Below are 57,475 nucleotides of genomic sequence, written 5' to 3' on the forward strand. Positions count from 1 at the left end.
CAGGTCATGGTGCAGGCCTGCCTGGCGGGATTCGGGGCCGGCTCGGCCGTGACGGCCCTGGCCGGCTCGCTGCCGACGCTGATCGCGGGACGCGGCCTGCAGGGCCTCGCCGGAGGCGCCCTCCTGCCGATCACGATGGCGCTGGCGGGGGACCTGTGGGACGAACGCCGCCGCCCGGCCGTGCTCGGCGGGGTCGGCGCGCTGCAGGAGCTGGGCAGCGTGCTCGGCCCGCTGTACGGGGCGGGGATCGCCGCGCTGGTCGGCTGGCGCGGCATCTTCTGGATCAACATCCCGGTCACGCTGCTGGCCATGGCGGCGGTGTGGTGGGCCGTGCCGCGGGGACGCCCGTCGACCGCCGCGCGCGTCGACGTGGTCGGCGGCCTGCTGCTGGCCGCCGGGCTGGGCCTGCTGGTCGCCGGCCTGTACAACCCGGACCCGCAGCGGTCGGCGCTGCCCTCGTGGGGGGTGCCGTGCGTCGTCGCCGGTGGCGTGGTGATCGCCGGGTTCGCTGTGTGGGAGGCGCGCGCCCGTACCCGGCTGCTCGACCTGCGCGGCGCGGCGCGCGGCGGCCTGTCCGCCGTCCTGGGCGTCAGCCTGCTCTCGGGCGCGGCACTGATGATCACGCTCGTCGACGTGCAGCTGATCGCGCAGACGCTGTTCGGCAGGAACTCCACGGGTGGCGCCCTCCTGCTCGCCCACTTCCTCGTCCCCCTCGCGGTGGCCGCGCTGGCCGGCGGCCTCCTGGCCCGGTGGTGCGCCGAACGCTGGATCGTCGCCGGCGGCATGCTCGTCGCGGCCGGGGCGTACGCCCGGATCGCCACCTGGCCGGTCCGGGCCGAAGGCCTCCACTACGACCTGGGCCTGTTCGCCGTCCCACGAGTCGGCGCGGACCTGGCCGTCGCCGGTCTGGGCCTGGGCCTGGTGATCGCGCCGCTGTCGGCGGTCGCGCTGCGCTCCGTTCCCGCCGTACGGCACGGCGTCGCGTCGGCCGCCGTGGTGGTCGCCCGGATGATGGGCATGCTGCTCGGCGTGGCGGGCCTGAGCGCCTGGGGCTTCTACCGTTTCCACGCGCTCACCGCTCATCTCGTCACCCCGCTGCCGATCGGCGTGTCGCCCACGGAGTTCGCCCGCCGCATGGCCGCCTACCTGGCCGCCGTGAAGGCCGCCCTGCACACCGAGTACGCCGACATCTTCTGGGCGACCGCCGGGGTCTGCGCCCTCGCGGCCCTGCTCGGCCTCGCGGTCGGCGGCGGCGCGCCCGCCGAGGCCGGCGAGGAACCCGCCGCCCCGGAGCCGGTCCCGACGACGGCCGAACCGCCGTCCGCCTGAGCCGCGCACGGCGGAGTCCGGGTCACTCGACCGAGCCGGTCAGACGGCCGTCGTCCTGCTCGAGGACCGCCGCCGGCACCGAGGCCATGCCGGTGGCCTTGATCCGGTGAGCCCGGCCGAACAGCGGGTCGAAGTTGGCGGCGTAACGGTCCTCCAGGGCACCGTCCGCGATCGTGACCATCGCCTCGTCGTGTCCGTGGAAGCCGACGGCCGTGTAGTTGTTGCTTCCGGTGAAGACGACCTTCTGCCGGGTGCCCTCATAGCCGCCGTCGATCAGCAGGTACTTCGAGTGCGCGTAGACGCGGGAGTTCTCCGACAGGTAGCGGATCTCCGGGTTTCCGTTCCGGCCCCCCGGCTTGGTCAGGCGGCGTGCGGCCCTGCGGCCGATCCGGTCGAAGACCACCTGAACGCGGCATCCCGCGTCGTCGAGTTTCCAAAGCCGCTGCGCGATCGGCGCCCACGTGAAGTGCCCCAGGCTGAGCCGGATGCGCGTGCCGCCCGCGCATGACACCTTGTCGAGGGCGGCGCTGATCGGGTCGCCCTTCGCCCACGGGAAGAAGTCGATCCGGTACGCCCCCGCCTGGACGGTGCTGTGATAGTCGCCGTTCGGGTGCCGGGCGGCGAGGTCGTCGAAGTAGCGCAGGTAGCCCTCGTGGACCGCGGCGTCCTTGATGGTCAGCGCGTCGTTCCACTGGGTGTCGCGGGCGCCGTCCGTGGCGTTGGCGGAGGTCTGCACCACCACGTCCCGGTTTCCCAACGTCGTGGAGAACAGGAAGAACTTGTTGTGGTTGAAACTCGGGCCGATGCAGCCCCGGCCCCGGCCGCACACCACGACCCATGACGACTTCCGCCTGTCGCGGCCCAGGCCCGCGCGCAGCCTCTTGTACGCGACGTAGTCCGTGGACTCGTGATCCAGCACCACCTGAACATGGACCTTGCGCCGGCTCGCGGCGACCAGCTGCGCGGCCGTGTCCAGGCTGGCGAAGTGGTACATCGCGACGGCGATCGTCTCTCCGGAGGGCGTGCCGGCGATCAGCCGTGCGACCTGGTCGGCGATCGCGTCCCGCCGGGCGGAGCCGGCCTGCGGCGAATTGAAGATCGGGCCGGTCCGGACGGCGGACCGCGTCCCCTCGTCGCCCGGGCCGCCGGACACGGGCCGGACCACGGCCACGGACTCGGTGGTCGCCGCGAGCGCGGCCCCACCGGGGCCGACGGTTCCGACGGCCACGACACAGGAGACGGCCAACGCCGCCTCGGCCACAGACATAACCACAACTTCTCCTGCACACGGGGGAGCTTGGGTGAAAAAATGTCACAAATTCACCCAAGTGCCGCAGATCGTACAGGAGATCACACTCCGTCATCGAGGGAGGTGAACAGACATAAAGGTAGATCTTTCAGCGCCACGCCACGCCACGGCGAGGACGAAGATCGCCGCATCGGCCGTTGGTAGCCTGCTCATCCGTTTCGGATGATCGGCGGTCAAGGTGCGTATCGAGATCGTGGTGTTCGATGGCTTCGATGAGATCGATGTGTTCGGTCCGTTCGAGGCCCTGTCCAGTGCGGGGTTCCAGGTGGCCTTGGCCGCTGTCGAGCGTCCCGGCGTCGTGGTGAGCATGCGAGGGGTCAGTCTCAACGTTTCGGCGGTCCTTGGCGAAGCAGATGGAGTCGTCGTCCCAGGTGGTGGCTGGCTGAATCACGCCGAGGAGGGATCGTGGGCCCAGGCCCAGCGGAAGGTCCTGCCGAACAGGCTCGTCGAGCTCGCCCCGAACACCCGGTGGCTGGCCTCGGTATGTACGGGCACGATGCTGCTCGCGACGGCCGGCCTGCTGACCGGCCGTCACGCGACCACGAATCACAACGCGTTCGATGAACTCGCCCCACACGTGGCTGAAGTGATCGACGAACGCGTCGTCGATGACGGCGATCGGATCACTGCGGGAGGTCTCACCGCCGGGCTGGACCTGGGGCTATGGATCACTGAGAGAGAGCTCGGATCGGAAAGGGCCGACCAGGTATCCCGATCGATGGAATACGAGCGTCAGGGACGAGTCTGGCACGCTCCCAAGAGGCGATAGCAGAACGTCGTGCGCACTTACGGCAGGGCCGCCTGCCGGCCTTCTGCGCGCTCATATCGTGCGCCTACGGATATTCGGCTGGGACGCGGCGGACCTACCGGTGCCGGGCCACTTCACGCAGGCGCGGGGGTAACTGCGGTCTGCCCTTGCCGTCGGCGCCTGGAGGGCGCACGCTCGGTCCATGAGACGCGGATGTTCATGCGGGCACGGATCCAGCTGCTCCTGCTCCAAGGGATGCTCCTGCGGCTGTAACGGCTGACCTCACCGGCTAGGGCGGTCCGGCCGCAGTAGGCGCAGCGGGAGGCGAGCACGCCGTCAGGCGATCCAGCCGTTGACGCGCCCCCGGTGGAGGGCCTGCCGGGCCTCGGCGCTGTCGAGCATCTCCAGGCCCCTGATCGCCCAGAACCGCAGCGACTCGTCGTCGCTGTCGAGCTGGTCGGCCAGGACCGTCAGAGCGCCCGGCGACCGGGCCTCGGTGATGAGCTCGAGGAGCAGGCAGCGCAGCTCGTCGTCCCGCTCTTCGCGGAACGCTTCGACGATCTCGTCGACGTACGCGTCCGCGTGCTCGCGCAGGAAGTCGAAGCCCTGCGCCCTGAGCGCGGGGTCCGGGCTCCGCATGGACTGCAGGGCCCGTTCAACGCGCTGGTTCGCCATCAAGTCATCCTCGGCACCGGGTGGTCATGACGCACCGCATCGTAGAGGAACCCTCCGACGGTTTCGCGATCACCCGGCGGCTTGGGCAGGGGCGGGCATCGAGCATCATGGAGGGATGACTGGGGCGGTGGACAAGAGTGGCATACGCGACCGGTCGGGCGTGGCTGTGGGCGCCCACGGCCGGACCGGAACGGTCCCGCACACCAAGGATCTCGCGTCCGACACCGCCTTCGCGATGCTGGTCGACCTGGTCGCCGACGGCGACGTCGTGGTCCTGAGCGGGGCCGGCCTGTCGACCGAGTCCGGCATCCCGGACTACCGGGGGGAGACCGGGCGTCGTCGGCGGGCCGAGCCGATGACCTACCAGACCTTCGTCGGCAGTGAGGCCGCCCGTCGCCGCTACTGGGCGCGCAGCCACCTCGGGTGGCGGCATGTCGCGCGCGCCTCGGCCAACGCCGGACACCGCGCCGTGGCCGAACTGCAACGACGCGGCCTGGTCGCCGGGATCATCACCCAGAACGTCGACGGCCTGCACCAGGCCGCCGGTGCCCGGCGGGTCATCGAGTTGCACGGCGGCCTCGACCGCGTCGTCTGCCTCGCGTGCGGCCGGCGCACGCCCCGCGGGGTGCTCGACGAACGCCTGCGCGCCGCCAATCCCGGCTGGGGCGCCGAGGCGACTGTGATCAACCCCGACGGTGACGCCGTGCTCGCCGACGACCGGATCGACTCCTTCACCACCGTCGGCTGCGTGGACTGCGGCGGAGTGCTGAAGCCGGACGTGATCTTCTTCGGCGAGAACGTCCCGCGCCCGCGCGTCGAGGAGTGCTACGCCCTGACCGAGCGCGCCGGAACCCTCCTCGTCCTCGGTTCCTCGCTGACGGTGATGTCCGGATACCGCTTCGTCCGCCGCGCCGCCGAACGCTCGATACCAGTCGCGATCGTCAACCAGGGCCCGACCCGGGGCGACGCCGAGGCGCTGCTGTCCCTGGACGTACCGCTCGGCGCGACCCTCACCGGGCTCATCGGCGAGCTCGGCGCGACGCGCTGAGATCCGACCGCCGAGCGTAGGCGGACTACGCCATATGGTGATGGTGCCCGGCGCTTTACGGTGTGACCGTTGCGTCATGAAAGGGCGCTTCGTCTCGATGACGGTCGGCTGTCTGGTCCTCGCCGCGTGCGGCGGGACGTCGCGAGCACCCGTGGCGGCGACGACCCGGCCGCCGGTGGCGGACTCCTCTGCGCCGTCCGCCTCGCACCCCTCACCGTCCTCGGCCGGGCCGACGGTCGAGGACTCCCCGGCGTCCTCCCCGGAACCGAGTGACACGGGAGCGGGCGACCGGTCCTCGACCGCCCCTTTCGACGACCTCCCGGCGACGTACCGGGTGTCGCGCGTCGCCGGGTTCACGCAGTACCAGGGCAATCCCGCCTGGATCCCCTCCGAACGCTCCAGGGTGGCCAACGCCGTCTGGGAGTTCGACCGGGACGGGACGTTCGCGTTCACCACGTCGAACGTCCGGACCGACCTGTTCCCCCTGCACGGCACGTACCGCGTCGAGGGCACGACCCTCAGCTTCTCCGCGCACGGCGCGGCGGCCAACGCCGGCGGCAGCGCGCACGCCGAGCTCATCGGGACGATGGACCTGTCGGCGGACCCTCACGTCGTCCGGTTCAGACTCATCACCGGTTCCGGGTACGGCGCGGTGGTCGACGACCAGCGGTTCGCCTCCGCGACGGCCGCGGCGTACGGCGGCACGGTCGCCGTGACGGCCGGTTGACGGGGAGGAGGGTCTCCCGGTGAGCGTCGTCGCGGAATGGTCGGAGCGCATCGCCCGGAGGGTGACGCCGGAGGAGATCGACTTCGCGGCCGACGTGGGCGAGGCCTTCGCGGCCGGGGGCGTGTCCCGGCGCGCGCTGTTCGACTCGCCGGGTGCGGAGCCGGGCGGGTTCGGCCTGGCGAGCGCGGTCGGTGAACTGCCCGTCATCCTCGCCGCCCTGGCGGACACCGGCCGGGTCCTCCGGCACGCGCTCGGCACCCAGGAGTTCGGCAACGTGATGGCCGTCGCGAGCCTGCTCGTCTCGTTGCGCGGTGGCGGACGGCCGCCCGACGAGCAGCGGGACGACGCCCGCACGGCGCTCGCCCGGGCGTACGTCGAGCTCCGGGATCGGCTCCAGACCCTCGGGTTTCCGCCCGGCCGCGCCGAGCGGCTGGCCCGCGAGCTGCTCGAGGAGCTGCTCACCGACGCCGTCAGCGCCGAGGACTTCCTCCGCCGGCTGGACGGCGGGAAACGGTGACCCGTCCGGGCGTCGCCACCGTGGCACCCCCGTGGATCTGGATGTTCTTCATCGGGTACCTCGCGATCGGTGTACCCGACTCGATCGACACCTGGCAGCGGCAGCTCGCCGACTACAGCGGACACCACTCGGTCCCCTTCACTCTGCTGAAGGTGTTCGCCGCAGTGGAGTTGCTGCCGGTCGCCTTCCTCGTCGCCGGCCTGGCAGGCGTCGTCCTGCCCTCCGTGCGCGGCCGCCTGGTGGAGCGGAGGTTCGGCCTCGTCCCCGACGACCGGCCCGTCATCGCCGAGATGCGACGGTTCGTGGAGGCGTACGCGCCGGGCGTCGAGCTGCGCGTCACACTCCGGCCGGGCCGGCAGGCCCGTGTGTACCCGGTCGGCCTGCGGCGGGCCCGCATCGCGGTGTTCCGGCCGATGGCCGCCCTGTGGCGCCAGGACCGGCAGGCCGCCCAGGCCGTCCTCCTGCACGAGATCGCGCACCTGCGGCAGGGCGACCACCTGATCGTCGGTCTCGGCAGCCCCTTTCCGTGGCTCGTACGCGTCTGGGCTCCGGCGTTCCTCCTCGCCGAACTGCTGCCCGCCCTCATCTTGTTCGCGACGCGACCGCCCCTGCTGGGGACCACGGTCGGCGCCCAGGTCGTGCTCGACCTCGGCGCGGTCCCCCGGCAGCTGATCCTCCCGGTCGCGGCGCTGTGGCTGGCCGAGCTGGGCGCCGACCGGTTCCCCGCGGAGGTGGTCGGGCCGGACGCCCTTCGCCGCGCGCTCGAACGTTCGCGGTCGGCCCCCTGGTACTCCCCGCTGTCCCATCCCCCGGCGGGCGTACGGCGGAAACTGGCCGCTCATCCGCGTGCGGCGACGCTCATCCTGCTCACCGGCTGGTTCGCCGCGCTGGTCGTCAAGCTCGCCGCCACGATCGCCGCCGCGACGCCCGCGTTCCTCATGATCGGGAACTCCGTGCCGGAGACGGCGCGGGGGCTCACGCGCGGCGTCCGCGCCTTCCTCGTCGACGGCCGCCCGCTCCTCCTCGTCGCCCTGGCGCTCCTGCTGACATGGCCGTTGCTCGCCCCGGTATGGACGCGCCGGTGGTCACCCGGCACGCCACCCGGACGGCCGGCCCGTTACCCCCTCTACCTGGCCGCGACCGCCCCGCCGACGCTGCTGGTGCTGGCCTCCTACCTCATCCCCACCGTCTGAGGACGACCCGCAGAGGACGCGACTCGCATGATCTTGATCGCCGCGGGAGTCCCGGGCGCGGGTCACTTCGCGTTCGGGGCGGGACGCTCCCGGGCCGGGGCGTGGCCGTACGCACCGCCGAGGATGTTCTCGCGTCCCCACGCGCCGAGGGGCGCGAGCGCGGCGTTGAGCGAGACGCCGAGGGCGGTCAGCGAGTACTCCACCCGAGGCGGCACCTCGTCGTACGCCTCCCGGTGCACGATGCCGTCCTCCTCCAGCTCCCGCAGATGTGAGGCGAGGACCTTCTCCGTGATGCCCGGCAGGTACCGGCGCAGCTCGCCGAAGCGGCACGGTCGCTCGTTGAGCGCCCAGAGGATCAGGACCTTCCACTTCCCGCCGATCACGTCCATCGCCGCGTCGATGCCGCAGACGTAGGCCCCGGGCCTTCGTGCGATCGCCATGGGACGCCCCTTCCACCTGCTCCCTTACCCCGGGGTGACCACCCACTTCGAAGTGCGTACTTGATCATCTCGAGGCCCGGAACAAGCCTATTCGTCATGAACTCCGACACGCAGAATGCCTCTCTCACCCTCCTCGGGCTCGGTGCCATGGGCACCGCGCTCGCCCGCGCCTGGCTCGCCGCCGGGCATCCGCTGACCGTGTGGAACCGCACCGCCGAACGGGCCGAACCGCTCGCCGCCGAAGGGGCGACCGTCGCGGCGACCGCCGCCGAGGCGGTCGCCGCCAACGGCCTCGTGATGGTCTGCCTGCTCGATGACGCCTCGGTCGTCTCGGCCCTGGCCGACGCGGACCTGACCGGCAAGGACCTGGTCGACCTCACGACCGGCACTCCCGGCCAGGCGCGGGCGCGGGCCGCGTGGGCGCGGTCGCGCGGCGCCCGCTTCCTGGACGGCGGGATCATGGCGGTCCCGCCGATGATCGGGGTCCCCGGTTCCGGAGGCTACGTCTTCTACAGCGGTTCCCGCGCGCTGTTCGACGCGCACCGGGACGCTCTGGCCGTGCCGGCCGGCACCGAATACGTCGGACAGGACGCCGGTCTGGCGGCCCTGCATGACGTGGCGCTGCTGAGCGCGATGTACGGGATGTTCGCCGGGGTGGCGCACGCGTTCGCGCTGATCCGCGGGGAGGAGGTCGTGCCGAAGGAGTTCGCGCCCCTGCTCGTGCGCTGGCTGACCGCCATGACCGCCTCGGTGCACGGAGTGGCCGCACACCTGGAGAGCGGCGACTACGCCAAGGGGGTCGTCTCGAACCTCGCCATGCAGGTGGCGGGCACGCCGACGCTGCTGGGGACCGCCGAGGAGCAGGGGGTCAGCGCCGAGTTGCTCACCCCGTACGTCGGCCTGATGAAGCGCCGCCTCGCCGACGGGCACGGCGACGAGGGCACCACCGGTGTCATCGACCTGCTCGCCCGCCGTCCGATGCCTTGAGTACGGCCGGCGGGCACGGAGATCCCGCCCCCGAATGTCGGCGGGCGCCGATAGCGTCGAGCATGTGATCGAACGGTGGGGGCAGGAGCGCCACGCCGCCGCCGGCGGCGCGACGGTCAGGTCCCCGAAGACGGCCGAGCAGCGCGAGCGGCGCGTCGCCGCCGGGGTCGAGGAGCTCGACCGGTGGCTGCGCGACCAGGTGGCCCAGGGCCTCGCGCACGCCGACCGTGCCCCGCGCACGGCCTGGGACGACGTCGCGCGCAGGCTCGTCGACGCCCAGGCCGCGGCGCTGGCGTCCTGGGTGCGGGAGCTCGGCTCGATCCCCGCCGAGGGCCGGCCTGAGCGGCTGCTGGAGGAGTACGCCCTGTTGCGGCTGCTGGCCACGGCCTTCCGGCGCCGCGACGACCTGCCGGAGCCGCTGCGGGCCACCGTACGATCCCGCGTCGGCTTCACCGTGAGCCAGGAGGAGGTCCTGGCGGGCGAGTGGGTGCGGGATCACTGGTACGTCGCGGGGTGCCGCGACGTGGAGGAGGACCGGCTCGTCGCCCGGCGCGTCTGGCTGCGCGGCCGGGAGACCGGGCGGTCCGCGCTCGTCCTGTCCTTCGCCGCGCCGGGGCGGCCGCTGGACGCCTCCCTCGTCGTCGGCGACACCCTCGACGCCGAGCTGGTCTTCTACCCCGGAGCGCAGCCACTGCGCGCGCTGGTCGCCGCCCGCCACTCGCCGCCCCTCCGGCGTCCGCCGCGCGGCACGACGGTGGCGGAGCTCTTGCGCGAACACGCCGCCGCGCTGTCCCGCGATCCCTGGCTCGAGCGGTGGCCCGCCGTGCTGGCCGACGTCCGGCCCGCGCAGGACGGCGCGGGCGGCCCCTGCCTGGTCGGCGCGGACGGTGACGCGCTCCCCCTGCGCACGACCGACGTGTGGCGGCTGCTCGCCGTCTCCGGCGGCCGTCCCCTCACCGTGTCCGGCGAGTGGTCGCCGCGCGGGCTGGTGGCGCTGTCCGCCTGGCAGGAGGAGGAAGGGGCCGTGGTGCTGTGAGCCCCTGGAACGAGCACGTGACCGCCGCACTGCTGGGCACGCGCCGGCGGCGGGTGCCGCCGCTCGACGAGGCGCCGGTGGCCCCCGCCGAGCCGGCGGCCCGCCTGCTGGACCAGGCGGCGCTGCTGGCGGTGCGCAGGCGGGCCGGGTGGCGGCCGGTGACGGCGGAGCCGATCGCGCCCGCCCCGGCGGAGACCGCACCCGTCGTGCCGCCCGCCGCGGCCGACCGGTTGGGCCGGATCCTGTCCGGCGAGCACGCCCGCGTCCTTCCGGAGTGGCTGGAGGCGGCGGCCCGGAGCGGCCGCCGTGTGCCGCCAAGGTTGCTCCCGGACCTGCTGCACAAGGGCCGGTCCGACCGGGCGCTGCGCCCGTCCATCGCGCGGGCGGCGGGCCGGCGGGGCGTGTGGCTGGCGATGCGGAACCTCGACTGGGCGTACCTCGTCGTGGCGAGCGGCGGCGAGGAGGTCGAGGCGCCCGAGGTGTGGGAGACCGGTGCCCGCGCCCAGCGCGTCGCGCACCTGCTTCGCCTCCGGGCCACCGACGCGGCCGCGGCCCGTGCGACCCTGTCGTCGACGTGGACACGCGAGCCCGCCCCGGAGCGGGCGCACTTCCTCGCGGCCTTCGAACGCGGGCTGTCCCTCGCGGACGAGGACTTCCTCGAGGCGGCGCTGGACGACCGCGGCCTTGAGGTGCGCCGCATCGCGGCCGACCTGCTCGCCCGCCTGCCAGACTCGGCGTACGCCCGGCGCATGGCCGACCGGGCTCGCGCCTTCCTGCGCGCCGAGACCGGCCCGTCCGGCGGCCCCGAGCGGATCGTCGTCGATCCGCCGGAGCACCACGACGAGGAGATGCGGCGCGACGGCATCCCGTACCACGCGGCCGAGCGCATCGGGAACCGCGCGGGCTGGCTCCGAGAGATCCTCGCCCGCACGCCGCCGTCCACCTGGGACGAGCTGTTCGGCATGCCCCCGGCGCTCATCACCGGTCTGCCGGTCGCCGAGGCGGCCGTCGGCGACGGGTCACGCGCCGCGCCGGACGGGCAGGCCGCGCGGGACGTCCACCTGGGCTGGGCTCGCGCGGCGGTGCGGCAACGGGACGCCGCCTGGGCCAGGGCGCTGCTGACGGGCGACGTCATGCTCGGCGAGGTCCCGACCCTCGCCGACCTGCTGGACGTCCTGCCCCCCGGTGAGCGGGAGAACGCCGCGGCCGAGGCGGTCCGCCGGATCGATGGGCCCGCCGACCGCGTCACGGTGCTCGAGCGCGTCCCCGGCCCCTGGGCCGGCGCGCTGGCCGACATGATGATCGACGCCGTGGCCGCGGCCGTGACGGACCCCGACGACGGGCGGTTCCCGGCCGAGCCGTACCGCCTCGCCGGCGAACGCCTCTCCCCCGCCACCGCACCCCGCCTGGACGATCTCGCCCGGCGCCACCCGGCACGCGGGCCGTTGTCCGAGCTCGCCGACATCCTGCGCTTCCGTCACGACATGCTCGAGGAACTGCGGTGATACCGCCTGAGGAGCGAGCCCGACGCAGCGAGCGGAGCGGACGGCCGAGCATCGTCCTCTGGTGCGCCTCCGGCACGACGAAGACCGCCCGCGAAGCGAGTGAGGGCGAGCGACCTTTGAGCACGCGCGACCACGCACCCCCGCACCGACGAAGGAGTTCCTGACGATGACCGAGGCCGTGCTGCGCCCGCACGCCGAGCACCAGTTCGCCGACGAGCTCGTCCTCCTCGCCGAACGGGACGACCGGCCGCGCCCGCCCGGCTGGCGGCTGTCGCCGCGGGCCGTCATGGTCTATCTCCTCGGCGGAGCACTGTCCGACGGCACCGTCATCACGCCGAAATACGTCGGGCCGCGCCGCCTGATCGAGGTCGCCGTCGCCACCCTCGCCACGGACCGGGCGCTGCTGCTGCTCGGTGTCCCCGGCACGGCGAAGACCTGGGTGTCGGAGCACCTCGCGGCGGCGGTCAGCGGGGACTCCACGCTGCTCGTCCAGGGCACCGCCGGCACGACGGAGGAGGCGATCCGGTACGGCTGGAACTACGCCCGGCTGCTGGCCGAGGGCCCGTCGGAGCAGGCTCTGGTGCCGAGCCCGGTGATGCGCGCGATGCGGTCCGGGGCCGTCGCCCGGGTCGAGGAGCTCACCCGGATGCCCTCCGACGTCCAGGACTCCCTCATCACGATCCTGTCCGAGAAGGCCCTGCCCGTACCGGAACTGGGCACCGAGACGCAGGCGCGCAAGGGGTTCACGGTCATCGCGACCGCCAACGATCGTGACCGCGGCGTGAACGACCTGTCCAGCGCGTTGCGCCGCCGGTTCAACACCGTCGTGCTGCCGCTGCCCGCGACGACCGAGGAGGAGGTCGACATCGTCGCCCGCCGGGTCGCCCAGATCGGCACGTCGCTGGAGCTGCCCGAGACCATCGCCGGGCTCGAAGAGATCCGCCGGGTCGTGACCGTCTTCCGTGAGCTGCGCTCCGGCCGCACCGCCGACGGCCGCACGCGGCTCAAGTCGCCCAGCGGCACGCTGAGCACGGCCGAGGCGATCTCGGTGATCACCAGCGGCCGGGTGCTCGCGACGCACTTCGGCGACGGGGTGCTGCGCGCCGCCGACGTGGCGGGCGGCATCGTCGGCTCGGTCGTGCAGGACCCGGTGTCGGACCGCGTCGTGTGGCAGGAGTACCTCGAAACCGTCGTCCGTGAACGCCCCGAATGGCGCGACTTCTACCGCGCCTGCCGGGAGGTCTCCTGACCGTGGCCGCGCCCGCCCACGAACGCGTACGGATCTTCGGGATCCGGCATCACGGCCCGGGATCGGCGCGGGCGCTCGGCCGCGCGCTGGACGATATACGGCCCGACATGGTCCTGATCGAAGGACCACCCGAGGCCGACGCCATCGTCGGCCTCGCCGCCAATCCCGGCATGGTGCCACCGGTGGCGTTGCTCGCCCACGCGCTGGACGGCGGGGAGGAACGGCGCGCGGCGTTCTGGCCGTTCGCGGAGTTCAGCCCCGAGTGGCAGGCGATCCGGCATGCCCTTCGGGCGGGGGTGCCCGTCCGCTTCTTCGACCTGCCGGCCGCGCACCAGCTCGCCGACGAGCCGGACCGCGACCGCCCCGCCGGACCCGAGGCCACCGGACCCGAGACAACCCCGACGGCCGTCCGGCCCGAGGCCGCTTCGGGGACGGGTGACGGGTCCGGCGGGGCCGCCGAGGCGGTGCGCCTCGATCCCCTGGCCCGCCTCGCCGAGGCCGCGGGTTACGACGACGCCGAACGCTGGTGGGACGACGTCGTCGAGCACCGCGACGGCGGCCCCTCGCCGTTCGAGGCCGTCGCCGAGGCGATGGCCGCGCTCCGCGAGCACGCGCCGGCCATGCCCGAGGACCACCTGCGGCGGGAGGAGCGGCGCGAGGCGTACATGCGCAGGACGGTGCGGCGCGCGCTCAAGGACGGGTACGAGCGGATCGCGGTGGTCTGCGGCGCGTGGCACGTCCCCGCGATCGCCGCCGGGCTCCGCTCCACCCGCTCGGCGGGCGCGCCGACCGCGGCGGCCGACGACCGTACGCTGCGCGGGCTGCCCACGACGAAAGTGGCACTGACCTGGGTGCCCTGGTCGTACGGCCGCCTGGCGGTCCGCTCCGGGTATGGCGCCGGGGTCGTGTCCCCGGGGTGGTACCACCACCTGTTCACGGCGCCCGACCGCCCGATCGAGCGCTGGTTCGCCGCGGTGGCGGCGGTGCTGCGCGCCGAGGACCTGCCCGTGTCGTCCGCGCACGTCATCGAGGCCGTACGCCTCGCGAACGCGCTCGCCGCGCTGCGCGGCCGGCCGCTCGCCGGGCTGGACGAGGTCACCGAGGCGGCCCTCGCCGTCCTGTGCGAAGGCGCCGAACTCCCCCTGGAGCTGATCCAGCGCCGCATGGTCGTGGGCGAACGCCTCGGCTCCGTACCCGACGGCGCGCCGATGGTGCCGCTCCAGCGGGACCTGCGGGACGAGCAGCGGCGGCTGCGGCTCAATCCGTCGGCGACCGCGAAGGAGGCCGACCTGGATCTGCGCAGGCCGGTCGACCTGGATCGCAGCCGCCTGCTGCACAGGCTTCGGCTGCTGGGCGTCCCGTGGGGAGAGCCCGCCGGGTCCGGGCGTGGCAAGGGCACCTTCCGTGAGACCTGGACGCTGGCGTGGCGGCCGGAGTTCGACGTCCGGCTGGTCGATGCCGGCGCGTGGGGCCTGACGGTCCGGAGCGCGGCGTCCGCGCGGGCGCGGGCGCTGGCCGCCGAGGCCGCCACCCTGGCGGAGCTCACCGCGCTGGCCGAGCGCTGCCTGCCGGCCGACCTCGGCGACGCGTTGCCGGCGGTCATGGCCGCGCTCGCCGACCGGGCGGCGACCGACACCGACGTCGCCCACCTCATGGCGGCGCTTCCCGCGCTGGTCCGCACGCTGCGCTACGGGGACGTGCGCGGCACCTCGGTGGAGCCGCTGCGCACCGTCGTCGACGGTCTCGTCGTGCGCGTCTGCGTCGGGCTGCCGGGCGAGGTCTCCGGGCTCGACGACGACGCGGCCCGGGCGCTCCTCGACCGCGTCGACGACGTCCACGGCGCGCTGTCCCTCCTCGACGACGCCGACCACGCCGCGCGCTGGCGCGGCACGCTCGCCGCCCTCCTCGACCGTCCGGGGCTGCACGGCCTGATCGAGGGGCGACTCACCCGCCTACTGCTGGAGGCCGGATCGCCGGACGACGCCGACGGGCCTGCGGGCGGGATCGGCGACCGGATGGCGCGTGCCGTCTCGGTCGGGGCCTCACCGGCCCGGGCGGCCGCCTGGATCGAGGGCTTCCTCTCCGGCGGCGGGCTGATCCTCGTTCACGACGACCGGCTGCTCCGCCTGGTGGACGACTGGATCGGCGGCCTGCCCGCGGACTCCTTCACCGACGTGCTGCCGTTGCTGCGCCGGACGTTCGCGACGTTCGAGGCGCCGGAGCGCCGCTCCATCGGCGAGCGGGTGGCTCGCATCGGCGCCGCCCCCGGCCGGGGCCCCGCCGACGACGAGACCCTGGACTCCGCACGCGCCGCCCCGGCCGTACGGACGGTCATCGACATCCTCGGCTGGCCTGCTCGCGGAGCGGATCCCGGGCGGCCCCGCGACGACGGGAGGGGATGGGCGTGAGCGCCGGAGCGGAGACGGGCGAGGACAGGATGCGGCGCTGGCGGATGGTCCTCGGCGGCGAGGCGGCCGAGTCCACCGGCACGGCCCTCACCGGCGACGACGCGAAGATGGACGCCGCGCTCGAGGCGGTGTACGGCACGGCCGGACGCGGCGGTGGGCGGCGCGGCCGGAGTGCCGGGCTCGGCGCGTCCGCGCCGCAGGTCGCCCGCTGGCTGGGCGACATCCGGGCGTTCTTCCCGTCGACCGTCGTCCAGATCATGCAGAAGGACGCCGTCGAACGCCTCGACCTGACCCGCCTGCTACTCGAACCCGAGCTGCTGGAGGCGGTGGAACCCGACGTCCACCTGGTCGGCACACTGCTGTCCCTGAACCAGGTCCTGCCGGAGCGGGCCCGGGATTCCGCGCGGGCGGTCGTCCGTACCGTCGTGCGCCGGCTCGAGGAACGCCTCGCGCAGCGCATCCGGTCGGCCGTCGATGGCGCCCTCGACCGGTCCGCGCGGCGACGACGGCCGCGGCGCGTCTCCGAGGTCGACTGGAATCGCACGATCCGCGCGAACCTCCGCCACTACATCCCGTCGCACCGGACCGTGGTCCCCGAACACCTCATCGGGTACGGCCGCCGACGCCGGACCGTCGAGCGCGACATCGTCCTGTGCGTCGACCAGAGCGGCTCCATGGCGGCGTCGGTGGTCCACGCGGGCGTGCTCGGCGCGGTCCTGGCCTCGATGCCGACGCTGCGCACCTCGCTGGTCGCGTTCGACACGTCGGTCGTGGACCTCACCGACCGGCTGCACGACCCGGTCGACCTGCTGTTCGGCACCCAGCTGGGCGGCGGCACGGACATCGGCCGGGCCCTGGCTTACTGCGAGCGCCTCATCACCCGCCCCCGTGACACCGTCCTCGTCCTGATCAGCGACCTGTACGAGGGCGGGGTGCGCGCGGAGATGCTGAAGCGGGTGGCCGCCCTGACCTCCGCCGGCACGCAGGTCGTCGCGCTGACGGCCCTCTCGGACGAGGGAGCCCCCGCCTTCGACCGCGCGAACGCCGCCGCGCTGGCCGCTCTCGGTGCGCCCGCCTTCGCCTGCACGCCCGACGCGTTCCCCGACCTGATGGCCGCCGCGATCGAACGCCGCGACCTGAGGGAATGGTCCGAACGCACGCCTCTCGACCGGTAGAGACGACTTTCTGCGCGGCGGACGTGGGAGGACGGGGCGAAGGCCCGGCTCTCCCCGGTGGCGGCGGACCACCATGCCGCCGCCACCGGAGAGTTCCCCTCTAGCTCTTGATCGTGTAGCTGTCGCCGTACACCTTCCAGGTGAGCGGCGGGTTGAGGTCCAGGTTGCCGGCCTTCAGGAAGACCCGCTGCTCGGTGTCGACGCGGCTGGTGTCGCTGTGGGCCTCCTCGTGCTTCATCGCGACCTTGCGGGCGTCGAGGAACGCGTTGAGGTAGGTGACCTCACTGCCGCCCTGGGCCGGGGTCTTGGCCTTCTTCATCGCCGCCGCCCGGATGCCGCCGAAGCTGTCCCCGTCACTGCCGGGGCCGTGCATGACGATGGCGTCGTAGTAGATGAACTGGCCGAGCGCGCGCAGGCCGTCCTTCTTGGCCTGGTTCACCGCCGGGTTGAAGTAGACCCGGTCGCGCTCGTCGTCCTGGGCCTGCTGGAAGACCTTGTCGGAGGCGGCCTTACGCCAGTCCTTGGGGAAATTCGGGTCCAGGCCCTTGTGCGAGTCGCCGCCGTTGACCTTGCGCAGCGCCGGCAGGTATTTGGCCAGGACGTTGCCGGGCTCGCGGTCGGTGTACGACTGGACGAGTTCCAGCATGTCACCGGTCCCGGAGCAGAAGCCGATGATGCCGGCGGTGTATCCCCGGCCATCTCCGATGTCCTCGATGTACTTGTACTGCGCTCGCCAGTCGAGTGAGGAGTTCTCCGCGCTGGACACCAGCTGCATGGCGATGTCCTTCTTGTGCGGGTCGGTGAGGTCGACGGACGCTTTCGTCACCGAACCGGTCTGAACGGCCCGCGAGCCGGAGGAGTGCCCGGTGCCCGCCTCGACGGCGACGGCACCGGTGAAGGCCACGCCCAGGGCGAGGGCTACCGGTACGGTGCGTCGAGCGGACTTCTGGCTGAGGGGGAGGCGCATGTTCCTTACCGTTTCAGTCGACTTTCTTGACATGCCGTTCAGGGCTGGGGGCAGAACGGCACCGCGCCACCAGGACGATGGCGACTTATCGTGACGGGGCGATCGTCGGTGCTAGGTAAAGGTTCCTAACTAATCGCGATGAAAGCAGTTGACCGGGGGTGCTGTCAATACATCCGACGAATCTGGAAATGCCGACCCGCAGGGGAGAACGGCTTTCCTTAAGAGGGGCTTATAGGCGAATTAAGGCAGGCGAATGACCTGGGAGTCGGTTGACATGGCCGACCGATCCGGTCGGACCCATACGGCCCCCGATAGGCTGGCGCGGTGAACGGCCGAGCCGACACGGTCCGGGCCCTGACCCGGGTCTCGGCCCCTCCCCTGGTCCCCGAGGTCTCCCTGCACCTAGCCGACGAACCCTTCGCGACCTGGGAGGCGACACAGCGCGAACAGGCGGCCCCCGACGCGCCGCCGCCGTTCTGGGCCTTCGCCTGGGCCGGTGGCCAGGCTCTCGCCCGGCACGTCCTCGACCACCCGCGGACGGTGGCCGGTCGGCGCGTCCTGGACCTGGCCAGCGGATCCGGTCTCGTGGCGATCAGCGCGGCGCTGGCCGGCGCCCGCTCCGTGACCGCCTGCGACATCGATCCGCTCGCCGCGACCGCCATCGGCCTCAACGCCGCCCTCAACGGCGTGCGCGTCGACGTCCTGGCCGAGGACGTCCTCGCCGACGACCTGGGGGACGGGTTCGACGGAGTGGACCTGATCCTCGCCGGTGACGTCTGCTACGACGCGGACCTCGCCGGGGCCATGATGGCCTTCCTGCGGGCGCGGCGACGACACGGCGTGGACGTGCTGGTCGGTGACCCGTTGCGGCCCTACCTGCCGGACGGCCTCACCGCCGTCGCCCGGTACGAGGTGGCGGGCACCGCCAACCTGGAGGAGCGGGCCGTCACCGCAGCCGCGGTGTTCGCCATCCCCGGGTAAGCCCGGCCCACAGGCCGGGAGTTGACTCTCCCCGTCGCGGCCGTGCCCGACCACCAGCGTCGCGATGCGCGGCCGATCCCTCCTCAGCAGGCCGAGCAGGGCGGCGAGCTCGGCGCCGGTGTGCAGGCCGGGCCGCGATGGTTCGCCGTACGCGGCCGCCTCCGCCGCTGTGAGCCGTGGCGACGAGGACCGCGCAGGTGTCCGTACGAGGTCGCCATGGTCAGGTGGCGTCGTGGAAGACGAGGCCGAGCGCGTGGCGGCGGCCCGACCGCACGGTGCTGACGCCGTGCCGTACGGCGCCCGCGGACCAGCCGCGTTTGGTGCGGACGGGCCGGTCGCGCGTGGTGAAGATGAGGCCGTGGCCCTGCCGGAGCACGGTGGTGATGCCCCGTGACTGGGCGCGGGGTCGCTGTTCGACCAGCAGGAACTCGCCGCCGGTGTAGTCAGTGCCCTGCTCGTCGAGGCCGACCACGACCTGCAGGGGAACACCATCTCCCCGAACACGCGTCGCGGTGCAGGGCGTTCCAGTCGCCCGCCTCGTAGCGCAGGAGGATCTGGGCCGACCGGTCCTGACCGGCGTCGTGGCACATCGCGATCCACGCGTCGAGGTCGTCGGGCCACGGCGCGGCCCTGCCGAGCCGGGCCGCCCAGTCGCGGGCGACGGTCAGCAGGTGCGGGTAGAAAGGCCCGGCGCAGCTCGGCGATGGGCTCGGGCAGCTCGTGCGTGAAGTAGCGGTACTGCCCGGAGCCGAACCGGTGACGGGCCATGTCGACCGTGGTGCGGAAGAGCTCGGCCCGCTCGTACAGCGCGGCGATGGCGCGGCACTGCTCGGGCGTGAGCAGCCGGGGCGTCAGCGCGCAGCCGTAGGCGTCCAGCTCTTCGGCGAGGGCCGTCCAGTCCGCGGCGTCGACCCGCTGCGGGGCGGTGGTGTCGGTGGTCGTCACCGTTCCACTCTGCGGCAGACCGGACCCTGGTCGCTCGCCGAAAACCGACATCAGGTTCGGACGGCGTCACCGCGCGGTTCAGGCGGGGCCGACGCCGAACCAGTCGACCTCGGCGGCGTCGCCGTGCGCGCCGGCCGGGGCAGTGCCGAACAGGCCCAGCGTGGCTCCGATCCACTTGCCCTGGGAGGCGGTGAACGGCCCGCCGACCGGCTGGAGGCCGTGCCCGTCCACGTCGGCCGCGAACCGGCAGACGCCGCCGGGCCCCACCTCGACCCGCAGCCGTACCGAGGACCGGCCGCGCGGGAGCGGGATCGGCGTGGCGGCGTCGACCTCGGCCTTGTCCTGGACGGCCGTGCGGGACACCAGCGCGAGCCCGGAGTCCAGCCGCTGCAGCCCGATCCACGCGTAGCCGTAGCCGAGGACGACGAGCCCGGACCGCGCTCCCGGTGTCCCGGCGCGCAGGGTGAGGGAGGTGGTCGCGACGAACGACTCCGCGGGGAAGCGCTGCCCCAGGACGTTCGGCAGGAGCCGCAGGTCGGCGGTGTCGGCACTGGGCGGACAGGTCAGCCGGAGCCGGCCGCCGCGCAGCGACGCCCACGACGGATCGGCGTTGGCCTGCCAGGTCCACTGCTCGCCCAGCCGGTGGCCGGTGAACTCGTCCCCGGCGGCCGGGGCGGTGATCTTCGACGGGCGTCCCACCGCGGGCTTGCGATGGACCAGCACCGGCTTGCCGCGCCCGCTGCCGTCGTCCTCGCCCATCACGGGCCAGCCGTCGTCCCGCCACCGCATCGGCTGGAGGTGCACCACGCGGCCGTAGACGCCGCGGTCCTGGAAGTGCAGGAACCAGTCCTCGCCCCGCTGGGTGGTGACCCAGGCGCCCTGGTGCGGGCCGTTGATGGGGGTGTCGCCCTGGGCCAGGACGATGCGGTCCTCGTACGGGCCGAAGACGCTGCGCGACCGGAACGCCGACTGCCAACCGCCGGTCACGCCGCCGGCCGGGGCGAAGATCCAGTACCAGCCGTCCCGCTTGTACAGCTTCGGCCCTTCGAGGGTGGTGTAGCCGGAGAGCTCGTCGCCGTTCACCACGATCCGGCCGTCGTCGAGGAGCTCCCTGCCGTCCGGGCTGATCTCGTGCAGGGTCAGCCGGTTGTTGATCCCGGACCGGCTCTTGGCCCAGGCGTGGATGAGGTACGCCCGGCCGTCGTCGTCCCACAGCGGGCACGGGTCGATCAGGCCGCGGCCGGGTTTGAGGACGTGCGGTCTGGTCCACGGGCCGGACGGGTCGACGGCGGTGGTGACGAAGATGCCGTGGTCCGGGTCCGGGTAGAAGATCCAGAACCTGCCGGCGTGGTGACGGATCGCCGGCGCCCACACGCCGTTCCCGTGCTGCGGCGTGTCGAAGACGTCACGGGGTTCGAGTTCGGTGAGCGCGTGCCCGATGATCGTCCAGTTGACCAGGTCGCGCGACCGGAGGATGGGCAGGCCCGGGATCCGGTTGAAGGTCGAGGCGGTGAGATAGAAGTACGGCCCGACGCGGACGACGTCCGGGTCGGACCAGTCGGCGTTGAGCACCGGGTTGCGGTAACGGCCGTCCCCGAGGTCCGCGACCCACGGAAGAGCGGTCGTCCGGCCGTCCGCGGGCGCGGCGGCCGCACCGGTCGCCGCGCGCTCCGCCGCGCCGGCCGTGCCGCCGAGCCCGCCGACGGCGACCGACCCGGCCATCGCGCCGAGACCCGCCTGGAGGACCCGCCTCCGACTCTGCTCACCCATCCACGTCCTCCTTCAAGGGCGGCCCGATCGCGCGGCCGCGTGAGGAAAAGGTTTGCCGGAGTGTCTCAGCGCGGCTGGAGGTGGTCAAGGGCCGCGTCACCCCCGCGGCGCCACCGGGATCCAGACCCGCATGGGCCCAGGAGCCCGGTTCCCCCACAGGAAGTAGGGCACCGCCCTCAGGGACAGCGGCTCGGCCGCGCCGGCATCGCCGGCCGCGTGATCGGGGTACGGCTCGAGGGACGGAGACCGGTCCGCGCTCCCCTCGGCGGCGAGCGTGACCGGAACGTGCGGCAGGTCCGCGCGCTCGTCCACGCGCACCGGCGCGGTCGCGTCGAGCCGAACGTCCTCCAGCACCGTCCCGTCGGGGATGTCGGCCTGTTCGAGGCAGTAGACCAGTGGACCACGCGTCAGCGCGGCGGACCCGCGCACCGCGTCGACCCGCGGATGCGCCGCCACCAGGCGGGCGGGCATGTGCAGGTCCAGGGTGATGACCGTCAGGGCGGCCCAGCTCCGGGTGATGCGGAGGTACCCGTCGCGGACGTCTCCCTCGACGGCCACGCCGTCGACCTCGACGGTGAAGCCGTGGCACCATCCAGGGATCCGCAGTCCGAGCGTCCACGGCCGGGTGGTCGTCGCCGCCACGGTCAGCTCGATCCGGCCGTCCCAGGGATACACGGTCCGCGTCGTCACCTCGGCCTCGCCTCCGGGAACCGGGCCGCGCACGGTCCCGGCGCCGTACAGGTGGATCCGCAGGCCGTCGTCGTCCGCCGTCGCGAGGTAACCGTGGAGGGAGGACATCAGCCGGGCGAGGTTGGGCGGGCAGCAGGGGCAGGAGTACCAGCTCAGCCGCTGCGAGGGCGCATCCTCGTCCGACCCGTCGTGCCCGGTGCGCAGGTGGAGCGGGTTCGAGTAGAAGAAGTGCCGCCCGTCCACGGCGGTGGCCACCGCCACGGCGTTGTGGAGCACCCGCTCCATCTCGTCGGCGTACCGGTGTTCGCCCGTGGCCAGCAGCATGCGCCAGTTCCACTGGAAGCTCGCGATCGACGCGCACGTCTCGGCGTACGCACGGTCGGGCGGCAGCTCGTAGGGGTCGCCGTATGCCTCGTCGCGGTGCCGGGAGCCGTGCGCGCCGGTGAGGTGGGTCTTGGCGTGGAACGCGCTGTCCCAGAGCCGGCGCGACGCGTCGAGCAGTGCGGTGTCGTGCGTCTCGACGGCGACGTCGACCATGCCCGCCAGCAGGTACAGCTGCCGGACGGCGTGGCCGGTCACCTCCTCGGCCGCGCGGACCGGGAGGTGGTCCTGGAAGTACGCCGGGCCGAACCGTCCCTCCCCCAGCAGGCCCTGCCCGCGCAGGTCCAGGAACCTGCGTGCCACGTCGAGGTAGGGCCGGTGCCCGGTCACCCGGTAGAGCTCGACCAGGGCGGTCTCGATCTCGGGGTGTCCGCACACCCCGTCGACCCCGTCCGGCCCGAACCGCTCCACGATCAGGTCGGCGAAGCGCCGCGTGATCGTCATCAGCTCCGCGCCGACGCCGGCGCGGGCGGCGGCGACCGCGGCCTGGATCAGGTGGCCCGCGCAGTAGAGCTCGTGGCTCCAGTCCAGCTCCCGCCAGCGCTTCTCCGGGTGCACCGTGGTGAAGTAGGAGTTGAGGTAGCCGTCGTCCTGCTGTGCCTTGGCCAGCAGCGACACCGTGGTGTCGAGGAAGTCCCGCAGCCGAGCGGCGTCCCCGGGGTGGGTCAGCTGCCACGCGGCCGCCTCGAGGGTCTTGTAGATGTCGGAGTCGCGGAACCACATGCCCGCGAACTCCCGGTCGCTCTCCCCCGTGACGCGGCGCAGGTTCTCGAGCGTGCCGCTCGCCGACAGCTGGTCGACACAGTGGGGGATCGTCGCGGCGACGTTGCGGTCCTGCCATTCGCCGAGCAGCCCGCCGGGGTCGAGCCGTACGGCGTCGAGGGGAAGCGGCCGCAGCACGCCGAGGGCGTCCGTCGTCGGGGAGACCGGGCCGAGGTGTGAATCGGTCATGCTCTCTCTTCTCGTCAGCCCTTGAGGGCACCGGAAGTGAACCCGCGCACGTAGTAGCGCTGCAGGAGAAGGAACACCACGACGCACGGAACCGCCGCGGTCACCACACCGGACTGCAGCGCCCCGAAGTCGACCGACCCGAGGCTGCCGGACTGCAGGTTGAACAGCGCCACGGGCAGGGTGAACTTGGCGCCGTCGGTCAGGAAGATCAGCGGTGCGACGAACTCGTTCCAGGCGGCGAGGAACGAGAACAGCGCGACGGTCACCATGCCCGGCGCCACGCCGCGCAGCAGCACCCGGCGCAGCACTCCCGTCGGCGTACAGCCGTCGATGAGCGCGGCCTCCTCCAGCTCCACCGGCAGCGCCTCGAACGAGTTGCGCATCATGAACAGCCCGAACGGCAGCTGGAACATCGCCAGGACCAGCCCGAGGCCGATCAGGGAGTTCTGCAGGCCGATCCAGCCGAGCAGGACGTACAGCGGAACGAGGATGGTCGTGTACGGGACCATCAGGATCGCGAGGGTGACCAGGAACAGGAGGTTCTTTCCGGGGAAGGAGAACCGCGCCACGGCGTAGCCGCCCAGCGTGGTGACCACGACGGTGACGCACACCGTGACGAGCGACACCACCGTCGTGTTGAACAGGTACGTCGGCAGCCCGCTGCCGTAGTGGAACAGGCGCTTGTAGTCGGCGATCCCCCACCCGTTGCCGCCGCCGCTCGCCTGACGGCCGTGCACGGAGGACAGCAGCGTCCAGACCATGGGGAACAGGAAGAGCACCGCGAGCGCGGTGGACGTGGAGTAGAACCCCGCGGACCGGGCGGCGCGGTGACGCGGTCGTGACATGTCGGCTCCTTGGGGATGGAGGTCAGTGGCCGGTGCTCAGCGACCGCCGCGTCGCAGGAGGCGGAGCTGCGCGCCGTTGATGACGATCAGGCCCACGAGGATCGCGACCGAGACCGCCGCCGCCCGGCCGAGGTCCTGGGACAGGAACGCCTCCCGGTAGATGTCGACGACGATCGTCGCGGTGCCGTGCCGGCCGCCGGTCAGGATGAAGAACTGGTCGAAGGCCAGCAGGGAGCCCGTGACGGACAGGACCATCATCAGGGCGAGGGTGGGCCGCAGCAGCGGCAGCGTCACCCGCCGCATGATCTGCCACCAGCCCGCGCCGTCCGTGCGGGCGGCCTCGTACAGCATCGGGTCGATGGCGTGCAGGCCGGTCATGAGGATCAGCATGTAGAAGCCCGCGAACCGCCAAGTGATCATGCCGACCGTCGAGTACAGCGCGTTGCCGCTGCTGCCGAGCCAGTCGACGTCCCCGCCGACCAGGAACCGGATGACCGCGTTCAACGGCGACGAGCCGGTGTTGAACAGGCCGTAGAAGAGCAGGCTCGCCGACGCGAGGCCGACAGCGCTCGGCAGGAAGAACACCGTACGGAACAGGCCCACCCCACGGCGGCCCTCCTGGACGAGCAACGCCAGGCCGAACGCGACGAGGCTGAGGACGACCGTGGTCACGACCGTGTACTTCAGGGTGAACACGAGTGCGTGCAGGAACAGCGGGTCACTCAGGGCCCGGTAGTTCACCACCCCGTTGGGCGCGGACGCGCCGAGCAGCGGCCAGTGGTTGAACGACATCCAGACCATCAGGCCGAGCGGGACGACGAACAGGACCGCGACGATGGCGGCCATCGGCGCCGCGTAGAGCGCCGCCAGCCGCCGGTGACCACGCCGCAGGGGCGAGCCGTCGCGGCGGGCGGGCGGCGGGGGCGACGGCGCGCCACCCGAGCGCGTGCGGGCGGGTGAGAGGGAGAGCATCGGATGCTCCTCGCTGGTCACGGGGCGGCGGCGCGGTGGTCGGCCGCGCCGCCCGGAGACGTGCGTGGGGGGGGTGGGTCAGCCGTTGGACAACGACCCGGTGATGGCGCCGTTGTGCCGCTGCAGGACACTGCCCGGATCGCCGGGACCGAAGACCGCGTCGGTCACCGTGGACGTCCACGGTCCGTTCGGGTCGTTGTAGGTCTTGCCGAAGCCGACCGAGATGGGCGTCTGTCCCTGGGCGGCCAGCTTGTTGAACGTCGCCAGCCGTGGGTCCTGCCGGGCGTAGGTGTTGTCGGCCAGGTCGGTGCGCACGGTGATGTTCTTGTTCTTGGCGACCACGTCGACCTGGGCGTCGTTGGACAGGGTCCAGGAGATGAAGTCCCAGGCCTGCGCGGCGTGCTTGCTGTTGGCGCTGACGCCCAGCACGTCACCGCCGACGAAGGAGGAGGCCCCGCCCGTGAGCCCTGGAATCGGTGCCACGCCCACCTTCAGGTCGGGCCCCTCCTTCACGGTCTGCAGGACGGTGGCGCCCATCGGCTGAATGCCGATCTTGCCGTTCGTGAACTGCTGGGTCCACGTCGGGCCGTTCTCGTTCTTGGCCGAGGCAGGGACGATCCCCTCCTGGTACATCTTGCGGTAGAGGGCGTAGACCTTGGCGGCCGCGTCGTTGGCGATGGTCGATTCGGTGCCCTTGTCGTTGAGCACCGTGCCGCCCGAGGCCCAGATCATCGGCCAGGTGGTGAAGAGCATGCAGCCCGGGCAGGCGCCGCCGAAGAAGTAGCCGTGCGCGCCGCCGCCCACGCCGTTGATCTTCTTGGCGTCGGCGTAGAGCTCGTCCAGCGTCGTCGGCGGCTTGTCCGGGTCCAGGCCCGCCTTGGTGAACAGCGCCTTGTTGTAGAAGACCGCGGACAGGTCGATGTCGTGCGGCACACCGTAGATCTTGTTCTGGTACGTCGCCGTCTTCATGTGCGCGGAGGCGAGGGACGCCTTGAACGGCAGCTTGTCGACCCGGGCGGTGAGATCGAGGAACACGCCCTTCGAGGCGTAGTTCGGGGCGTAGACCACATCGGTGGCCAGCACGTCCGGGAGTTGTCTCGCGCCGGCGGCCGCGCCGACCTTCTGCTGGTAGGAGTCGGCCGGGATCACCGTCAGCCTCACCTTGTTCTTGTGACCCCGGTTGTAGGCGTCGATGAGCGTCTGGCTGAAGACGGCCGTCGGCGAACGCGTCCACATGGTGATCGTCGTGCCGTCGTCCTTGGCACTGGTGTCGCTCGCGGAGGACGCGGCTCCCCCGCTCTGGCAGGCCGCCAGGAGCACGGTTGCGGCGGCCAGCGCGGTGAGGGCGGGGGCCGGCCTGCGACCCGGCCGCAGCCGAGCCCGGGGGCGGGAGAGGGCCATTGTGTCTCCTAATCGTCGGCGGAACCCGGTGCCGGCAGCCGCCGGCCCGGCAGGACCCCCGAGATATGGCCCCGGCAGGGACACCGGCACCCCGCGCGACGGCCGAGAGCAGAAAACTCGGAAACCGGTTGCCTCGGAGGCTAGGTCGCCGGGCCCACGCGGTCAAGACCACATTTCCCTCGTGTTATGCGGGGTCTCCTGCCGTACGGTGGGGTGCGGTACATTCGTCTGCCAGACCACCGAGGAAAACGGAGGAAAATATGGGAAAGCCGGTGCGGCCCGTGACCATCAGCGATGTGGCCGCGCTGGCGGGCGTCTCGGTCGGCACCGCGTCCAAGGCGCTGAACGGGCGTGGCTCACTGCGGGAGGAGACCCGGCAGCGGGTCCGGGCGGCCGCCGAACAGCTCGGCTTCCAGGCCAACGCGGCGGCGCGCACGCTGGCCTCGGGCCGCACGTACACCGTCGGGATGATCACCACGGACACCATCGGCCGGTTCAGCATCCCGCTGATGATCGGGGTGGAGGACGCGCTCGGCGCCGGCCGGATGTCGGTGTTCCTGTGCGACGGACGCGACGATCCGATCCGTGAGCAGTACTACCTGCAGACCCTGCTCAGCCGCCGGGTCGACGGCATCATCGTGACCGGCCGCCGCGCGCGGTCGCGGCCACCGATCGGGTCCGGGGTACCGGTTCCGGTGGTCTACGCGTTCGTCAGCTCCACCGACCCCGAGGACTGCTCAGTGGTGGCCGACGAGGCCGGCGGCGCCCGCAAGGCCATCGACCACCTACTCGCCGTGGGCCGCCGAAAGATCGCCCACGTCACCGGCCCGGAGCACCATCACTCCGCGACCGTACGAGCGTCCGCGACGGTCGAGCACCTGGCCGAGGCGGGGCTGCGGCCGGTGGTCCCGCCCTTGTTCGGCGAGTGGAGCGAGGCGTGGGGGCGGCAGGCCGTCGGCATGCTCCTCGCGACGGCCGGTGAGTTCGACGCCGTCTTCTGCGGCAGCGACCAGGTGGCGCGGGGCGTCACCGACGCGCTCCGAGCGGCGGGCCGGCGGGTCCCTGACGACGTCGCGGTGGTCGGGTTCGACAACTGGGACGTCATGGTGCTCGGCTCCCAGCCGCCGCTGACCAGCGTCGACCTGGGGCTCGAAGGGCTGGGGCGTACGGCCGCCGACCTCCTGCTCGCGGCCATCAACGGCGACCCCTCCCCCGGGCCGCACGTCACGCCCTGCCGCCTGGTCGTACGCGAGTCCACCGCGGTCCCCGTCGGCCCGCATCCGGCGAACTGACGGCCCCGGACCCGCCGCCGCTCACGCGTGTCGTGGTGGACTCACTCCAGGCGGCAGTACGCGAACCAGCGGACTGACGGCCGGGCCGGACCGGCGCCGCGCGGAACCGCCCGCACGCGTCGGCGCGGCCTCACTCCAGGCCGCGGTACTCGAACCAGTCGAAGTCGGCGACGTTGGTGCTGGGCCGCCCATCGCTGGTGGCGTACATGCCGAGGTGAGCGCCGACGAAGCCGCCGGCGACCTGGGTGCTCAGCACGCTGCCGTCGACCGGGGCGCCGATCGGCCGCCACGCCAAACCGGGGGTGGCGTACCGGAACTCGTAGGACTGGTCGTGGGCCTCGACCGCCAGCCGGACGCGCCCGTCGGGCAAGGGCTCCTCCGCCAGCCTCTCGTCGGCTCCGGCGGCCCTGCGGATCAACCGGAGCACGCGCCGTCCGTCGCGGAGGGTGACCACGCACCGGATCTGGAAGTCGTCGTTCTGCAGCAGGACCAGGCCGGCGCACTCGTTCGAGCCCCACGGGGCGAAGTCGAACGCGGTGTGGGCGACGAAGTGCGCGTCGCTCTGCCGGCGGGCGACCAGGCTCGGGCAGGCGCGCTCCGTCACGGTCGGCGGCCGCAGGCGCAGGCGCAGGTGGCCGGGCCGTTCGGTCAGGTTCCAGAACCGCTCGCGCGGCGTGCGCAGGAGGTTCCACCGCGGGCCGAGCTCGGCGTCCTCGAAGTGGTCGCAGGCGGCCTCGGCGGGCCAGCGGTGTTCGGGCAGGTCCGGGGGCGTACCGACGGGCTCGACCCGGCCGGCGCCGGGGGCGATGACCGGCCAGTCCTCCTCCCACACCACCTCGGCCAGGAAGGTCTCCCGGCCCAGATTGCCCAGGTAGCCCCCTGACGGGCGGACCCCGAGCAGCACCGCCCACCACTCCCCCGTGCCGGTCGCCACGAGGTCGGCGTGCCCGGTCGCGACGATGGGGTGCCCGGCGCCGAGGTGGCGGTGGGTCAGCACCGGATTGCGGGGATTCCCCTCGTACGGGCCGGTGACCCGACGGGACCGCGCGACGGTGACGGCGTGATCGAGCTCGGTGCCGCCTTCGGCCACCACGAGGTGGTAGAAGTCCCCGACCCGGTACAGGTGCGGCGCCTCCGCCCAGACCGCGTCGTTCAGGGCGCCGCGCCACAGCACGTGCTCCGGGCCGGTCAGGGTCAGCGTCACCGCGTCGAGCTCCCGCAGCCAGATCTCGGTGTGCCCGTCGGTGTCGACCGGCCGGGTCGCATGGAACCAGGCTCGCCCGCCGGAGTCGAACAGCAGGGACGGGTCGAAGCTGTCGGGTTCTCCCAGCCAGTACGGCTCGGACCACGGCCCGGCCGGGTCCGTGGCCGTCACCACGAAATTGCCGCTCGGCCCGGTGCCGTCGACCAGGGTGCACACGACGTAGAACGTCCCGTCGACGTGGCGGATGGTCGGCGCGTACAGGCCCCCCGACGGGCGGACGCCGTCGAGCGGCAGCTGCTCCGGCCGGTCCAGGACGTGGCCGAGCGGCCGCCAGTTCACCAGGTCCCGGCTGTGGTGGATCGGCAGCCCGGGAAACCACTCGAAGGAGGAGGTCACCAGGTAGTAGTCGGCTCCGACCCGGCAGATCGACGGGTCGGGGTGGAAGCCGGGCAGAATCGGGTTGCGGAAGGTCCGCGCTCGCGCGGTGCGGGCACGGTTCCGGGACGGAACCGCAGGCTCGTCCGGCGCGAGATTCGGGGGTGCTTCGGCCATGGCGACGGGCGTCAGTCGGACGGCGGGGCGGTGGACAGCCGGACGCGCAGCTCGGTGGCGAGCTCGACGCGCGGGCTCACCAGCACCTCGCCGTCGAGCAGTTGGAACAGCGTCCGGGCGGCGATCCGGCCCATCTCCTCCAGCGGCTGGCGCACGGTGGTCAGGGGCGGCGACAACCACTGGCACAGCGGCAGGTCGTCGAACCCGACGACGCTGAGGTCGGCCGGGACCCTGAGACCCGCCTGGCGGGCCGCCTCGTAGACGCCCATGGCCTGCTGGTCGCTGCCCGCGAAGATCGCCGTCGGGCGGTCCGGCGACTTGAGGAGGTCGCGGGCCGCCTGGAACCCTCCCTCGTACCGGAAGTCGCCGTACCGGATCAGGCCACGGTCCAGCTCCATGCCCGCGCGTTCGAGGGCGGCCCGATATCCGTCGACCCGGGCCTGGGTGCAGAGCATCTCCTGCGGACCGCCGATCGCGGCGATCCTCCGATGGCCGAGGGAGATCAGATGCTCGGTCGCCGACAGGCCGCCCGACCAGTTGGTCGCCCCCACGCTCACCAGGTCGGTGTCGGGCAGGTCGACCGGGTCGATGACCACCAGCCGGACCCCCGCCCGCTCGATCTGCGTGCGCTGCTGCGAGGTGATCCGGGACGTCACGAGGATCACCCCGTCACTGTGGTGCTGCACGCTGAGCGACGCCCAGCTCGGCGGCCGGGCGTCCTCCCCGCGCACGAGCGACACGACGGTGCCGGTGCCGCGTTCGGCGCACTCGGCCTCCACGCCGCGCAGGATCTCCACCGCCCAGGGGCTGTCGAGACCGCCGATGACGACGTCGACCAGCCCCGACCGGCGCGCCCGCCGTACGCCGGGCGGAAGGTAGCTGTGGGCCTTCAGCAGCCGGGTGACCCGCTCCCTGGTGGCCGCGGCGACGTCGGTCCGGCCGTTGAGCACCTTGGACACCGTGGCCGTGGAGACGCCGGCCTCCACGGCGATGTCGGCCAAGGTGGGCCGGGACCGCCGACCGGGCGTCGGCCCCGCTCCCGTTCCGGCTTGACGTCCCACCGCGCTCCTCCACATCGTCGATCGTGCGTTTCGAAGATTAGCGCAATCTTTCGACATCGTCCTAGCGCCAGGTCCCCTGCTCGACGCAGCGCCGCACCGCCAGAGCCCCCTGTGGACCTCTCGATGGCGCTACGGGACGAGCCACTCGACGACCTTCGAAAAGTATCGACCAGCCGCGGGACGCACCCCGGACGCATTCGACCGGCGGGCCGCCCGGTTCTCTGGGACGATGGCAGACGTGAGCCCCGACGAGCCGGTTCCGGCCTCCCCACCGGTGTTCGACGCGCACTTGCACATCATCGACCCGCGGTTCCCGCTCATCGAGAACGACGGTTACCTGCCCCCCGTCTTCACCGTCGAGGACTACCGTTCGCGCACGGCCTCCTTGGGCGTCGTGGGCGGCGCGGTGGTCTCCGGCTCCTTCCAGGGGTTCGACCAGACGTATCTCGTGGACGCGCTCCGGCGGCTGGGCCCCGGATTCGTGGGAGTGACGCAGCTGCCCGCCTCGGTGAAGGACGACGAGATCGCGCGGCTGGACTCATCCGGCGTCAGGGCCGTGCGGTTCAACGTACGCCGTGGCGGCTCGGAGACGCTCGACCGCCTCGAGACGCTGGCCCGCCGCGTGCACGAGGTCGCCGGCTGGCACGTGGAGCTGTACATCGACGCACGTGACCTGCCGGAGCTGACGCCCGTGCTGGGGACCCTCCCGGCGGTGAGCGTCGACCACCTCGGCCTGTCCGAGGAGGGGCTGCCGTTCCTGCTGTCCCTGGTCGAACGCGGCGTCCGCGTGAAGGCCACCGGCTTCGGGCGCGTCGACCTCGACGTCGCCCGGGCGATTCGCACGGTGCTCGACGCCGATCCGCGCGCCCTCCTGTTCGGCACCGACCTGCCGTCCACGCGCGCCCGCCGCCCCTTCCGGGACGACGATCTCCGCCTGCTCACCGACGTCGCCGGACCGGAACACCTCCGCGCGGTGCTCCACGACAACGCGGCCGCCTTCTACCGGACCTGACGTCCCCCGGCGTGGCGTTCAACGCCCTTCGCCCGGGATCGGTCCGTCGGGGTGTCGGCCCGGCGGTTGCGGGTAGCCGACCGGTCAGCGGCGGCGGACGCACCACCGCCACCCTGACGGGAAGGAGTACGACCATGAGCGAGTACGAGGCGTCCCGGGCCTTCGCCGCACCGGCGGAGCTGGTGTTCGACGAGGCGGCCGACCCGAGTTCGATGGACGAGTGGTTGCCCCACGACGTGCACCTGGAGTCGGCCGACCCACCGGACGTCACCGTGACCCACGGTGCGGGCGCCGAGCGCGAGCGCGCCCTGATGCGAGCGGAACGCGATCAGCTGAGGGTCGAGTGGGGCACCCGCGACACGGACGAGTACGCCGGCTGGCTCCAGGTCACCGGCATCGAACCGGACCACAGCGAGGTGATCGTCCACCTGTCGTTCTTCGACCCCGCCCACGCGCCGCCCGGCCCGAAGATCGAGGAGGCTCTCGACCAGAGCCTGGACCGCCTGGCCGAGAAGGTGCGGCATCGGAGCGAGTCGGCCGGCGGATAGCCACCGGGCCGGCGCCCCGTGACCGGTCCTCCGCCGCTCACCGGCGGACGTCCGCCGGCACTTCTACCCGTGCCGGACATTCACTGACGTGCGACAAGGAACTGATTCGGCCCCGGCACCGCGTACGGTGCCGGGGCCGAACGTCGTAGCGGGCCTCGCCCGCGGAAAACGGTTGGTGCCCAGGAGTTCCGGGCGCTCCACGCAGCCGGCGACAGCCCCGCCCTCCTTGTTCGGCCAGTGGCCGGGATATGGTTCGAAACAGACCAAAAGAACGGTGGCTGGTCGAAAACGCGGACACGTTGCTCATCTGGGGATGGCTGGTGGATCATCTGTCGTTCGACGCTGCGGCGGCCCCCGGTCCCGCCGGACAGTCGGCGGCACCGCTCGACGACGTCGATCGCGCCATCCTGCGAGAGCTCGAGGCCGACGGCCGCCTGTCCATGCGCGCCCTGGCCGAGCGGGTGAGCGTCTCCCGCTCCAACGTCTACACGCGCGTGGAACGGATGATCGCCGAGGGCGTCATCACCGGGTTCACCGCCCGGATCGACCCGGTCCGTGCCGGGCTCGGCACCTCGGCCTACGTACTCGTCGCCATCGAACAGCACTCGTGGCGGGAGGTGGCCGCGCGCCTGCGCGAGGTGCCGTACATCGAGCACCTGGCGTTCGTCGGCGGCGACGTCGACCTCGTGATGCTGGTGCGCACGCCCGACAACGTCACACTGCGCGACGTCGTGCTCGCCCGCATCCACGCGGTGCAGGGAGTGCGGTCAACGCGCACCTGGCTCATCTTCGAGGAGGCGACCGGCGGCCACCGCCTGCAGTGACACGGCACCGTCGCCACCCCGTGGATCGGCCGTTCACGCCCCACCGCCTGCAGTGACACGACGCCGTCGCCACCCCGTGGTTCAGCCGCGCCGCTTGCCCGCCACCGCCGGCGGCGGCGGGACGAGCGACATGAGGTCCTCAGCCGCGATCCAGCACGCCGTCGACGACGAATCCGAGGCCGATGCCGAGCAGCCAGGCGTCCTTGGCCTGAGGAATCCCCTGCTGGGACGGGAGGACGCTGCCCTCCCGGCGCATCCCGGGCGTCCTGGCGTACAGGCCGACGAGGCCGGCGGAGAAGGCGGTCAGGGCCGCACCGGCCACGGCCGTCGGCACGACCGGGAGCAACAACGCGGTACCCAGCGCCATCTCGCTCGCCGACAGCAGCCGGACGAAGGTCTTGGGATCGACGACGCGCAGGAACGGATAGGCGTTCGCGGCCATGCCGTGGAGGGCCTCGGCCGTCGGCTGATCCGCTCCCCGCTTGTTCAGGCCGGAATCGAGGATGAAGATCCCCGTGGCAAGGCGACCCGGCACGTGCCGCAGCCGTATGGAAAATCGCATGGGCCCTCCCCCGTGAGCAGGTCGCTTCGTACGTACCCCGAATCGGACGGGAACCTGTCGAGCGGAGGTTCAGGGGCCCTCGACTACTCCGCCCGGGCCGATCTGGCCGTCACCGACCTGCCCGAACAGGCACTGCGCTCGACCGGCCCCGCACTGAAGGCCGTACGGGCGGGCGTGCTGGAGAAGAAGGCGGTCCGGCCAGGCTCCGACCTGCGGCGTCTCGGTCGTGTCGCTCGACCGGCAGCTCAGCGACAGCGTCGCTCCGGACAACGTCACTTGCTGGGCTGGGGAACCTTGCAGTAGGCGCTCGGGTTGAGGCCGATGTAGTTGAGTGGACCGGCGATCATCGTGATGCCGATCGTGGCGAATCTTGCGCAGCTCCCGTCGAACTGGGAGTAGTAATGGCGCTGCCCTGCGGCGAGCCCTCCGATGACCAGCCAGACGACGACCATCCACCGTCCGGTCCGCATCGTCACCTCCGATGATCTCCCCGCCGACTCTGGAGGTACGACGATAACGACAAGATCGCCCAATAGTTGAGCAAGTCGGCTGGACAGCGCCACCTTATCGGCACCTGGACACGGGCCGCTTCGCATCGGGCGTCGTAGCGAGGCCCTCGTTGGCCTCGACGCACGAACCGCTGCAGGCCCACTTTTTCTTAGTCACTCTTGGTGATCCGGTCGTATCGTTCTGGCGTCAGCATGCCCCGTGCCCAGGCGACGCGGGGCACCCTCCTCGGTCCGCTAGCTGCGCAGGCTGGACCGATAGCGTCCAGAGGGACGTGCCACGCGGGTCGGCGGCTCTGTCTGCCGACACCAGGGCACGAAGACGATTGACACATACCCGGCATCCAGCCGGGACGATTCGTGAGGTTCTAACGTACGGCTGGCCTGGGCATTCCTGGCCGTTCCGGAGCAATCCGGTGCGGTGGTGTCTGTCCAGGTCAGTTGGCGTTTTGGGGGTCCTGGCGTGCGTGTCGGTTCGGGTCTGCTGGGGGGCGTTCCGGCCCGTTCGGTTGACGTCCGAGTGTGCGCCCCCGTAGGAGGCTCGCCGCAAGCCGCGCCAGTGGACGCTTTGGGCCACCCGGCGGGGCGTCTGTTGAGACTGCATGAATCAGGCGGGGAGTGCAGTAGATCGACAATGGCCACACCGGCATGGGTCTTGGTGATCGACACATCAGGTTACGCATGGTAGATGATCTAGTACACAGAGTAGGCGACGGGCGTCCGTCTGGCTCGTCGCAGGGCAGATAGGGAGATCTCCATGCGAGCAGCAACCACACGAACCGCCTCTCAATCCAGACGGTCGATCGCCGTCCACGCGGCCGTCGGCAGCGCCCTGGTGACGGCCCTCATGGCCGCACCGGCCTACGCCAGCGGAACGCCGAACGTCTACGGCAAAGCCCGCGCATCCACGGCCACCGTGCCATCCCAGTCGGGAGGCTCGACCTGGGTCCAGACCGACCCGCTCACCTTCAACCACGCCCTCACCGGTGCCGACCGCGCCGACGAGCACATCTCCGAGGTCCCGGCACTCAAGATCCCCTTTCCCGGCGTGTGGGAGGTCTCCTATCACGCCCGCCCGATCATTCAACCCACGACGAACGCGCCACTGTACGTCCGCACAGCGTTGTTCAAGAACGGCACGCGTATCCGCAGCAGTGAGGCAGTGACCGGCATCGCTGGCCCGAATCAGCTACTCCAGGCCAGCGCCGGGCAGACGTTCACGCACGCTTTCGCCGCCGGGGACGTCGTGACGCTCCACGCGTCCCGCATCGGGCAGGCTGGCCACGCCTCCGTCGCCAGCAACGACGACGGACGCACCGGAGTCATGGCTCACTGGATCAGCCCAGGGTTCTGAGCGCCCGTACGCGCGGGTGGGGCGGGCGGCCTGGCTCGGCTTGTCTGGGACGGAGGGCGGGGCGGCAGGCCGCCGGGACGGGCGAGGACGGCGCGTACCGCCGCCCGCAGCCCGGATTCCGGCGGGCCTGCCCTTCCCCGCCCGGCCGTTCCCTGGCTACGGGAGGTGAGGCCGGTTGATGGCCGTAGGCCATCCCGCAGGGGCGAAGCAAAGCGAAGTCTGCCGGCGTCGCCCTCCCCGCAGGCTGCGCGCCTTCGGCGCGCCTTGACCCTGTAGGGAAAATCCTCACAGAGGCGACTGACGCCCGGCAGAACTCTCAACGGCTATCGCTCTGCCGGGGGCGGGAGGCCCGGACTCTTGGTTTGAATCAATCAGGCGGACTTGGAGTCCACCACTTTGACCTCTACGCAGTTGCCACCCTGACCGCCGCTGCGGACAGACTTCTGCCATCCATCGGGGGTTACGTTCTTCGTCACTACAGAGCCTCCATAGCCTCTTCTATTAGAAGCCTGCTCTGCTTCTCCGGCAGAGCAGATTGGCCTATCCGGTCGTACACCAGCTCGAACTTCCGGACTTCAGAGAGGGAAGGTACCAGCCTCCCGCCTCCGGGTGCCTCTATGTAGGCGACGTCACCCCGCTCCCCGGAGATCAGATAGATGCTGCCGTCTGACCCGGCGTGGGCTCCTGCCGTCCTTGGGATCACCCTGAGACCTACATTTGGCCTTGCCGACACCTCTAGCAGGTATGCGAGCTGATCCCTCATCACCGTGCCGTCACCCACGGGCCAGTCTATGACGGTCTGCGTAAGTACCACCCAGAGAGTAGGAGGACTGTCCTTGCGCAGGACAGCCTGTCGCTGCATCCGAGTCTTCACCAAGGCGTCCACGTCGGGCGCTCCCGCAGCTTCGATGATGGCTGTGGCGTACTCCGGGGTCTGTAGCAGTCCCGGTACAACGATCGGCTCGAATGCTTTGATCACTATGGCTTCTGCCTCAAGGTCCATGTACTGCTTGAACCAGTTCGGATCATGACCTAGACGGGCATACCTCAGAAGCCTCTGAAAGTGGCCTCCCGTCGTGAAGCGCTCATCTAGCGCTTCGGCCTGCTCGTCCTTGAGGCGTCGCCTACCCGCCTCAAGGTTTGAAAGGTTTGGAGGACTCGTCTTGATGATCTCGGCTAGCGCATTCTGGGACAGACGGTATTTTTGTCTGTAGAACCGCAGGTCATAGGCCAGCCAGTTCCAGAGTCCAGCGTCCGGATCAACTAACGGTTTGAATCTCACGGCACCTCCTAACCTTTCAAAACTTTCGAAAGAGTACCCCACCTCTTCTCGCCGGTCCAGACTCTCTGTCAACGCTCCTGAACACATCCGGACAGGACCGGATGACGAACGACGCAGAACGGGACCAAGCAGTCTGGAAAAGCCTGAGGTGGGCAGCCATGGCGAACGTCGTAGCCCGAGAGATAGCTCCTCCCGGAGCCTCCAAGATCATCCTTTCGCCCATTCCTCAGGCGGCTGGCTTCGCCAGGGATATGATCAAGCATCGACTGACGTGCATGGGCCGTCCCGATCTCGTCTTCGTGGGCCAGCTCATTGGCTGCGAACTGGTGACCAACGTTCTTAGGCACGTTTACGGCTACAAGCTCGACGAGGGCATCAAAATCTTTTCCAACTGCCCTAAATTCTGGATCGACATCACGGATCAGGATGGAATTCCGCTCATTGAAGTGTGGGATTGGCCCCTTCAGACGCCACAAAAACGCGATTACGATCAGGCTGCGGAACTGATTGATCTAGAGCATTTGATCGAGCGCTACCCGAAAGAGGCGCGCGCAATCTTGGAGCGGATCGAGGGTGGCTCATAGACGTGGGCGCGCGGCACGGGATGGAATCTCGCAAATTTCTTCGACCGGTGCGCGATCCGCCCTATTCCCGCAGTGCCGTTCAAATCCGTTTGAAGCGGTAGCGGGCAGGGGGGTGGGGGCGCGTCGGCGCGGTTGGGGAAGGCCGCCCGGCGTGGCCCCTGCTTCACACGTCCCGGTGGCTGAGGCCGGGGCGGGGGGTCGCTGGGGTGCGGGAATGAGGGGCCTGGGGCGGCCTGGTCGATCTTCGTATCCCGACGGGCGGGCGGCGGCCGATCGCCGCCCGCCCGCGTCGACACACCACATCAACCGATGGTCACCGCGCCGCCGCACAGCTGTAGCGGAAGAGCTGCGGAGCCATCGAGGAACTGCCGGCGTTCGGCACCTCCATGTGCCCGGCCGCCCACACGTTCGTCGCGGAACTGGCGGATACCGACGACAGGGCTGCGGAGTTGGCCGGGGAGCCGCCGGGTGCGGGCACCGCGGTCCACTTCTGCCCGTCCCAGTGCTCGATGAGGTTGGCGCCCCCGTTACCGGGTGGTGTGGGGCCCCGCCTGTAGGCGCCGACCGCCCAGGCGTCCGAGGGGGAGATGGCGGCCACCGAGGAGAGCGTGCCGACCGGCGAGTTGCCCGGGACGGGCGCCGGAAGGATCGTCCACTTGGCGCCGTCCCAGTGCTCCGTCAGCGGCTGTATGCCGTTCGGTCCCCTCCAGGCGCCGACCGCCCACAGATCGTGGGCGGATGTCGCCGACAAGCCGCTGATGGTCCAGTTGCCGGCGCCCGTGGGCAGGGGCATCGGTACGACGGACCACTTGGCGCCGTCCCAGTGCATGGCGTCCTCACCGCCCTGGATGCCGGCCGCGAGCCAGATGTCGTTCTTGGCCCGGCCGTACAGCGCGGTGACGACGGGGGTGGCCGCCGCCTGTGCGAGCGGATAGTCGACGTATGTCCAGGACTTACCGTCCCAGTGCTCCACGAGGCTCGGGTGCAGGCCGCTGCCGCCGGCCGGCCGGGCCACGCTGATCCAGGCGTCCGTGGCCGAGAAGGCGGCGAGGCCGGTCACCGTCCCGCCCGGATCCTGCTGGGCCGGATAGCTCAGCGCCGGGCTGATCGTCCACCGGCTGCCGTCCCAGTGTTCGACCAGCGGGCTGAAGGGCGCGCTCATGTAATACCCCGCGGCCCACCCGTCATCGGGCGAATCGAACGTCAGGCTGGTCAGCGTCGCCAGGCCGGCACCCGGATCGAGCGGGACGCTCGAGCTGTGGCTTCGCACCCATTTATGTCCGTTATACCGCTCTATGTCGGAGATGTTGTTGCCGGACGGATAGGGAGTCTGCGTCCAGGACCTGTCGGTGGCCGTGATCCAGACGCTGTGGTCGGACAGGACGTCCACCGCGCCGATCGGGGCACTGGTGTACGTCTGGCCGGAGTTCGAAGTACTCAGGTTGAACGCCTCGGCGTTGTTCGGTGCCTCGACGGCCGACCAGGTGGCGTGGCACGAACTCGCGGCACTCGCCGCTCGCGACGCCGTGGGCGTGTCCGCCGACACCGCGCCGGCCGGGACGGCGATCAGAGCGATGCCCAGGGACATCGCGGCGATGGCCGGCCGGGCCGAGGCCCCGGGTTTCCGCCACGGAAGAATCTTCATTCTGAACATCTGGCGCCTTTTCGTTCGGATGCCTAGAAGGCGTCTGTGCCGTTGGGGGTGCCGAGTCCGGTCGGACCGTCGTAGCCGCGCCCGGCCGTGCAGAGATAGGCCGGGTAGCAGCTCGCATTGGTGCCGCTCATGACATCGAAGAGCCGCGTGCGATGGGCGTAGGGGTAGGCCGCGGCGTTCACCGTCGCAGCGTTTCCGGCGAGGGCGTAGACGGCAGCGATGATCGGTGACGATGCGCTCGTTCCGCCCACGGTGACCCACCCGCCGACGCCGTAGGTGTCATAGACCGCGACACCCGTGAAGGGATCGGCCACGGCGGCCACGTCCGCCACCGTGCGGTGCGTGCAGACCTTGTCGGTCTGCCAAGCGGGCTTGGCGATCTGGGTGGAGCATCCGCTGCCGGCTCCCCACCAGGCGGTCTCCTGCCATCCCCGCGCGTTGTCCGCGGGCCACAGCGTCGTCCCGCCGACCGCGATCACGTGCGCGGACGCGGCCGGATAGCCCACGCCGAGCCCGGAGTCACCCGATGACGCGGTGATGGCGATGCCCGGGTGGTCGAAGTGGCCCTCCATATGGGCCACCCCCACGTACTCGGGTTCGCCGTAACTGTTCGAGATGGCGTTCGCGTGCAGCTTGGCGGCGGTGTCCACCGAGGCCCCCAGGCTCTCCTCCTGGTTGTCGTCGGCCTCGACCAGCAGGATGTGACAGTTCGGGCAGATGGCCGAGGCCATCTGGACGTCCAGCGATTCCTCCAGGGCCCACCCGCTGTCGGGCGACGGGAGCGGTGTGGCGGCGCCTCGCTGGTTGACCTTGTGGAAGCAGCCGTTGGCCTCCGTACAGGGCGGCAGTCCGTACTGGTGCCGGTAGACCGCCAGGTCGGCCTCGGCGTTCGGGTCGTCGAACGCGTCGACGATCCCGATGGTCTGTCCGGTGCCTCCCTTCGCCGCCGACGCGAGGCGGTATGCGGCCTGCAGGTCCGCGGGCCCGTATCCGGCCGGGCTCGTCGTGGTCAGAGCCGGTCCGGCGGGTCCCGAGGTGCGCACCACCGCCATGCAGCTCGGGTGCCCCGGCGAGGGCGTGCCGCACGCGTTACGTGCCGAAGGGGCCGGAGCGGTGGCAGCGGTCGCGTCCGCAGGCCGGGGGCCGGTGTCGGCGCGCGTGCTGCCGCCGGCGAGCAGGGCCGCCGCGCAGACGGCCGCGCCCAGCAGGGCGCCGCTGTGCCGTGTGCGACGTGGGGATCGGCGTCGGTTCATCGGGGATCTCCTCACCGGCCGTGGGACCGGGCGTTGCCGGCGGCCGTGGTCGGCAGCGCGTAGGCGCGGGTGATCGTCTGTGACAGCGCACTTCCGGAGGTGTCCGACAACCGGGTCCGGAGTGAGACGTAACCGGTGGATTTCCCGCCCGCGGGCGGACCGGCGGGCACTGTCACCACGAAGCCGCCGTGGTCTGCCCGCACGTCACTGACGGCGGTCCAGGTCGCTCCGTCATCGAAGGAGACCTCGACCGCCGCCTTCGTCACCGGCGAGGCATTCGTCTCATGCGCCTGGTGGTAGCCGGTGAGCCGGAACGTCTCCGGCCGGTCCGCCGGCGCCCGGCCCGACTGGTCGACGTCGAGGTCGTAGCCCGCGAAGACCAGCGGGAGCAGCGAACATCCGCGGGTGACGTCCGGACCGCAGTACTCGAACGACGGGATCTTGTCCGGCCGGTCAGGGCGCCGTGACGTGAACGTCCACGCCGATTCCACCGTGGAATCCAGTGGCGACCCGGTCGGGGCGGGATGCGTGACCCAATCGATCTTGTACGAGGCGCTGCCCGGGAGCATCGGGAAGATGCCGCCGGAGCGCGGCTGTTCCTGCGTCAGCACGTCGTCGCGGTAGAACTTCAGGTCCTCGCCGGACCTCGGGAGATACGCCCAGTGGCCCGCCGCGTCGCCGTAGTCGGTGACGTCGAAGAGCATGATGTCGTCCTGCCGGCACACCGGGCACATGAAGCCGTGTCCGTCGCCGGCGGGACTGGGAGCCACCAGTCCGGACTCGGCCGTGGGAGTGGGCACCAGCGGGCCCCGCAGCCAGCTCTCGCTCGTCTGCCGGCCGGGCTCGTACGCGCGGGCGGTGCCGACGACCGACGCCGCGGCGTCGCCCACGTCGTCGAAGACGGCGGGTTGCCAGACCGGCGAACCCGCGCCGCCGAAGTAGTTGGTGCGCGTCCCTGGAAGAGCGAAGTTGTACACGCTGAGGTAGGCGTCGTAGGGGCTCCAGGAGTGATGGGGTGAGAAGAACTCGGCCCCCTGCCCCGGCCGGTCAGCGGAATAGTTCTCCTGGACCGTGGCGAGGTCGTCGGCACCGAGGTCGTGATCGAGCCGTGTCGGCACGCCTTCGTCATCGGCGTAGTCCAGGTAGTAGGCGTAGGCGGGATTCGCGCCGAAACCCCGCCCCGGTGGCTCGAGCAACCACGAGTCCGCGAAGTGAAGCGCCCCCACACCGTGTGCGCCGGTCGGCGTCGCGAAGGCGCGCAGATCCGGGTACTCCTGCCCGGGCCCGAACACCTGCAGCAGCTCGGACCGGCCGAACCCGAGAACGGTACCCGCGAACGCCCGGCCGTCGGCCCCCTCGCGTGTGTAGCTGAGGCCGACCATCCCCGTCTCGGCCGGCCGGGGCGTCGTGATCGTCATCGGCTTGGCGGTACGCGCGTCGGCGGTCACCGCCCGGTCCCGGCGGACGGCGACGTCGGGCAGCGCCACGAACGTCGAGGTCTGGAACAACGACGAGGCGACCGGCGTCCCGACGAACGCCTCGATGCTGTACCGGCCGGCCGGCACGCTCAAGGCGACCGGCTGGCCGGGCCCCACCCAGCTGACGCTCCAGTAGTGCCGCAGGTCGTCCAGGTTCTGGACGTCGATCCGCGCATAGCCCGGCTGACCGTCCCGCTCGATGGCGTCGATCGTCAGCGTGTACAGCCGGACCCCGTTCGTCGCGGACTCACCGCCGTCCGGCGTGCCGCCCACCGTGGCCGGCGGTGCCGCCTGGCCGCCTGCCGGCCGGCCGGCAGGTGGGGCGGCCTCTCCGGACGCCGGGAGGAGCGGTCCCTGCCCGGGCATGGCGAGCGAGACGGCGTTCACCTCGTCCAGGCCACCGGCCTTCCCGGTGACCCTGGCCGACACGCGCCCTGCGGGGACATGCCGGTCGGCGGCGAACCTGGATGCCAGAGCCGCGCCGAACGCCGTGGCCCGCGACTTGTCGACGGTGCCCGAGGTCGTCCTCCCCTTGATGGGGGCGGTGACTCCCGGCGCGGCGACCGGATGCCGATCCGCCTTCCAGCCGACCGTGACCGGGATCGCCTTCTGACGTGCGTCGTCGAAGCCGAGCCGGGTCAGCAGGCTGACGTCGAACAACCGCTGATCGAGCAGCGTTCCCAGGTACGGACCCGCGTCACGCGGCACCACGTACAGGTCGCCGCCCACGGTGAACGTGTCGACCAGGGGCACGGCACCCGACGCGCTCGGGGTGACGGAGACCTGTTGGTGACCTGCGGCGCCGTTGACGTGAACGCGCTCGCCGGTGATCAGTGTCACGACCGTACCGCCGCGACCGCCGGCGGTCGCGGCGATCTGGGCCGTGGACGCCGGCGGCAGCGCGCTCAGCGGGCCGGCCGGGTCGACCGGTGGGGTCTTCCCGCCCGAGAGGGCCGCCGCGGAACCACCCGCACATCCCAGGAGTGCCGCCGCGAGCGCGGCGGAGAGCAACCAGCCCCTCTTCCAGCGTCTCGTCGGTCTCGGCGCCGTGGGCCCAGGGGGTTCTGACCAGTGCATGAAGGGTGACTCCTTACCGCGCCCGATCGGTGCCCCCGCCCGCCGGTGACGACCATGATCATCTGCAGGATGTACCGGAGATCCGGCAATTGGAAGATCTTGGTGTGGCGAAGATGTGCCGACGACGCCTTCCCGCCAGTCCCGCACCGCCTACCCGGCCGGTGCACCAGACGACGAATTCACCGGGACCGTCATCGACAAGCCCCACAGCCGTCTGATGATCAGTTGGGTGATATCACCGCACGGCTCCCTCGGCTAGCCCGTGTCCAGACGGCCCGCCGCGTGCTCGTTGTGTCGGGCACGCGGCGGGCCGGTACCCGGTACACGTCGAATTCGACGCCTGGGCGAGCGCCAGTTCGCCGGAGTAGTTGATCGTGTTGGTCGCCCGGCGAATGTAGGCGAGATATTCCTGCTCGGCTTCGACGACCTGGAGTGGACCACGTTGGTGCGCCCCCGGATCTCGGTCGTCGTGCAGCACTCGTACGACATGGGGCGCGCGGCAGCCGAGCACTGTTCGCCCAAATGGGCCGATCCGGCGCTCCGGGCGAAAACGGCCGAGGCCGCCGCACCGTAGTCCCGGCCCGCTTCCTCGACCGCGAGAGCGTCACGGCGGCGCGCTGACCCCGCGCCGGTCCTGCCATGCCACACGGTCGCGAACCCGCCGCAGCGCACTGTGTGATCAGGGCAAAGTGCCGTACCGAGGTGATGCTCTCCTTTGCGTGGTGTGCAGCAGCGGCTCTCACGAGCGCCGATGGCTTTAAAGGGGTCGGCGATCTCGGGCTCGCTCCCCCTCTGACCTGCGCTCATCACGACGCCACGCCTGTCACCAGCGGAAACTCGTACACCACCCCCGTGGACGCAACCTGGCGGCTGGTCGAGGCGCTTGATCCCGACGAGCTGACCCGCGCGGTCATCCAAGCGCGGACGTGGCCATGGCCGGCACGTCGATGTGGGTGAAGCGGTTTCATCGAGGTTCTTCGTCGTCGGAAGTACCAAAGGTCTAGACGATCACACGGCCCGGCCAACCGCAGCGACGGGACGCAGGGGAGCCCGGTGCCCGTGGCCTATGTTGTCGCGGTCCACGACCGCGGCACCCTGGCGTACGTCACCCGCCGCGGGCTCGACGACGACACCGCCGAGCTCGGTGTGACCGCCCACGGCACGGACAGCCGACGCCTCGCGGACCGGCTCGCCGAACCGCTCCGCTTGTGGGACCGGCAGCACCCCACCCAGCCTGCCATCACCGCCTACCCGGTCGGCGCACCAGACGACGAACTTACCGGGACCGTCATCGACAAGCCCCACAGCCGTCTGGTGATCAGTTGGCCCTGACACGAGATTCCTGTGGGCATCAGCGTGCCGCGCGTGGCCTTCACCGAGCGTTCTGCCCGCCCTCGGCTCAGTTCGTCGGCCGCCCGTTCCAGCACGGTGACCGGCCGACCCACCCGGCGAAGCCCGACCACCGCCGCGAGCCCCCCGACCCCTCCGGATGTCGCCCCGGCCTCGCCACGGTCGCCACCGTGCAGAACTCTCGGAGAACACCCCTGCGGCGAGCCGAATTGCCCCACTACGTCCCATTAACGGGATGACCCCCGCGGCGTTCACCGAGCTTTCAGCACACCGGACCGCGCCGGCGGCAGCCCGATTCGCAGCCTTCGCGCGCCAGCTCGCTGGATCGCCATGGCCTTGAGCAATCAAGATCGCGAGTAGTGCGACAGCCTCAAGAGCGCACCGATCGCCAATGATCAACGCTGCATGGGTCCAACTGCCACCAAAGCAGCCTCGCCGGGCAGCCCAAGGCCGCTGCGTCTTGAGTGAGGTCTCTTCGGCCGAACCACGCCTGAGCAATCGTCAATACCTGTGGATCAATCACAGCGCACGGATCAGGCGCTGCGCGAGCCCCAGCAATTGATCGTCATTGGTGCAGCCGAGTTGGAGGTCAATGAACGCCTCATGCACACCCGCGGTGGCCGCTGACCGAAGGTAGTCGGTGATCTGATCGACGGTGCCTCGGTAGGGGACCATGTTCGCCGATGCCGGCGCTTGTGTGACTGTGGCGTTCACACGCAACACCAAGCGTAGCCCGTCGGGGTCTCGCCCGACGCGCTCAGCCGACCTCCGAGCGATGCTCCACAACCCCAGAAGGTGAGGAAGTGGCATGCCGACCCCGAGCCAGCCGTCGGCGCGGCGACCGATCCGTTCCAAGGCCGTTGGAGTCAAGCCGCCAAGGTAGATCGGTGGCCGCGGCAGTTGTACCGGCCGGGCCTGGATATAGGAGGGCGGAATCGGCCAGCGTGAGCTCTCGTGAGACGCAGGGTCACGGGTCCAGACTTCCTCAAGCACATCGAGGGTCTCCTCTAGACGTCCTGCCCGTTCGAGCCACGGTACGCCGACGGCCGCATATTCCTCAGTGGACCAGCCCAGGCCGAACCCGGCGTCCAGCCGTCCATCGCTCAGCTGATCAATCGTGGCGAGCGAGCGAGCCAAAAGGAGCGGTGGATACCAAGGCGCATTCAGCGTACTTGTGCCTAGTCTCACCCGCTCAGTTACCAGCGCGACGCCGGCGAGCACTGCGAGCGGATCGAGGAACCTGCGGTGCTCTTCGGGAATCAGACCATCGAAACTTGGATAAAGGTCTTTGGGCGCGACTGGCACCATAGCGCGGTCACCCACCCACACGCTCTGGTAACCGAGGGATTCGGCCTCACGAGCGATTCGTTTGACCGAGCCAACCGAGGCGAACGCGCCGTATTGCGCCATCGCTAGCCCAATTCGCATGGACTTACCTTCACCCGAGCGTCCAATTTGATCATAACCGACACCCTTCAGTGCTCTCTATAGGATCTTAACTCATCCCCGCATCGCCGGCACGATCCCGCATTGATGCTCCACACCTCAGCGAGTTCGACGGAAAAGATTTTAGATGGACTTACGGCCTGGCCGATTATCCGTTTACCTGCTAGCCCGTTTCCCATCGAGACCCCGACTGCCTTGGCACTTGCAACACCCGACGCACATCTCAATGATGAGGGACTCCGACGTCGTCGGACAACGGCTCCACGCGCGGAGTTGATGACGACGACGCCAACCCCTTCCAGGAGGAATACGTGGGTGCACTTGACGGAAAGAAGGCCCTGGTAACAGGCGGATCCCGAGGTATCGGACGCGCCATCGTGCACAGACTTGCCAGAGATGGCGCATCGGTGGTGTTCAGCTACCTGACGAACACACCGGCCGCCGAGGAGGTGGTTAAGAGCGCATGCGGGTCACCTGGCCAGGTGCAATCATTTCAGGCCGACCAAGGACAGAGAGATGATATCGAGCTCCTTTTCGAAGAGACCGACCGACGTCTCAATGGACTGGACATTCTCGTTATCAACGCCGCAACATTCGGACAGGCCGGGATAGTCGACGTCAAGAAAAGTGACTTCAATCGCGTCATGGCAGTTAACATCGAGGGGCCATTCATCGCTCTACAGCTCGCTGGTCGAATTATGCGCGACAACGGCCGGATAATAAATATCTCGACCATTACCACGACTCGATCATCCCCCAACTGGGGACTGTACACCGCGAGTAAGGCATTCTGCGAACAAATAATGTCGGTGGCAGCTCAAGAGTTCGGCCACCGCGACATCACCGTGAACAGCGTGTCCCCAGGCCCGACCGAAACCGATGCCCTCTACGAAGAGCAGGAACCTAAAACAATAAATTCTTTCGTAGGAGCGACAGCGCTTCGGCGTCTTGGACGTCCTAGCGACATTGCGAACGTCGTAGCGTATCTTGCAGGATCCGATGCCCAATGGATCACGGGGCAGAATATTCGAGCTACCGGCGGCCTTCTATGACAATGGGCCGCGCCACGCGCTATGGGGATCCCACGCGCACCCACGCCGGTCAGCTCATCACCGAACCCACCCGCACGACCACCGAACCCGAATCGCCCGGTTCACAGCCCGAAAGCCGCAGGCGAAATGAAGAGCCTGCCGGGCGCGGATGTCGCCGTTCCCGGCAGGCCATGGGGTCACTGGCAGATGCTGCCCTTGCTGCTCAGGGTGAGCAGGTTGCAGGCCAGTTCCTCCTCGATCGACGCCTCAGCATGCAGACGCAGTACTTCCTCCACGCGGATCACTCCTTTCCTCTGGTGCTGGCAACGGCATCCCTCGACGTCGTCAGGTGATCGTCGAGGGTGTCAAGGGAGACCGGCGCGGAATCCGTCAGGTGCCGCAGGGCGAGCAGGATTCCGGCCGAGCCGGACCACAGGTCGGCGGACAGTCGATGTCCAGGCTCACCGAGCCAGCCCACCCCGTCCTTGCGCGGGATCGCGTACCGGAACAGGCCACGGGCGCTGGTGAGCGCGGCGTCGATGAGTTCGGGCCGGCCGAGCCGCTTTCCGGCGTCGGCCAGTGTCACGGCGAGACCCGCCAGGCCCGGGAACAGTCCGGGGAGCACCGCGAAGCGGACTGAGCAGGCGCGCAGACAGCGTTCCAGCACATCGGCCGCACCGAGGCCGACGTCGGCGGCTACGTCGAACTCCGCATCCGGGCGGTGCGCGAGATAGCGGGAGAGCACTGCGGCGTATCCCGCGCTGCCAGCGAACAGGTAGGGATAGACGCGACGGTCGGCGTGCGAGGTCTTGAAGCCCAGGCCGTCCACCGGCATGGGCTCGGCATAGGCCAATTCCTCCCGCAGCAGCCGCATGCCTCGGGCGAACAGGTGGGAATCCCCGGTGCGGCGATACAGGTCGTACAGCGCCAGCGCCACACCAGCCCGCCCGCCGACCAGCCCGGACCGGTTGGTCGGGCTCAACTGGGAGGTGAGCTCGTCACCGTCCGGAACGCCCTCGAGCAGCCGCTGAGCCAGGTCCAGCCAACGCTGTTCGCCGGTGTGACGGTGGTGGACCAGCAGGCCGAGCGCCGTACCGGCCGCGCCGCCGCCGAGCGTGGCGGACGTGCTGTTGAGCGGATGAGCCGCCGCCGAGGCGAGCAGGGTCTCGGCCGCGTCGGACTCCCCGAGCTCCGCCAGCACGCAGGCGATGCCGGCGCTGCCGTACAGCAGGCCGGGTGCGCTGGTCGGGGCCGCGGCAAGCGCGTCGTCCCGCAGCCGGCGGACCACGACCGGGTCGCAGATGCGGCCGGAGCGGTGCAGCGCGTGCAGCACGCCGGCGGTACCGGCGGCCACTGCGCGGGTGTCGGTCTGATGCCCCAACGGGTTGGTCGGGTAGACCCGCACCGGGTGGTCCGGCTCCGCCATCGCCTCCAGCGTGTCGGCGGTCTGGTCTGCCAGCAGGCGCAGCGCGGCGACGGTGTCCTCGCGGACGGTCCGCGGCGTGGGCAGGCGGGAGTCCTCGGTTCGGTCGTGGCAGCGGGCGGCCCACTGCCACAGCCGTGGGGCGACCGGTGCGAGCTCGGTCAGGTTGGCGTGCAGATGGTCCAGGGCCTGCGGATTCCGTTCGACCACCTCGTGTACGGGGAACACGAGCAGCAGCGCCAGGGCGGCCAGCCCGAACCGGTCGAGCTCAACGGGATCGCGGTCGGCCACAGACCGAGGATCCGGGTGGAGGTAGCCGGGAGTGCCCATGATCCGCCGTACGCCCTCGATGGGCTGCACCGCCTCGAAGTCGACGAGCCGGACCCGGTCGTCGTCGTCGACGAGCACGTTGGTCGGGCTGAGATCGACGAAAACGTAGCCCAGTTCGTGCAGGCGATGCAGCTGCGCGTCGAGCTGGTCGAGCAGGGCCAGGCTGCGGCGGTGATACTCGGCGAACGACGGGGCGTCCGGCCCGATGCGCACCGCGGGATTGTTCATCACCATCCACCGGTACAGCTGCATGCCGGGCGTGAACTCGGTGACGAGAAAGCTGTTCTCCCAGTGGTGGAACAGTTCCACTGGTCGCGGGCACAGGCCAGGTTCGCGGCCGTGTATCGCCCGCAGGGCCAGGTACTCGGTGTTCAACCGCGTCTTCGCGTCGGCGCCGTCAGCGGTGTAACCGTTGTGCGCCTTCGCCTCCTTGACGAACACCGGGCTGCCGTCCGCGGAGCGGAACCGGTAGGTGCCCCCGGCATTGCCGTGCCGCAGCACGGCATCGAAGGTGTAGCCATGCAGCGTGACCGGGCCCGTGGCGACCTCCGGGACGGTCTGCCGGAACGGATCCAAGACACCGGGCGGCAGGTGGAACGCCGGCCGGCGCTCGTCATCGATCTCCCGCCCGTCCGCTCCGACCATGGTGTGCACGTGGTTGCCTTCCGCGTCGACTCGCTCGCGGCCGCGAAACGCTCCGTACCTGTAGGAAACACACTCACTCTCGCCGAAACGACGATCGGAGAGCACAAAAGGCCCTCCGATCCCGGACAGATCCTCCGTCAGCCGCCGGAACATCCGCAGCGCACACTGCTCGGTGGGCGGATACAGGGTGCAGAACTTGCCGCTCTGCACCCTGTTCGCGTGCTTGTCGTGCGCCAGCAAGAACGTCCGGTGACCGGCCAAGTGTTTGAACGGGACGCCTAACTCGGCACACGCCGTCGACACCACCGCCAGCACGGACTGCGCATTGGGCAGGGAGCTGGACACGTGCACCTTCCACCCCTGATCGGGGAGGTCGAGACCGGCCGGGCCCCAGAAAGTCCACACGCCCGAGTGCTGTCGCGTCCAACCGGTCGGCATGGGACCCGCGTCGTAGCGCGGACCTGGATCGGCAGTGTCCCAGGGTTCGTAGTAATCCTCATCGGCGACCAGGAACGACATGTCCACTGCCACCCAGCCACTCCTTCCACCAGCCGCACCGCGCCCCACAGCACACTGCCATCACAGGTCACGTTCAAGATCGAGCGGAAATGAGGCAGCGGGCGCAGGTAAAGGATCTACACCTATTTGTCCGAGTATCGCCTACTAAACTGGTCTGCGCCAGGATTGACGGGTTTGTTCTGCCGCTGATCGCCAGTTTCCGATGATTCCGGAGGAGACCCAGGTTCCGGCTGGACCAATGAGGCCGTTTACGTCCACCGTATCGGCGTGCAGCCGCACTCGATCGCAATCGGAACGGCCCGAATGGACGTAGTGGAGACGATGCTGTCGCCGCAGGTCATTACCGCGTACGGGTGTCTTGCATTCCTTCCGACCCGCCAGCTGCCGGGTTCGATGCCGCCGAATTCGGCGACCATATCCCTACCTGCTCGACCTGCGGCCGGCCGAAAAGCCGACCACCACCCGCACCGTGTTGAATCAGGGCCGGAATCCCCGGGCCTGCTGGCTCCCGGCCATCCCGCCCGGTAGCGGGGCTGCCGTCGGCGCCGGTTCTGGCCTACGTCGCTGGGGCTAATGATCCGGCGTTGGCGTCCGGGTCGAGGATGTGGGCGTTCATCGCGGCTGCCGCCTCGGCGAGCTCGGAGATCTCCACGACGGTGACGCCGGCGGCCTCTAGGGCTTTGACCCCGTGAGCGTCTGACACGAACACCGGCGGCTCTCGCCACGCGATGACCGCGCGTCTGATCCCGGACGCGATGATCAGTTCAGAGCAGGTGTGGGGCCGGGACCTGCGTCGTGTGCACGGCTCGAGTGAGCTGTAGAGCGTGGCTCCGGGCAGGCGCTCGTCGTCCGGCGCGACCTTGCTCAGGGCGGACTCTTCGGCGTGGAAGTGCGGGCGCTCCCGTGAGAAGCCTTGGGAGATCTCGGCTCCGTGCTCGTCGACGATCACACACCCGACCGAGAAAGCGGTGTCGCTGGATGGGCACTGCTTGGCCAGGTCGATAGCGAAAGACAGCCATCCGTAGTCTTCCGAACGGCTGGGCGGCGCGAGGGGCAACTACTTGACCTTCTCCTTGGGGAGGTACCGCAGAAACGCGATGTCCCCGATCGTGCGGGCTTCGGCGAGCGTCATCCGGTTCCCCGGCCCGTTGGGGAAGTCGCCTGCGTTGACGAACCGCGGGGCGTCGGGGTCTCCGAGGAAGAGCGGCGCGACGGCAAGGTGGATCTCATCGGCAAGGCCGGCGGTGAGGAACTGCGTGTGGATGGTTCCGCCCCCTTCGACCATGAGCCGCCTGACGCCACGCTCCCCGAGGTCATCGAGCATGGCCTCGAAGTCAAGGCTAGCGCCGAGTCCGACGATGCCGGCCAGGTCCCCCAACCGTTCGCGCAGCTGGGGAACGGCCGAGTCCGGTGAGTAGATGAGTTTGTCGCCGCCGTGGTGCCAGAACTTCAGGTCCCGGTCGAGGTCGCCACTGCGGGTGATGGTGATCTTCAGCGGGTACGGCGGCAGGCCACGTGCCTCGCGCTCGTCGCGTCGCCGTGCGGAGTTCACCAGCAGCCGGGGGTTGTCCCGCCGCAGGGTCGTGGCTCCGATGAGGATCGCATCGGACTCGGCGCGGACCTGGTCGACGCGGTCGAAGTCGGCTTCGTTCGACAACAGCAGCCGGTCGGGGCTGGTGTCGTCGATGTAGCCGTCGATCGAGGTGGCCACGCTGAGCAGGACGTAGGGGCGCGTGGTCATGTGCTGGAGGTCCAGTCCTTCTCTTGCGGGAGGTATGTGGTGAGGCGATCGTGGAATGCGACCATTTCGGGGACACGCTGCCAGCGGGGTCAGCCGGGTGTCCAGGTGGGCCAGTTCGTGGGCGATTCTGCGTCAGCGCGTGATCACTGGCAGGTGGTGACAGCAGAGACACAGCAATGGCCAGTGATCACCGCCGAAACGGCCTTGTCCCGGCCCGCCGCAGTGCCCTACGGCGGGCCAGGCACCTGCTCAGACGTCGAACTCGACGCCCTGGGCGAGCGGCAGTTCGCCGGAGTAGTTGATGGTGTTGGTCGCGCGGCGCATGTAGCCGCGCCAGGCGTCCGAGCCCGACTCGCGGCCGCCGCCGGTCTCCTTCTCGCCTCCGAAGGCGCCGCCGATCTCGGCTCCGGAGGTGCCGATGTTGACGTTGACGATGCCGCAGTCCGAACCCTCGGGCGAGACGAACAGCTCAGCCTCGGCCTGGTCCCGCGTGAAGATGCTCGATGACAGGCCCTGCGGCACCGCGTTGTTCAGCGCGATGGCCTCCTCGAGGCTCCCGTACGGCATGACGTACAGGATCGGCGCGAACGTCTCCTGGGTCACGATCGGCGTCTGTGCCCCGATCCGTACGAGCGCCGGCTCGGCGTAGTAGGCGCCCGGCGCCTGGTCCTCCAGCCTGCGCCCGCCGCCGGCCACGAGTGTTCCGCCCTGGGAGACGGCGGCGTCCAGCGCGTCGCGCATCGCCTCGTACGCGCGCTCGTTGATGAGCGGGCCGACCAGGGTGCCCTGCGCCATCGGGTCGCCGATCGGCAGCCGGCCGTACGCGCCGGCGAGGCGTTCGACGAGCGTGTCCACGACGTCGGTGTGGGCGATGACGCGGCGCATCGTCGTGCAGCGCTGGCCCGCCGTCCCGGCGGCCGAGAACACGATGCCGCGTACGGTCAGGTCCAGGTCGGCCGACGGGCAGACCACGGCGGCGTTGTTCCCGCCGAGTTCCAGCAGGGACCGTCCGAACCTCGCGGCGACGCGCGGGCCCACCGCGCGGCCCATGCGCGTCGAGCCGGTGGCGCTGACCAGGGCGATTCCCGGGTGGTCGACCAGCGCCTCGCCCACGTCGGGGCCGCCGATGAGGACCTGGCTCAGGTACGCGGGCGCGCCCTGCTCGGCCGCGGCGCGGTCCAGCAGTGCGGCGCTCGCCAGGGCGGTCAGCGGTGCCAGCTCGGACGGCTTCCAGATGACCGGGTCGCCGCACACCAGGGCGATCGCGGTGTTCCACGCCCACACCGCCGCCGGGAAGTTGAACGCGCTGATCACGCCGACGACGCCCAGCGGGTGCCAGGTCTCCATGAGGCGGTGGCCCGGCCGCTCGGAGCTGATCGTGCGCCCGTACAGCTGGCGGGACAGGCCCAGCGCGTAGTCGCAGATGTCGATCATCTCCTGGACCTCGCCGAGCGCCTCGGAGGTGATCTTCCCGACCTCCAGGCTGATCAGCGTGGCGAGGTCCTCCTTGTGCTCGGTGAGCAACTCGCCGAACCGCTTCACCAGCGCACCGCGTACGGGTGCGGGAACGCGGCGCCAGGCGAGGAACGCCTCCCCTGCCCGCGTGATGGCGGCGTCGACGGTGCCGGCGTCGGCCCATCCCACGGCGGACAGGCGCTCGCCGTTGATCGGCGAGGTGGTCGCGACGTCAGCTCCGAGCGCGTCCACGTCCACACCGCAGCGCTTGGCGGTCTCTCGCGCCATCGCGGCCAGCTGGTCCGCGCCGGGCAGCGTGGTCACCATCAGGGTTCTCCCTCGGATTGTCGGTTCTCGATCAGACGATGTCGAGCTCGGGCCGGGCCTCGGCCAGGGCGAAGCGGCGGGAGTCGACGAATGGCTCCCTGCCAAGGTAGAGGTCGCGGACGACCTCCCCGACGGCCGGGCTCATGAGGAAGCCGTCGCCGGGGAGCCCGGCAGAACACGAACAGTGCGGAGGTCGGCAACCGCGCCGGCCTGAGCCACGAACCCACATGTCAAGGGCGGTAAGCCCGGTTTCCGCACCCTCAAGGGCATCGGGCTCTCCACGCGGCGGCGGCGGAGGGGCCGCCTCTCCCGGGAGGCTCCCAGAACCAGGGCTGTCCAAATTGCCGTCCTTGCTGCGTCGTCCAGGTACGAAAAGCCACGGTCAGGAGCCCAGCCGCTCGGCGAGGAGCTGGGCGAGGTGGACGCCCTGCCGTGGCGACAGGTCGGCGATCTGCGTACGGCAGGAGAAGCCGTCGGCGAGGACGACCGTCTCCGCCTCCGCGTCGCGCAGAGCGGGCAGCAGTTGGTGCTCGGCCACCGCGACGGACACCTCGTAGTGTCCCTTCTCGACACCGAAGTTGCCCGCCAGCCCGCAGCATCCGCCGAGCCGCTGAACGTCCGCGCCCGCCTCCCGGAGCAGCCGGGCGTCCTGGTCCCAGCCCATGACGGCATGGTGGTGGCAGTGCGGCTGGGCCACCACCGTCGTCCCGTCGAACGAGGGCGGCCGCCAGTCCGGGGTCTCGGCCAGGAGCTCGGCCAGCGTGCGGGTGCGCTCCGCCACCGGGGCCGCCACCGCCTCGTCCAGCAGCTCCAGCGCGTCCGAGCGCAGGACGGCCGTGCAGGACGGCTCCATCCCGACGATCGGCACGCCCCTCTCGGCGGCCTCGGCCAGCTCCCCGACCGTACGGCCCAGGATCTTCTTGGCCGCGTCGAGCTGGCCCGTGGAGATGTAGGTGAGCGCGCAGCACTGGCGGCGCTCGCTGATCTGCGGCGTGTAGCCCGCGGCCGCCAGCACGGCCACGGTCGCGCGGCCGACCTCCGGGGCGAAGTGGTCGGTGAACGTGTCGACGAACAGCATGACCGGCCTGCCGTCGGCCGGACGGTCGCCGCGGGTCCGCTCGAACCAGTCGCGGAACGTCCGCGGCGCGAACTCGGGCAGGTGCCGCCGCCTGTCCACCCCGGCGACCGCCAGCGCCGCCCGCCGCAGCCCCGGCACGCGCATGGCCCCGTTGACGACGCGCGGCATGCGGCCGGCCAGCCTCGCCCAGAGCGGCAGCCGGCCCAGCGAGTAGTGCGACGCGGGACGCAGCCGCCCACGGTAGCTCTGGTGCAGCACCTCGGACTTGTAGGCGGCCATGTCGATCCCGGTCGGGCAGTCCGAGGCGCAGCCCTTGCAGGACAGGCACAGGTCGAGGGCCTCGTGGACCTCGGGCGAGCGCCACCCGCCATCGACCAGGGAGCCGTTGACCATCTCCTGCAGGACGCGGGCCCGCCCGCGGGTGGAGTCCTTCTCTTCCCGGGTGGCCAGGTAGGACGGGCACATCACCCCGCCGGACGCGGTGTTGTCCGCGCGGCACTTGCCCACGCCCGTGCAGCGGTGCACCGACTGGCTGAAGTCGCCGCCGTCGTGGCGGTAGGCCAGGGCGAGGTTCTTCCGCACCGGCCGGGCGGCCGGGATCCGCAGGTCGGCGTCGACCGGGCGGGGCCGCACCAGCACCCCGGGGTTGAGCACGTCACCCGGGTCGAAGATCCCCTTGACCCGGCGGAACAGGTCGACCGCCGTCTCGGAGTACATCAGCGGCAGCAGCTCGCTGCGGGCGCGGCCGTCCCCGTGCTCGCCGGACAGCGAACCGCCGTACCCGGCGACGAGCGTGGCCGCGGCCTCCAGGAACGCGCGGTACGCCTGCGGCCCCTCCGGCCTGTCCAGCGGCCAGTCGATCCGGATGTGCAGGCAGCCGTCGCCGAAGTGCCCGTACGGGAGGCCGGTCACGCCGTGCTCGGCCATCAGCGCCTCGAAGTCGCGCAGGTAGCGGCCCAGCATCGCCGGGGGCACGGCCGCGTCCTCCCAGCCCCCGTGCGCGGGCAGCCCGGCGGGGCTGCGGCCGGACAGGCCCGCGCCGTCCTCCCGGATGCGCCACAGCGCCGCCGCCCGCGCAGGGTCGGTGACGACGAGGGCGTCCTCGCCACCGGCGGCCACCCGCCCCGCCCGGTCGAGGACCTCGGTCTCGTCGTCCCCGGCGACCTCGACGAACAGCCACGCGGCCCCGCGCGGCAACGGCGGCACCGCGTCGGGGCCCCGCCGCGTGCGCACCACGTCGACGATGCGCGCGTCGATGCCCTCACAGGCCGTGGGCAGGTGCTCCAGCACGCCGGGAGCGGCGTCGCCCGCAGCGGCGATGTCGTCGTAGCCGAGCACGACCAGGACCCGGTGCGCCGGGTCGGTCACCAGTCTCACCGTCGCCTCGGTCAGCACTGCGAGGGTGCCCTCGCTGCCCACCAGCAGGCGGGCCACGTCGAACCGCCGCTCCGGCAGCAGGTGCTCCAGCGCGTATCCCGACACCTGCCGCCCGAACCGGCCGAACTCCGTCCTGATCGTGGCGAGGTTCGCGTTCGCGAGGTCGTGCAGCGCGGTGAGCTCGGCGGGAGCGTCCGGGGCGGGCCGGCCCAGCGGGGACGACAGGTCCAGCGCGGAGCCCTTGCCCGTCACCGCTTTGAGGGCGGCGATGTTATCGGAGGTGCGGCCGTAGCCGAGCGTCCGGGAGCCGCACGCGTTGTTGCCGATCATGCCGCCGATCGTGCAGCGCGTGTGGGTGGAGGGGTCGGGGCCGAACCTGAGCCCGTACGGGGCGGCCGCGCGCTGCAGGTGGGCCTGGACGACGCCGGGTTGGACCACGGCGGTCCGGGCCTCGGCGTCGACCTGCAGCACCTGCCCCATGTGGCGGCTGAAGTCCAGCACGAGCCCGGGACCGATCGCGTTTCCGGCCACCGACGTGCCGCCGCCGCGGGCGGTGAGGGGGATCTCGTGGCGCGCGCACAGCTCGATCGCGGTGGCCACGTCCTCGGCGGATCTGGGCCGGGCGACCACCGACGGCGGCACCCGGTAGAGAGAGGCGTCGGACGAGTGGGCGGACCGCGCCAGGGAGTCGGTCAGCACGTCGGTGACTCCGCGTCGGCGCAGCTCGGTCGCGAGGGTGGCAGCCGGATCCATGAGTAGCATGTTACATGCGACACCTGGCGCTCGCCTCGCCTTCTCCGTACGCTTCCGTGTGACACCGCAGGGTTCGGCGGCGAGGAGAGAAGGGCCGATGGTCGACTCGACCGCGCTCCGGGCGGCGTTCGCCCGACGGCTGTCGGCGATGTACGGCACGGAGGTCCCCGCCTACAACACCCTTGTCGACGTCGCGCAGGACGTGAACCGCGAGGTGCTGGAGCGGATGGGGGCCGACGCCGAACGGCTGGGCTCCATCGACCGCGTCACCGCCGAGCGGCACGGCGCGATCCGCGTCGGAACGCCGACCGAGATGGCGCAGGTCGCCCGCGTCTTCGGCGCGATGGGCATGTACCCGGTCGGCTACTACGACCTGCGCGAGGCGGCGAGCAGCTCGGTGCCGGTCGTCTCCACGGCGTTCCGTCCCGTCGACGAGGCGGAGCTGGCCGCCAATCCCTTCCGCGTGTTCACCTCCATGCTCGTGACGGGCGACCGGCGGTTCTTCGACGAGGACCTCGAACGCAGGCTCAGCGAGTTCCTCGGGGCGCGCCGGCTGTTCCCGCCGCGGCTGCTCGACCTCGCCGACCGCGCCGAGGCCGAGGGCGGCCTGGACGACGCGGAGGCCGAGGAGTTCCTCACCCTCGCCACCCAGGCGTTCGAGCTGTCCAGGGTCCCGGTCTCCCGCAGCTGGTACACCGAGCTGGAGCGCGTGTCCTCGGTCGCCGCAGACATCGGCGGCGTGCCCAGCACCCACGTCAACCACCTGACGCCGCGCGTGCTCGACATCGACGCCCTCTACGCGCGCATGAGTGAGCGCGGCGTCACGATGATCGACGCCATCCAGGGGCCGCCCCGCTGGGACGGCCCCGACCTGCTGCTGCGCCAGACCTCCTTCCGCGCGCTGGCGGAGCCACGCGTATTCCGGGAGGACGACGGCAGGATCGTGGAGGACGACCTGCGCGTACGGTTCGGGGAGGTGGAGGCACGGGGCATCGCGGTGACGCCCGCCGGACGCGCCCGGTACGACGAGCTGTCCGCCGAACTGGACACCGCGCTCGCGGGGCGGCGGGTGACGGCCGAGGAGCGGGGCGCCGTCGCGGCCAAGCTCTGGGAGGGCCGGGTGCCGCGCACCGAGGCCGAGCTCGTGACGGGCGACCTCGCCTACTTCACGTTCCACACCACGGGCTCGCGTCCGGCGTCCGCTCCGCCGGCCGGCCTCGCCACGCTCCTGGCGGAGGGCTGGGTCACGGCCCGGCCGATCGTGTACGAGGACTTCCTGCCGCGCTCGGCCGCCGGGATCTTCCGGTCGAACCTGACCTCCGACGGTTCCAAGGACGCGACGAGGGCCGGCGCGGAGTTCGGGGCCGAGGCGCTGGCCGAGGTGCTCGGGCGGCGGCTGCACGATCCCTACGCGCTGTACGCGTCGATCCGGGCCGCGTCGCTGACGCGCGTGCGCGATGAGCTGGGCCTCGACAGGGAGATCGTCCTGCCCCGGGTTCGTAGATGAT

General features: G+C 71.0%; 49 protein-coding genes. 22 read left to right on the forward strand and 27 right to left on the reverse strand.

The window, feature by feature from the left end; translation table 11 throughout:
• A partial coding sequence (locus tag NE236_RS38865) for an MFS transporter (RefSeq protein WP_252847301.1) occupies window positions 1-1,329 on the forward strand: 1,329 nt, incomplete at its 5' end.
• 22 nt (window positions 1,330-1,351) lie between these two features.
• On the opposite strand, the gene NE236_RS38870 is transcribed toward NE236_RS38865, so the two are convergent.
• Window positions 1,352-2,596 (reverse strand): phospholipase D-like domain-containing protein, encoded by a 1,245-nt coding sequence (locus NE236_RS38870; RefSeq protein WP_252847374.1) that lies wholly within the window; start codon window positions 2,594-2,596, stop codon window positions 1,352-1,354.
• 220 nt (window positions 2,597-2,816) lie between these two features.
• Here NE236_RS38870 and NE236_RS38875 point away from each other — a divergent pair, with 220 nt between their 5' ends.
• Window positions 2,817-3,407: a DJ-1/PfpI family protein gene (locus tag NE236_RS38875; protein WP_252847302.1), complete on the forward strand. Its 591-nt coding sequence runs from the start codon at window positions 2,817-2,819 to the stop codon at window positions 3,405-3,407.
• A gap of 315 nt (window positions 3,408-3,722) precedes the next feature.
• Here the strand turns inward: NE236_RS38875 and NE236_RS38880 are convergent, their stop codons facing one another.
• Window positions 3,723-4,061 carry a HEAT repeat domain-containing protein gene (locus tag NE236_RS38880; RefSeq protein WP_252847303.1) on the reverse strand — a complete coding sequence of 113 codons (339 nt, stop codon included), beginning with the start codon at window positions 4,059-4,061 and terminating at the stop codon, window positions 3,723-3,725.
• Window positions 4,062-4,176: 115 nt separating this feature from the next.
• Here NE236_RS38880 and NE236_RS38885 point away from each other — a divergent pair, with 115 nt between their 5' ends.
• The 4 genes from NE236_RS38885 to NE236_RS38900 all read left to right on the forward strand — a co-directional run bounded on the left by NE236_RS38885 (window position 4,177) and on the right by NE236_RS38900 (window position 7,546).
• Window positions 4,177-5,109 carry an NAD-dependent protein deacetylase gene (locus NE236_RS38885; RefSeq protein WP_252847304.1) on the forward strand — a complete coding sequence of 311 codons (933 nt, stop codon included), beginning with the start codon at window positions 4,177-4,179 and terminating at the stop codon, window positions 5,107-5,109.
• A 76-nt stretch (window positions 5,110-5,185) separates the two neighbouring features.
• Window positions 5,186-5,836: a hypothetical protein gene (locus tag NE236_RS38890; protein WP_252847305.1), complete on the forward strand. Its 651-nt coding sequence runs from the start codon at window positions 5,186-5,188 to the stop codon at window positions 5,834-5,836.
• Between the two features lie 19 nt (window positions 5,837-5,855).
• Window positions 5,856-6,353: a hypothetical protein gene (locus NE236_RS38895; RefSeq protein ID WP_252847306.1), complete on the forward strand. Its 498-nt coding sequence runs from the start codon at window positions 5,856-5,858 to the stop codon at window positions 6,351-6,353.
• Window positions 6,350-7,546 (forward strand): hypothetical protein, encoded by a 1,197-nt coding sequence (locus NE236_RS38900; protein WP_252847307.1) that lies wholly within the window; start codon window positions 6,350-6,352, stop codon window positions 7,544-7,546. Before NE236_RS38895 ends, NE236_RS38900 begins: the two co-directional genes overlap by 4 nt.
• Window positions 7,547-7,608: 62 nt before the next feature.
• Here NE236_RS38900 and NE236_RS38905 read toward each other — a convergent pair whose 3' ends face one another.
• Window positions 7,609-7,986: a winged helix-turn-helix transcriptional regulator gene (locus tag NE236_RS38905; RefSeq protein WP_252847308.1), complete on the reverse strand. Its 378-nt coding sequence runs from the start codon at window positions 7,984-7,986 to the stop codon at window positions 7,609-7,611.
• Between the two features lie 96 nt (window positions 7,987-8,082).
• Between NE236_RS38905 and NE236_RS38910 the strand changes: the two genes are divergently transcribed.
• The 6 genes from NE236_RS38910 to NE236_RS38935 all read left to right on the forward strand — a co-directional run bounded on the left by NE236_RS38910 (window position 8,083) and on the right by NE236_RS38935 (window position 16,346).
• Complete coding sequence (locus tag NE236_RS38910) at window positions 8,083-8,973, forward strand: NAD(P)-dependent oxidoreductase (RefSeq protein ID WP_252847309.1); 891 nt, start codon at window positions 8,083-8,085, stop codon at window positions 8,971-8,973.
• Window positions 8,974-9,037: 64 nt separating this feature from the next.
• Window positions 9,038-10,009: an SWIM zinc finger family protein gene (locus tag NE236_RS38915; protein ID WP_252847310.1), complete on the forward strand. Its 972-nt coding sequence runs from the start codon at window positions 9,038-9,040 to the stop codon at window positions 10,007-10,009.
• A complete protein-coding gene (locus tag NE236_RS38920; protein WP_252847311.1) occupies window positions 10,006-11,514 on the forward strand; it encodes a DUF5691 domain-containing protein in 1,509 nt (502 codons plus the stop codon). The genes NE236_RS38915 and NE236_RS38920 overlap by 4 nt, the downstream gene beginning before the upstream one ends.
• 166 nt (window positions 11,515-11,680) lie before the next feature.
• Window positions 11,681-12,763, forward strand: a complete 1,083-nt coding sequence (locus NE236_RS38925) for an ATP-binding protein (protein ID WP_252847312.1) — start codon at window positions 11,681-11,683, stop codon at window positions 12,761-12,763.
• Entirely contained in the window at window positions 12,724-15,171 is a 2,448-nt protein-coding gene (locus tag NE236_RS38930) for a DUF5682 family protein (RefSeq protein WP_252847313.1), read from the forward strand. Before NE236_RS38925 ends, NE236_RS38930 begins: the two co-directional genes overlap by 40 nt.
• Complete coding sequence (locus NE236_RS38935; protein WP_372494507.1) at window positions 15,162-16,346, forward strand: VWA domain-containing protein; 1,185 nt, start codon at window positions 15,162-15,164, stop codon at window positions 16,344-16,346. The genes NE236_RS38930 and NE236_RS38935 overlap by 10 nt, the downstream gene beginning before the upstream one ends.
• A 100-nt stretch (window positions 16,347-16,446) precedes the next feature.
• Here NE236_RS38935 and NE236_RS38940 read toward each other — a convergent pair whose 3' ends face one another.
• On the reverse strand, window positions 16,447-17,313 hold the full coding sequence (locus NE236_RS38940; RefSeq protein ID WP_289851462.1) for a chitosanase: 867 nt from the start codon (window positions 17,311-17,313) through the stop codon (window positions 16,447-16,449).
• 324 nt (window positions 17,314-17,637) lie between these two features.
• On the opposite strand from NE236_RS38940, the gene NE236_RS38945 reads away from it, so the two are divergent.
• On the forward strand, window positions 17,638-18,294 hold the full coding sequence (locus NE236_RS38945; RefSeq protein WP_252847314.1) for a class I SAM-dependent methyltransferase: 657 nt from the start codon (window positions 17,638-17,640) through the stop codon (window positions 18,292-18,294).
• 220 nt (window positions 18,295-18,514) lie between these two features.
• Here the strand turns inward: NE236_RS38945 and NE236_RS38950 are convergent, their stop codons facing one another.
• The 7 genes from NE236_RS38950 to NE236_RS38975 all read right to left on the reverse strand — a co-directional run bounded on the left by NE236_RS38950 (window position 18,515) and on the right by NE236_RS38975 (window position 26,249).
• Window positions 18,515-18,766: a 2OG-Fe(II) oxygenase gene (locus tag NE236_RS38950; protein WP_252847315.1), complete on the reverse strand. Its 252-nt coding sequence runs from the start codon at window positions 18,764-18,766 to the stop codon at window positions 18,515-18,517.
• Window positions 18,738-18,965 (reverse strand): 2OG-Fe(II) oxygenase, encoded by a 228-nt coding sequence (locus NE236_RS45385; RefSeq protein ID WP_372494510.1) that lies wholly within the window; start codon window positions 18,963-18,965, stop codon window positions 18,738-18,740. The genes NE236_RS38950 and NE236_RS45385 overlap by 29 nt, the downstream gene beginning before the upstream one ends.
• A gap of 352 nt (window positions 18,966-19,317) precedes the next feature.
• A complete protein-coding gene (locus NE236_RS38955) occupies window positions 19,318-21,009 on the reverse strand; it encodes a glycoside hydrolase family 43 protein (RefSeq protein WP_252847316.1) in 1,692 nt (563 codons plus the stop codon).
• Window positions 21,010-21,105: 96 nt separating this feature from the next.
• On the reverse strand, window positions 21,106-23,031 hold the full coding sequence (locus tag NE236_RS38960) for a glycoside hydrolase family 127 protein (protein ID WP_252847317.1): 1,926 nt from the start codon (window positions 23,029-23,031) through the stop codon (window positions 21,106-21,108).
• Between the two features lie 14 nt (window positions 23,032-23,045).
• On the reverse strand, window positions 23,046-23,876 hold the full coding sequence (locus NE236_RS38965) for a carbohydrate ABC transporter permease (RefSeq protein ID WP_252847318.1): 831 nt from the start codon (window positions 23,874-23,876) through the stop codon (window positions 23,046-23,048).
• Window positions 23,877-23,912: 36 nt separating this feature from the next.
• Window positions 23,913-24,848, reverse strand: a complete 936-nt coding sequence (locus NE236_RS38970; protein WP_252847319.1) for a carbohydrate ABC transporter permease — start codon at window positions 24,846-24,848, stop codon at window positions 23,913-23,915.
• A 78-nt stretch (window positions 24,849-24,926) separates the two neighbouring features.
• Window positions 24,927-26,249 carry an ABC transporter substrate-binding protein gene (locus NE236_RS38975; RefSeq protein WP_252847320.1) on the reverse strand — a complete coding sequence of 441 codons (1,323 nt, stop codon included), beginning with the start codon at window positions 26,247-26,249 and terminating at the stop codon, window positions 24,927-24,929.
• 260 nt (window positions 26,250-26,509) lie between these two features.
• On the opposite strand from NE236_RS38975, the gene NE236_RS38980 reads away from it, so the two are divergent.
• Window positions 26,510-27,541, forward strand: a complete 1,032-nt coding sequence (locus NE236_RS38980; RefSeq protein ID WP_252847321.1) for a LacI family DNA-binding transcriptional regulator — start codon at window positions 26,510-26,512, stop codon at window positions 27,539-27,541.
• Between the two features lie 130 nt (window positions 27,542-27,671).
• On the opposite strand, the gene NE236_RS38985 is transcribed toward NE236_RS38980, so the two are convergent.
• Window positions 27,672-29,297 (reverse strand): glycoside hydrolase family 43 protein, encoded by a 1,626-nt coding sequence (locus NE236_RS38985; protein WP_252847322.1) that lies wholly within the window; start codon window positions 29,295-29,297, stop codon window positions 27,672-27,674.
• Between the two features lie 11 nt (window positions 29,298-29,308).
• Complete coding sequence (locus NE236_RS38990; protein WP_252847323.1) at window positions 29,309-30,358, reverse strand: LacI family DNA-binding transcriptional regulator; 1,050 nt, start codon at window positions 30,356-30,358, stop codon at window positions 29,309-29,311.
• Between the two features lie 238 nt (window positions 30,359-30,596).
• Here NE236_RS38990 and NE236_RS38995 point away from each other — a divergent pair, with 238 nt between their 5' ends.
• From NE236_RS38995 to NE236_RS39005, 3 genes are all read left to right on the forward strand, one after another.
• A complete protein-coding gene (locus NE236_RS38995; protein WP_252847324.1) occupies window positions 30,597-31,370 on the forward strand; it encodes an amidohydrolase family protein in 774 nt (257 codons plus the stop codon).
• A gap of 134 nt (window positions 31,371-31,504) precedes the next feature.
• Entirely contained in the window at window positions 31,505-31,918 is a 414-nt protein-coding gene (locus NE236_RS39000; protein WP_252847325.1) for an SRPBCC family protein, read from the forward strand.
• A gap of 320 nt (window positions 31,919-32,238) precedes the next feature.
• Window positions 32,239-32,742, forward strand: a complete 504-nt coding sequence (locus tag NE236_RS39005; RefSeq protein WP_308209205.1) for an Lrp/AsnC family transcriptional regulator — start codon at window positions 32,239-32,241, stop codon at window positions 32,740-32,742.
• A gap of 139 nt (window positions 32,743-32,881) precedes the next feature.
• Here NE236_RS39005 and NE236_RS39010 read toward each other — a convergent pair whose 3' ends face one another.
• From NE236_RS39010 to NE236_RS39020, 3 genes are all read right to left on the reverse strand, one after another.
• Window positions 32,882-33,304 (reverse strand): hypothetical protein, encoded by a 423-nt coding sequence (locus tag NE236_RS39010; protein WP_252847326.1) that lies wholly within the window; start codon window positions 33,302-33,304, stop codon window positions 32,882-32,884.
• A 69-nt stretch (window positions 33,305-33,373) separates the two neighbouring features.
• Window positions 33,374-33,580 carry a hypothetical protein gene (locus NE236_RS39015; protein WP_252847327.1) on the reverse strand — a complete coding sequence of 69 codons (207 nt, stop codon included), beginning with the start codon at window positions 33,578-33,580 and terminating at the stop codon, window positions 33,374-33,376.
• Window positions 33,577-33,774 (reverse strand): hypothetical protein, encoded by a 198-nt coding sequence (locus tag NE236_RS39020; protein WP_252847328.1) that lies wholly within the window; start codon window positions 33,772-33,774, stop codon window positions 33,577-33,579. Before NE236_RS39020 ends, NE236_RS39015 begins: the two co-directional genes overlap by 4 nt.
• A 793-nt stretch (window positions 33,775-34,567) precedes the next feature.
• Here NE236_RS39020 and NE236_RS39025 point away from each other — a divergent pair.
• Window positions 34,568-35,164: a hypothetical protein gene (locus tag NE236_RS39025; protein WP_252847329.1), complete on the forward strand. Its 597-nt coding sequence runs from the start codon at window positions 34,568-34,570 to the stop codon at window positions 35,162-35,164.
• A 371-nt stretch (window positions 35,165-35,535) separates the two neighbouring features.
• Here the strand turns inward: NE236_RS39025 and NE236_RS45390 are convergent, their stop codons facing one another.
• The gene (locus NE236_RS45390) at window positions 35,536-35,640 is read right to left on the reverse strand and encodes a DUF397 domain-containing protein (protein ID WP_372494508.1); all 105 of its coding nucleotides are present in this window, start codon (window positions 35,638-35,640) and stop codon (window positions 35,536-35,538) included.
• Window positions 35,640-36,446, reverse strand: a complete 807-nt coding sequence (locus tag NE236_RS39030; RefSeq protein WP_252847330.1) for a helix-turn-helix domain-containing protein — start codon at window positions 36,444-36,446, stop codon at window positions 35,640-35,642. The genes NE236_RS45390 and NE236_RS39030 overlap by 1 nt, the downstream gene beginning before the upstream one ends.
• A gap of 158 nt (window positions 36,447-36,604) precedes the next feature.
• On the opposite strand from NE236_RS39030, the gene NE236_RS39035 reads away from it, so the two are divergent.
• Window positions 36,605-37,030, forward strand: a complete 426-nt coding sequence (locus tag NE236_RS39035; protein WP_252847331.1) for a hypothetical protein — start codon at window positions 36,605-36,607, stop codon at window positions 37,028-37,030.
• 313 nt (window positions 37,031-37,343) lie between these two features.
• Here NE236_RS39035 and NE236_RS39040 read toward each other — a convergent pair whose 3' ends face one another.
• The 3 genes from NE236_RS39040 to NE236_RS39050 are packed head-to-tail and all read right to left on the reverse strand — an operon-like array spanning window position 37,344 to window position 42,426.
• The gene (locus tag NE236_RS39040; RefSeq protein WP_252847332.1) at window positions 37,344-38,675 is read right to left on the reverse strand and encodes a hypothetical protein; all 1,332 of its coding nucleotides are present in this window, start codon (window positions 38,673-38,675) and stop codon (window positions 37,344-37,346) included.
• A 32-nt stretch (window positions 38,676-38,707) separates the two neighbouring features.
• Window positions 38,708-39,937: a S53 family peptidase gene (locus NE236_RS39045; RefSeq protein WP_252847333.1), complete on the reverse strand. Its 1,230-nt coding sequence runs from the start codon at window positions 39,935-39,937 to the stop codon at window positions 38,708-38,710.
• 11 nt (window positions 39,938-39,948) lie between these two features.
• Entirely contained in the window at window positions 39,949-42,426 is a 2,478-nt protein-coding gene (locus NE236_RS39050) for a hypothetical protein (protein WP_252847334.1), read from the reverse strand.
• Window positions 42,427-43,551: 1,125 nt separating this feature from the next.
• Between NE236_RS39050 and NE236_RS39055 the strand changes: the two genes are divergently transcribed.
• The gene (locus NE236_RS39055) at window positions 43,552-43,824 is read left to right on the forward strand and encodes a class I SAM-dependent methyltransferase (protein ID WP_252847335.1); all 273 of its coding nucleotides are present in this window, start codon (window positions 43,552-43,554) and stop codon (window positions 43,822-43,824) included.
• A gap of 537 nt (window positions 43,825-44,361) precedes the next feature.
• On the opposite strand, the gene NE236_RS39060 is transcribed toward NE236_RS39055, so the two are convergent.
• Window positions 44,362-45,270: a TIGR03619 family F420-dependent LLM class oxidoreductase gene (locus NE236_RS39060; RefSeq protein ID WP_252847336.1), complete on the reverse strand. Its 909-nt coding sequence runs from the start codon at window positions 45,268-45,270 to the stop codon at window positions 44,362-44,364.
• A 329-nt stretch (window positions 45,271-45,599) separates the two neighbouring features.
• Between NE236_RS39060 and NE236_RS39065 the strand changes: the two genes are divergently transcribed.
• Window positions 45,600-46,340, forward strand: coding sequence for an SDR family oxidoreductase (locus NE236_RS39065; protein ID WP_252847337.1), 741 nt, complete (start codon window positions 45,600-45,602; stop codon window positions 46,338-46,340).
• 280 nt (window positions 46,341-46,620) lie between these two features.
• Here NE236_RS39065 and lanKC read toward each other — a convergent pair whose 3' ends face one another.
• The 5 genes from lanKC to NE236_RS39090 form a co-directional block, all read right to left on the reverse strand.
• Entirely contained in the window at window positions 46,621-49,248 is a 2,628-nt protein-coding gene (gene lanKC / locus NE236_RS39070; protein WP_252847338.1) for a class III lanthionine synthetase LanKC, read from the reverse strand.
• Between the two features lie 544 nt (window positions 49,249-49,792).
• Complete coding sequence (locus NE236_RS39075; RefSeq protein WP_252847339.1) at window positions 49,793-50,293, reverse strand: cytidine/deoxycytidylate deaminase family protein; 501 nt, start codon at window positions 50,291-50,293, stop codon at window positions 49,793-49,795.
• Window positions 50,294-50,977, reverse strand: coding sequence for a RibD family protein (locus NE236_RS39080; protein ID WP_252847340.1), 684 nt, complete (start codon window positions 50,975-50,977; stop codon window positions 50,294-50,296).
• 249 nt (window positions 50,978-51,226) lie between these two features.
• Window positions 51,227-52,759, reverse strand: coding sequence for an L-piperidine-6-carboxylate dehydrogenase (gene amaB / locus NE236_RS39085; protein WP_252847341.1), 1,533 nt, complete (start codon window positions 52,757-52,759; stop codon window positions 51,227-51,229).
• A gap of 382 nt (window positions 52,760-53,141) precedes the next feature.
• Complete coding sequence (locus tag NE236_RS39090; RefSeq protein WP_252847342.1) at window positions 53,142-55,967, reverse strand: FAD-binding and (Fe-S)-binding domain-containing protein; 2,826 nt, start codon at window positions 55,965-55,967, stop codon at window positions 53,142-53,144.
• Window positions 55,968-56,064: 97 nt separating this feature from the next.
• On the opposite strand from NE236_RS39090, the gene hglS reads away from it, so the two are divergent.
• The gene (gene hglS / locus NE236_RS39095; RefSeq protein ID WP_252847343.1) at window positions 56,065-57,474 is read left to right on the forward strand and encodes a 2-oxoadipate dioxygenase/decarboxylase; all 1,410 of its coding nucleotides are present in this window, start codon (window positions 56,065-56,067) and stop codon (window positions 57,472-57,474) included.
• Window position 57,475 lies beyond the last annotated feature (1 nt).

The organism is Actinoallomurus purpureus (assembly GCF_024055795.1).
Taxonomy (GTDB): Bacteria; Actinomycetota; Actinomycetes; order Streptosporangiales; family Streptosporangiaceae; genus Actinoallomurus; species Actinoallomurus purpureus.

Bases quoted from the DNA above. Each gene is read 5' to 3' on its own strand.
- NE236_RS38925 (WP_252847312.1), top strand. From the start codon at position 11,681: ATGACCGAGGCCGTGCTGCGCCCGCACGCCGAGCACCAGTTCGCCGAC.
- NE236_RS39040 (WP_252847332.1), bottom strand. From the start codon at position 38,675: ATGAAGATTCTTCCGTGGCGGAAACCCGGGGCCTCGGCCCGGCCGGCC.
- NE236_RS39045 (WP_252847333.1), bottom strand. From the start codon at position 39,937: ATGAACCGACGCCGATCCCCACGTCGCACACGGCACAGCGGCGCCCTG.
- amaB (WP_252847341.1), bottom strand. From the start codon at position 52,759: ATGGTGACCACGCTGCCCGGCGCGGACCAGCTGGCCGCGATGGCGCGA.
- NE236_RS39080 (WP_252847340.1), bottom strand. From the start codon at position 50,977: ATGACCACGCGCCCCTACGTCCTGCTCAGCGTGGCCACCTCGATCGAC.
- NE236_RS38970 (WP_252847319.1), bottom strand. From the start codon at position 24,848: ATGCTCTCCCTCTCACCCGCCCGCACGCGCTCGGGTGGCGCGCCGTCG.
- NE236_RS39090 (WP_252847342.1), bottom strand. From the start codon at position 55,967: ATGGATCCGGCTGCCACCCTCGCGACCGAGCTGCGCCGACGCGGAGTC.
- NE236_RS39060 (WP_252847336.1), bottom strand. From the start codon at position 45,270: ATGCGAATTGGGCTAGCGATGGCGCAATACGGCGCGTTCGCCTCGGTT.
- NE236_RS38985 (WP_252847322.1), bottom strand. From the start codon at position 29,297: ATGGCCGAAGCACCCCCGAATCTCGCGCCGGACGAGCCTGCGGTTCCG.
- NE236_RS38885 (WP_252847304.1), top strand. From the start codon at position 4,177: ATGACTGGGGCGGTGGACAAGAGTGGCATACGCGACCGGTCGGGCGTG.
- NE236_RS39035 (WP_252847331.1), top strand. From the start codon at position 36,605: ATGGCGAACGTCGTAGCCCGAGAGATAGCTCCTCCCGGAGCCTCCAAG.
- NE236_RS39025 (WP_252847329.1), top strand. From the start codon at position 34,568: ATGCGAGCAGCAACCACACGAACCGCCTCTCAATCCAGACGGTCGATC.
- NE236_RS38870 (WP_252847374.1), bottom strand. From the start codon at position 2,596: ATGTCTGTGGCCGAGGCGGCGTTGGCCGTCTCCTGTGTCGTGGCCGTC.
- NE236_RS38935 (WP_372494507.1), top strand. From the start codon at position 15,162: ATGGGCGTGAGCGCCGGAGCGGAGACGGGCGAGGACAGGATGCGGCGC.
- NE236_RS38960 (WP_252847317.1), bottom strand. From the start codon at position 23,031: ATGACCGATTCACACCTCGGCCCGGTCTCCCCGACGACGGACGCCCTC.
- NE236_RS38930 (WP_252847313.1), top strand. From the start codon at position 12,724: ATGGCGCGACTTCTACCGCGCCTGCCGGGAGGTCTCCTGACCGTGGCC.
- NE236_RS38905 (WP_252847308.1), bottom strand. From the start codon at position 7,986: ATGGCGATCGCACGAAGGCCCGGGGCCTACGTCTGCGGCATCGACGCG.
- NE236_RS38980 (WP_252847321.1), top strand. From the start codon at position 26,510: ATGGGAAAGCCGGTGCGGCCCGTGACCATCAGCGATGTGGCCGCGCTG.
- NE236_RS38940 (WP_289851462.1), bottom strand. From the start codon at position 17,313: ATGCGCCTCCCCCTCAGCCAGAAGTCCGCTCGACGCACCGTACCGGTA.
- NE236_RS39000 (WP_252847325.1), top strand. From the start codon at position 31,505: ATGAGCGAGTACGAGGCGTCCCGGGCCTTCGCCGCACCGGCGGAGCTG.
- hglS (WP_252847343.1), top strand. From the start codon at position 56,065: ATGGTCGACTCGACCGCGCTCCGGGCGGCGTTCGCCCGACGGCTGTCG.
- NE236_RS38880 (WP_252847303.1), bottom strand. From the start codon at position 4,061: ATGGCGAACCAGCGCGTTGAACGGGCCCTGCAGTCCATGCGGAGCCCG.
- NE236_RS38890 (WP_252847305.1), top strand. From the start codon at position 5,186: ATGAAAGGGCGCTTCGTCTCGATGACGGTCGGCTGTCTGGTCCTCGCC.
- NE236_RS38910 (WP_252847309.1), top strand. From the start codon at position 8,083: ATGAACTCCGACACGCAGAATGCCTCTCTCACCCTCCTCGGGCTCGGT.
- NE236_RS38975 (WP_252847320.1), bottom strand. From the start codon at position 26,249: ATGGCCCTCTCCCGCCCCCGGGCTCGGCTGCGGCCGGGTCGCAGGCCG.
- NE236_RS38955 (WP_252847316.1), bottom strand. From the start codon at position 21,009: ATGGGTGAGCAGAGTCGGAGGCGGGTCCTCCAGGCGGGTCTCGGCGCG.
- NE236_RS39010 (WP_252847326.1), bottom strand. From the start codon at position 33,304: ATGCGATTTTCCATACGGCTGCGGCACGTGCCGGGTCGCCTTGCCACG.
- NE236_RS39020 (WP_252847328.1), bottom strand. From the start codon at position 33,774: ATGCGGACCGGACGGTGGATGGTCGTCGTCTGGCTGGTCATCGGAGGG.
- NE236_RS38965 (WP_252847318.1), bottom strand. From the start codon at position 23,876: ATGTCACGACCGCGTCACCGCGCCGCCCGGTCCGCGGGGTTCTACTCC.